The organism is Devosia ginsengisoli, from assembly GCF_024707105.1.
In the GTDB taxonomy this organism is placed as follows: Bacteria; Pseudomonadota; Alphaproteobacteria; order Rhizobiales; family Devosiaceae; genus Devosia; species Devosia ginsengisoli_A.
Genome location: NZ_JANQAJ010000011.1, coordinates 285,577 through 343,247, shown reverse-complemented (window position 1 = coordinate 343,247; position 57,671 = coordinate 285,577). Strand labels below are relative to the sequence as shown.

The window sequence follows — 57,671 nt, the reverse complement described above, 5'->3', positions numbered from 1 at the left end:
CCTTTACCCGTTCCAGATGAGAACAAATAAGGAACAAAATGGACAAGGGAGTCAATCGTGGATACGGCATTGGTGAGAGCGGAATCCCATGCACCGGCCTATGCCGAGTTGGTTTCCGCCACCAATTTCTCATTTCTGAGAGGCGCCAGCCATCCCTTCGAGATGGTCGCCCAGGCCGCCGGCCTTGGTCTCTCCGGCATTGGCATCTGCGATCGCAACTCGCTATCCGGCGTCGTTCGAGCCTACGCCGCGGCGAAGGATCTGCGGCAGGACTATCCTGATTTTCGGTTGGTCGTCGGTGCCCGCATTGTCTTTGCCGATGGTTCGCCTGATGTAGCGGTCTATCCCACGAACAGAGAGGCCTATGGCCGGCTGGCGGCTCTTCTGACACTGGGCAACCGGCGTGCCCCCAAGGGCCAGTGCCACCTGGAGCTGGCAGATCTCGTCGAGAAGTCTGATGGGCAGTTGATGATCGTGATCCCACGCGATGGGCAGGTCGAACAGGACGTCGGAACCGCTCAATTGCTCGAGCAGGGCGCCCCTGGCAGGGTGTGGCTCGCTGCTTCGCCGCAGTTCGACGGCGGGGACCGCGCCCGGCTCTATCGATTGGCCGAGGCATGTGTCCGGGCCGGGCTGCCGATGCTTGCAACAATGGAGCCGCTCTATCACGACCCCCGTCGCCACATTATCCAGGATGTGCTCACCTGCATCCGGGAACTGACCACGATCTACGACGCGGGTTTCAGGCTCGCGCCGAATGCCGAACGCTTCATCCGTGATCCTCGGGACATGGCGCGTCTGTACCGCGAGCACTCAGGCGCGATTATTGAGACGCGACGCTTCATCGGGCGCATCTCTTTCACCCTGGACCAGCTCAAATACATCTATCCCGAGGAAACTGTCGGCAACGGCGAAACGGCGCAGCAGACCTTGGAGCGGCTGGCGCGGGCAGGGGCCATCAGCCGGTATCCATTGGGCGTTCCCGAAAAGGTTATGAAGGGGTTGGAGCACGAGCTCGCTCTCATCGCGGAAATGAAGTACGCGGCTTACTTTTTGACCGTGCAGGACATCGTGCGGTTCGCCAGGCAAGAGCGCGGCATCCTTTGCCAGGGGCGAGGATCCGCGGCCAACTCGGCGGTGTGCTTTTGCCTTGGCATCACCGAAGTCGACCCCATGCTCGTCGACCTCCTGTTCGAGCGCTTCGTTTCGACCGAACGCGATGAACCGCCAGACATCGATGTCGACTTCGAGCATGAGCGGCGCGAAGAGGTCATGCAGTACATCTACCAGAAGTACGGGCGCCATCGGGCAGGGCTCACTGCCACCGTCACCACCTATCAGGCCAAGGGCGCGATCCGCGATGTCGGTAAGGTGTTCGGTCTGTCTGCTGATACCATTTCCATGATCTCCGGCCTCAATTGGGGGTGGGGCTCCATGGATATACCTGCAGCGCGGCTGCGCGAGGTCGGTATCGACCCCACGGACCCGACCATCAGTATGGTGATGGAAATCGCCTCCGCAATTTATGGCTTTCCACGTCACCTGGGCCAGCATGTCGGCGGCTTCGTCATCACGCGGGACCGGCTGGACCACTTGGTACCAATTTCGAACGCTGCCATGGAAGACCGCACCGTCATCGAGTGGAACAAGGACGATCTCGACGAATTGGGCATCCTCAAGGTCGACGTACTGGCTTTGGGGATGTTGAGCTGCATCCGTCGGAGCTTCAACCTGCTGCGTCAGCACTACGGCCACGACCTGACGCTCGCGACGGTCCCGCAGGAGGACGAGCGGGTCTACAAGATGACGCACCGTGCCGACACCATCGGTGTGTTCCAGATCGAGAGCCGGGCACAGATGTCCATGCTGCCGCGGCTTAAGCCTGCCGAGTTCTACGATCTTGTCATCGAGGTCGCTATCGTCCGCCCTGGGCCGATCCAGGGCGACATGGTGCATCCGTATCTTAAGCGGCGCCAGGGTCTGGAGGCCACCAGCTATCCGTCGCCTGAACTCGAGCACGTGCTCAAGAAAACCTATGGCGTTCCCTTGTTCCAGGAGCAGGCGATGAAGATCGCCATCGTCGCCGCCGGGTTCACGCCGGGCGAAGCCGACCGCCTGCGACGTGCCATGGCGACCTTCAAGCGGACCGGCGGCGTTGGCCCGTTCAAGGACAAGTTCATCTCGGGCATGCTGGCCAATGGCTACGATATGGATTTCTCCCAGCGCTGTTTCAGCCAGATTGAAGGCTTTGGCAGTTACGGCTTCCCCGAGAGCCATGCCGCCTCCTTCGCCTTGCTGGTCTACGTGTCCTGTTGGATCAAGTGCCACTATCCAGACGTGTTCGCGGCGGCGCTGCTCAACAGTCAGCCCATGGGCTTCTACGCGCCGTCGCAGATCATCCGGGATGCCATGGATCATGGCGTCGACGTGCGGCCCGTGGACGTCAACCTGTCCGACCTCGAGAACGTGATGGAGCGGACCAACCAGGCCGGTCTCAATCTGGCGCCCAAGCATTCGGAGATGGCGGAAGACATCTGGAGCACGATGGGGATAAGGCTCGGGTTCAACCTGGTCAAAGGCCTACGGGCTGATCATGCCAACCTGATCATTGCCCGACGGAAAGGGGGCTATGACAGCGTCAGGGATCTGTGGCTGCGCACCGGCCTGACGCCGACGATCCTGAGCCTTCTGGCTGACGCGGATGCCTTCCAGTCTTTGGGCCTCAGTCGTCGAGACGCCGCCTGGGCGATTTCCGGGCTGGTTGGCGAGCATGGCGCCGAGACGTTGCCGCTGTTTCAGGCCGGCGAGCGTCCGGAGCGCTGGGTGGAAGAAGAGAACGGTCTGGAGCCCATGCCGCCCGGCGAGGAAGTCATCCACGACTATCGTGCGCTCTCCATATCGCTCAAAGCCCATCCCATGAGTTTCCTGCGGGAAGATCTGACGCACCGTAGCTTCGTGCCCGCCGATGCATTGCGGACCCTGGATCCTGGCCGCACCGTCATGGTCTCCGGCTTGGTGCTGGTGCGGCAAAGGCCTGGCACGGCCAGCGGCGTCATCTTCGCCACCCTCGAGGACGAGAGCGGTGTGGCCAACGTGATCGTCTGGCCCAAGGTATTCGAAGCCAATCGTCGAGTGGTTCTCGGTGCCCGTGTGCTCGGCGTGAAGGGAACCCTGCAGCGCGAAGGGATCGTCATTCACGTCATCGCCAAGGAGTTCGTCGACCTGACCGGCGACATGGCAGCGATCGCCGGCGGAACCGACATCGGTGAACGCGTCATCGCCCGGGCCGACGAGGGCAAAACCGGCGGACCGAAAGGGCGGAACAGAGAGCAGGAGCAATACCAGGCCGATATGCACAAGCGGCTGGCCGATGCCTTGCCATCAGGTCGGAACTTCCACTGATGCTGACCCGGCAGATCAGAACGCTCGAGGACTTTCGCGACACTGACCGTGCCATCCACGCCTATTGCAGTCACCATTACTTCTGCAGCCACGACGCGCCCCTCCGCCTTGAGTTGTTGGCGGTGCATGTCGGTTGGACCTTTGATTTCTATGCGGGACGAGAGGTTCTGGCCGGCCGGCTGCGGTGTTCCATCTGCGGCTGGTACTATCCGACTTTCGCGCTTGGACACGCCGGCAAAAGGCCCGAATTCTCCGGCACGCACGGGGCAGGGACGGTCCCCCTGTCGACCGCCGAGTTGATCGTGATGCAGAGGGCTCGCGAGGCGACAATCGACCATGAGCCACCATGGGTCGGGAAGCGAAAGGGTGGCAGGAAGTTCGGGAGATGAACGTGCTGACATCGAATGACGCTGCATCGGACCATAAGGGCGTGCCGCTGGAACTTGGATGGGTCGGATGACCGTACGAAAGATGATCCACGTCGACATGGATGCCTTTTACGCATCGGTTGAGCAGAGGGACAATCCGGCGCTTCGTGGAAAGCCCGTAGCAGTCGGCCACGGTGCAGCGCGTGGTGTCGTCGCCGCAGCCAGCTACGAGGCGCGGGTCTTTGGGGTCCATTCTGCCATGGCTTCGGTCACGGCGATGCGGAAATGCCGCGACCTGATCTTCGTGCCGCCGCGGTTCGATGTCTACAAGGCCGTCTCGGCTCAGATCCGGGAGATCTTCGCTGAACATACGCCTCTGATCGAGCCCCTCTCGCTCGACGAGGCGTATCTCGACGTCACGGATAACCTGCAAGGCATCCCGTTGGCTAGGGACGTCGCCAACGCCATTCGGGCGAAGATCAAACAGGTCACAGGCCTAAATTCGTCCGCCGGCATTAGCTACAACAAGTTCCTGGCCAAGATGGCCTCGGGCCACCGAAAGCCGAACAACTTCTTCGTCATCCCGCCCGGGAAGGGGGCAGCGTTCGTCGCCGGCCTGCCGATCGAGAAGTTCCACGGTGTGGGACCGGCGACGGCGGCAAGGATGCATGCTCTGGGCATACGCACAGGCGCCGATCTGGCCGCTTTATCACTTGAACAGATGATCGAGAGGTTCGGACGCTCGGCTGACTATTGGTTCGATCTGTCCAAAGGTATCGACCATCGGCAGGTCATGCCAAACAGGGAGCGCAAGAGCGTTGGTGCCGAAGACACCTTCCGCGAGGACATCGCGACGATCGAAGCGGCACGTGTTCTTGTCGCCCCCCTCGTTCAAAAGGTCTGGCGCGTCTGCGAACAGCGCGAGCTATGGCCGCGGACGGTGACCTTAAAGGTAAAATTCAACAACTTCGAACAGATCACCCGGTCCCGGAGCGCCACGCGCCACCTGCGAGAGCCCGGCGAGTTCGCTGCGGCCGTTCAAGGTCTGCTGGTCGCCGAGTTCCCTCCGTCCCTCCCGGTGCGCTTGCTCGGCGTCACGGCATCCAGCTTTGCCCTGGGTTCTGACCACGCCGAGGAACAGCTAAGCTTGGTCTGAGACGGCGCAGGAAAACCGGCAGGATGGGGGCCGGCAGCGGTCTGTCTGCTTTTGGCGATATCTTTATCGAAGCCAGCCGTCCGTGCCGGCTCTCGAGGCTGCTCTTTTATTGGCATGGAGATAAACTTGTCAAACGATGGACCTGCCTAGGTTGGGTCGTCGATGTCGTATACACGATTGGTGACCGCCGATTCACGTCCCGTCTTGCAATATTCGCGTATCTCTCTGACTATAAAGGCAAAAGGGGTAGATGAGCGTGACTGTTGACGATCAAAAGCCGCCCAAGCCGGTATCTCGGTGGTACTTCTTTGACTGGCAGTACGTCTTGAAAATTGGTCGGTTGCCGATATTGAAGCCTGCTGCCCTGGTCATCACCGCCGCGCCGCTCGTTGGCAACATCGGTCAGGTCGCAGCAATTTCTACGACTGGATTTTGGTACATGTGGTGGGCGAGTGTGCTTTCGCTCGCTGCCTTCGGAATTACCAAAATATCATGCCCCCGGATCGTTCAGGAGTATGAGACCTACGAGGACTATGAGAAGCGAGGCCACTCGCACCGGTTCCTAGTCTGGCTATTCCATCACAACCTGAACCAGTTCCCCACGCCCGATGCACAACTGAGGGAGGTTGTAGCAAAGCAAGTTGCCACAAGTTGCGACGCCGCGGATGGACCTGCGGCCGTACCGGTGATGCCGCCAGCATCTACTGATGGCAAACTCACTTTTCCGCCGGTCAACGCCAACCGAGACTTGTATCTTGGCTTTTGGCGAAATGGCCGTAGATACGTCCTAACCCTTGAGGAGGGTGACCCGAAGCTTCCTGAGAAGTCGAAGGAGTTGTTTTGGATCATCTCCAGTGCACTTTTGTCCAGCAAGCCAATTTTGCGGAAGATCGTTTGGCTTCTGTATGGAGCAAGCCTTGCTCTGTCTCTTTGGTCGCTTTGGCTCAATCTCATCCGGCCATGGTTTGGCAGCGATGAGACCACTTTGACCTTTGGCGATCGCTTGGTGAAGGCGCTGGTGATCCTGCTCGGTGGTTCACCTTGAGCGGCACCTATAAGCACGCCGTCAGCGTAACCAGCCAAGTTTACTTTTGTTCGGCGCCCATACGCATCGATTCCTATGACACGTGCCAATTCGCCTGCGTGTATTGCTTCTCGCGGGACCGGTCCCGTCGCGCCGCCAGCAGTGGAGTCCATAGTGCAAGTGCTTCTGCGCTGCGCCAGCGCTTCGATAGAGTGAACCGCGGTGTGATTGCTTCGGCACTGGACGAGTTCCTACAGAAGCGGGTTCCGATTCAATTGGGCGGCCTCCAAGACCCATTCACGCATAGGGAAGCAGAGGATCGCGTCACTCTCGCGGTGCTTCGTGTGCTCGAGGAACAGAAATATCCAACGTTGATCAGCACCAAGGGAGGGCTTTACCTTGAGCCTGAATATCTGGATGTGCTGAAGCGCATGAACTTGGTCTTCCGTATCTCGGCATCTGGGATTGCCGAGAACTTTCGTCACTTGGTGGACCGCAAGGCTGCCCCATTCGATATCACTCTCGAGCGTATTGCCACTCTTGCACGAGCCGGGATTAAGGTCGCTCTGCGCATTCAGCCCGTTTTTCCGTCCTTTGAAGCTGAAGCACTGCGAATGGCTACCTTGGCATGGCAGGCGGGTGCCTCGCAGGTCACCTTCGAGTATTTGAAACTGCCCAATGACACCGTCCGGGCAGCCATCATGGATCTAAAGCCGAATATCGGAGATGTCTGTGGCATCATGGGCGAAATGGGGATCAAGAAGACTGGACCGGACTGGACATTGACGGCCGACGCAAAGCGACCGTTTGTTCGCCAGGCGCGCAATCACTGCCATGCGCTGGGCTTGAGGTTTGGCGCGGGGGATACGGAATTTATCCCATGGAGCGATGGGAATGGCTGTTGTGGAAGTTCAAGTCTGTTTCTGGAAGCCAATCAGTTTGACACAAATTTCGTTGGTGCCATCAAGCACGCGATGGCAAATTCGCCAGACATAGTGTCATTCAGCTTGTTTGAAGACCGCTGGGTGCCCCAACATACCGTGGGACACTATATGGACTATCGATCCCGCGTTCCCATCGCTGATCGTGATGGGAAATCGGACTGGATGCAGATGCTTCAACGCCGGTGGAATGGCGGTAGAGGACCGTATTCTCCAGGGTTTTTCGATGGCGTTCAGTCCAGCGGCCGCAAAGATGAGAATGGCATGACGATATATGATGCCACGCAATTGGCGGCTGAACTGGCCTAGGCTGCCGAATTGGCCAGTTCGCGAAGTGCGTCGCAACCTTCCTCTGTCGTGGAGCAGATGCGACTCGCGATGGCATTGAGCATTGCGTGGTCATGCGGATCTGCGACCGGATTCCTGACAACGACTATCGGCTTGCCGAAGGCGTTGGCCCAGAACAGCTCGCCAACCGACCCAATGGAGATGCGATCCTGAGCTTCGAGTAAGTTCGCAAAGACCACATCGGCAGCGCGCACGAGCCGTTTGTTTCGGTCGATGACGAAGCGGCCGTGCTGTAGCCGTTTCAGCGTCTGCGGAACCGACTGAGACGACGCAGCAGTCACCAACGACGCGTCAAACGGTGCCGAGGCCGGATCAAGGAATTGCTGGTCGGGCATCGCAAGTTTCAGCCGTTCCCGCCAGTTGAGAACGCCTGCCGTCGACTGTCCGGTAATCGGGCCAACCAGGTAAATTTGCATACGCCGATCCTACCACGCTCGGGCGAAGTGTAAATTCGATGTGCGTGACACAATGTGTCAGGAGGCTGTCCATCCCGTCACTCGATCCCGTGGAGGCGTATCGACGCGACCGATTGCACGACTATCGTTGTTCCTGGCCGGGGAGGTGCTCGACGCATTCGACCGCTTCCGGCAACCAGAAGAGTCGATGCCGTTCAGGATCTAGAAGTGCACGGACCCAGCGAGCATCGAGGAGAGAGCGAGATGACGAAGAACGATCCGGTGGAGCCGTTCACATCCACGACGCCGATCGGCTTCATCAACAAGGCCGAGGCCTATCGCGTGGGCGCGCAGCTGCTGGCAAAGGACCTGAAAGGCGTTGGCGGTTGGGCCGGGGATCCAACGCGATACCTCTACTACCACGGCATCGAGCTCTACCTTAAGGCGGCCCTTATCTCGGTGGGCAGGACGGAGACGCAGTTGCGCTCCATCGGCCATAGCTTCGTCAAGCTGGCCGAGGCCTGCAACAAGGCCGGTCTGGGCCTGAACGAGCCTGAGGACCTCAACGTCATGATGCTCATCGACGGCGGGCGAAACTACATCAAGGCGAGATACCACTATGTCGGCGCTTTTCGCGTCGCCACGGTGCAGGCACTCGACAGCACCGCGCACGAACTCGCCATTCTCACCGTCGAGATGGTCCGGCGATCCGAGGTGCAGGTGCGGGCGCCTCGACCTGCGCTGCCCTACGAATACAGGTTCCAAAGCAACTGATTGGATGGGCTGCCGAGCGACGGGATGTCACTCAGGCGCGTACAGCGGCCCCCTTCGGCGAGATCTGCAGCCAGAGGATCGCTGCAGCGGCCGCAGCGAGCCACGGCAGGAGCCACACGTTCAAGGCCTGCCAGCCGATGGTGTTCTGCAGCACCCCGGCGCTGAGGGATGCCGCCAGCCCGACGATGAATATGGTCAGGTCGTTGGTGGCCTGCGCCTTGCCCTTCTCGGCGGTCGAGTAGGTGCGGGTCAGCAGGTTGGTGCCGCCGATGTAGAGGAAGTTCCAGCCCACGCCGAGAAGGATCAATGCGGCGGTGAAGTTGTAGAACCCCGTCCCCGACAGGGCGAGCAGCACGTGCGCCGTGAGCAGGACGATGCCGGCAAGCATGATCCGCAGGACGCCGAACCGGTCGATCAAGGATCCGGTGAAGAACGACGGCAGGAACATCCCCAGCACGTGCAGCTGGATGACCGTCGATGTCGCGGTCAGATCGTGGTGGTGGTGCGTCATCGCGAGCGGTGTGGCAGTCATGGCCAGGATCATGATGCCGTAGCCGGTGACCGCACCGAAGAGGGCGACCAGGTAGGTGGGCTGGCGCACGATATCGCCCAGGGGTCGGGCCGCGGCACGCTCGTCGGCCGTGTCGACGGTCCTGGGCACGTCGACGCCCAGCAGCACTCCAACCGCGATGGCCGATGCTGCCGAGAGGAACAGGAATGACGCGGTGTACATCGGCTGCATCAACTCGCCGCCCCAACGTGCCAGCAGCGGACCGACCAGGGCCGCGACCACGCCACCGGCAAGCACCAGCGAGATTGCTCGGGGCCGGAATCGATCATCGGCCACTTCACCGGCAGCGAAACGATAGAACTGAGCGAAGCCCTGATAGCAGCCCGCCAGAAACGTGCCGACGCACAGCAGCGCGATCGACGAGGTCATCATGCCACCGGCAGCGAGCAGACCGCCCAGGGTGCCCAGGCTTGCTCCGGTGACGAAGCCGATCTTGCGACCTACGCGTGTCATCCACATCGAGGCCGGAACGGTCGATACCGCCGTCCCAAGGAACATGGCCGCAATAGGAGCGGTGGCCAATTCCGGCGATGGCGCCAGGATGCTGCCTGCCAGGCCGCCGATGGTCATGACCAGGACGGAGACGATCTGGAACAAAGCCTGCGCCGTGGCGAGCAGGAAGACTTGGCGGTGCATCGGTTGCATTGCGCGCCCCTTGGAGCAATGGTACATTCAAAAACTTCATTGAATGAATTGCAGGACGAGGAATGTCAAGCGATGGCCCCAAGCGTCTCATGTTTTCCTACTTCGCCGATCTGGCGAAGGTGCTGGGCAATGGCCATCGACTGGAATTGATCGAGTTGCTGGCCCAGGGCGAGCAGCCGGTGGAGGTCCTCTCGCAGCGCACCGGCCTGAGCTTCGCCAACGCGTCGCAACACCTGCAGCAGCTTCGCAAGGCAGGATTGGTGGTCGGCCGCCGAAGCGGCAAGAACATCATCTATCGCCTCGAAGATGGCCCCATTGTTGAGACCATCACGGCATTGCGGAAACTGGCCGAGCACAACGTTGCCGCCGTGCAGGATGTCGTGGCGACCTACTTCGACCAGCTCGACAACCTCGATCCCATCGGGCCCGACGACCTGATGGACAGGATGCGCACCGGATCGGTGACGCTGCTGGATGTTCGGCCCGAGGATGAGTTCAGGGCAGCTCATATTCCCGGTGCGTTGAACATCGATCTTCAAGCGCTCGAGTCCCGGATCGCCGAGCTGCCGATGGACATGGAGATCGTGGCGTACTGCCGCGGCGCATACTGCGTGCTGTCCTTCCAGGCGGTAAAGCTGCTGCGCGCCCGAGGGTATCGTGTGACCCGTTTCAGCGAGGGGCTGCCCGAGTGGCGGGCCTCCGGGCGGGCAGTGGCAACCGCCTGATTGCCGACCCTGCGGATGGCCCGGCCTGACCCATGACGGCCAGCAGCACGGCCATGCCTACTGGAAGCGAGCGCCTTCCTCCGCGCAGTACTTCATGACGCACTCCAGCCATTTGTCGTACCAGACCCAACTGCCCTTGTAGTCTCCGGGGCCGCCGTAGCCATCATTGCCGCCATCCTTGGCGTCGAGGCCGATCCATAGCTGGCTGTGGTGGTGCATGGAGAACTTGGGGTAGCCGGCCGCCTTCACCTTGGCCACTATCTCGCCGGGTGGGTAGCGTTTGCGGTTCACTTCCTTGAAGACGATCCTGCCGACTTCCTCGGCATCCGCGCTTCCGGGTTTCACGAACTCGATGGCGGAATCCGCTGCGCCGGGCCGCTTGGCCGCGATCGGTACGAACGCGATCTTCATGCGGTAGGCGGGATCTTCCATTTCTGCCTGGGTCAGCGCTGCCTCGAATGTCTCGATGCAGGTCGAGACGTGCGGCGGCAATCCGGAGGCCTTCTTCAGGACCGATCTCTGGTCGGCCCCGAAGTTGACGAACTGCAGGGCGATGGGAAGGCGCTTCTCCAGGCCGTACTGCCCGCCGAACTCGCTCTTGAGCACATCGTTGAAATTGAGGGCACAGGCCTGCAGCTTGGCCCCAAGGGCATCGTCGATGCGGTTGGTGGAGCGGTGCTCGATCTCATGCCGAATGGCCAGGAGGAACTCGAGGTTCTTGGCCACGGCGCCCTTGACCGGGCAGCTGCCTTGCTTGAGGCAGTGGCCGAGTTCCCAGTATTTGTCGGCGCCTTCCTTGGTCTTCTCGGCCGCATAGCGGTAGTCGACGCCTTCCCGCTTGAACCAGGCATGGAGCAAGTAGGTCCAGGCGATCACTGCGGTGACGATGAACAGCTCGGCTCGGAACGTCAGCCCGGCAGAATTGAAGACGTGCACCGCAGCGATCATGGCCTCGCGCGCCTTGATCAGTAGCTCATCGCCGCGCCGGCTGAGGCCGGTGTCATGGTCGATGTCAGGCCAGGTGGCGAGGAATGCATCGAGATCTTCCTCGTCGGCCGCCTTGACGTCCTTGTGCTTGAGAACGTTGCGGATCTCGCCGATGAGCCGGTGATTGACGGTGCGGGTCGGCCTGGTGAAGTAGGCCAGAATGTCCTGGTCATTCGTGAAGCTGCCGCCGCGTGTGATCATCGCCTTCACGATGGCAACTTCCCACTTCTCGAGGGTGTTGCCGGCTCGGCGATGGACCTTGCGCTTTGGCACCGCTACGGCAGGCGCCATGAGAACGATTTCTGCCTCTTCAGCAACCGCGATGAGTTGACCGTCGCCCACACTTGCCCCCTGGAAATTCAACAACGGGCCATATTGCCCCATCGGATCATTCCGCAACAGGACTGCTTGCGATCAGGTCCGTGGCGCCGGCGAAGCTCCAATGGCGCAGGGCATCCGTCCCCGCCTTGATGGCAGCGGGCGTCACAGGCTTGAACGAAAGATGGTCAGGGAAGTGCAGGTCGCCGCCTTTACTGACCGTTCCAATCGTTCAGGGGGTAGTGCTACAGCTTTGCATGGTGGGCATGGAGTGGCGAAGATGGCGTTGTTTGGCTGGGGCGCTGGCGCAGGGAAGGAGCGCTCGATCCGAATTCCCACATCCGGGATAACCTGAAGTTCTACCTTGAACTGCCAGAGCCCCCGTATCACGCGATCATGCTGGAGGGTCCCTGGGGCGGGGGCAAGACCTATCTGGTCAAACGGCTCCTCGCCCAATTGAAGAAGTCAGGCACAAGGCACGTTTATGTCAGCCTTTATGGCGTTGGGTCGAAGGCGGAGTTCGATCGCGCCGTCCTGGCGGGCGTACATCCCTTTATCGAGCACAAGGCGGTCAAGGCCAGCCTGCAGCTTATCAGCGGCCTCCTCACCATGGCCAGGTTCAGCACATCTGCGAAGCTCGAAGAATACCTTGAAAAGTTCGATGCCGATGTCTTCATCTTCGATGATCTTGAGCGGTGCGAGGTGCCGCTTACGACGGTGCTTGGCTACGTGAATCCGTTCGTCGAGCATGCCGGTTGCAAGGTCGTCCTAATCGCTAACGAGAGCGAGATTGCCCAGGACGACAAGGATGAATACCGGCGTCGCAAAGAGAAGGTAGTGGGCCGAACCCTTTCCATATCACCGGATCTAGAAAACGCCATCCCGGCCTTTATCGGCAGGATGAAGGATCGCGGCACACGCCGATACCTCCAGCAGAACGTCCCGCTCATCGAACAGGTCGCAAGGCAAGCCAATCATGGCAATCTTCGGGTCATCCAGCAATCCCTTTGGGATTTTGCACGCTTTCATCAGGCAATGCCGTCGTCGCTGCAGTCCAAGAGTCATGGTATGGCTCATGTGCTTGGCACATTCTTGGCCCTGTCGATGGAGTTCAAGGTCGGCTCGCTTGGTCTAACCACATTGAGCGACCGGTCGCAGTACGGTCGGTTCCTGGTGGACAAGAAAGCACCGCCAACTCCATTGGCCGTTGCGGCCGACAAATATCCAGGCATCGATCTCTACGATCAGACCCTGGACAACGATTTGGTCGCCGACATGTTCTCCAAGGGTCGCTTCGATCCGGCAGCCATCGCTCGAAGCCTCGGCGTGAGCTCCTGGTTCGCCACCCCAGGCCAAGTGCCATCCTGGCGCATCGTTTGGGACAAGCACATCTGGGACGACAAATCGGTCCGGGCTGCCATAGAGGACGTGGAAGCGAAGTTCGTCGCTCGCCACTACGTCGAGCAGGGCGAGATCCTGCACGTGTTCGGTCTGCGTTTGACGCTGGCCCAAGAGCGGCTCCTAGCGATCGACGTTCCGACGATCGTTGCTGAAGCCAAGACCTATGTGGACGACCTAAAGAAATCCAAGAAATTGGAGCCATACCTCAATGACGGGGGCGATTTCCCACGCGCTCACGACGGACTGGGCTTCTCGGGGCGAGAGAAACCGGAGTTCCGTGAGATGCTGTCCTACCTCGTGGATCGGCAGGGCGAGGTCCTCGAAGGTGGTTATCCTGAACAGGCCGCGCATCTGATGGTGGAGATGGTTGAAGACAGGAACCTGTTCTGGCGCCGGATCAACTACAGCAACACCAAAGACGGGCGATTTACTCACCAACCCATTTTCACCTATGTCGACGCCAAGCATTTCGTCGAGACCTTGCTCAAGCAGTCCAATTCGGCTCAATTCGAAATCCTAAAGGCCATGCTGAGCAGGTACGATGGTGGCAAACTCGCCCGCGAACTCGCGGCCGAGCGAGCCTGGATCATGGAAGTACGCGATCTGCTCATTGCGGAAGCCGGCAATGCCGACGTGCTGCGGAAGAACCGGTTGACCGACATTACCAACTGGACGATTGGCAAAGCCATCAGGGACGTCGAGGAAGCTGAGGAGCAGCAGCGAGCGGAGCAAGGTCGTGCGGCCCTTCGCGGTGATGTTGAGCGAGCATGACAGTCGAACATCCTCCCCTCGTTACTATACGCCTAGACGCTAGAGGCGTCGGCGTTCCTGCCCAGATGGCCGCTAAGGAAGTGTATGGCATTTTCGCCCTGGCCCACCCCCTGATTCAGTCGGCCGATTTGTCAAATATTCCGCCTCTCCCGGACGAGAGCGTACATCACCAAATGGACCTGCTCGGCCGCACGCCACAAGAAGAGCTTGCATCGATCAATCGTCGAATGGCCGCCATGTGCATCTCCGATCTTGCGCGTGGTGCTCGCCAGTCATTGGAAGACGCTGCAACCCATATCGACATCGCGACTCAATTTTCCCCAGGCGCCATTCGCAGCGAGGTAATGGACGGCACTGAAGACGCCATGGTGGCCGCCATCTGGGCGGCCGTAGCTGCGCGTCAGGACGTTTTCCGGCAGCGAGCTCAGGCCATGCGGCACCCCCAATTGCTGGAAAAGGTTACAAAGGGTCTTCGGGCTCCACTGTCGTGGGCGCCGGAATTGACTTCGTTCCAGAAACTTCGCAACTGCCTTGAGCACCGGGGCGGCATCGTCGGGATGCAGGATATCGACGAGACGGGAGCGATGGTCCTGCGATTGCCATACTTGAAGGTCGAGATCGTCGGTCAAAGCGGCGCAGTCCGGCCCTTCGAGATCGGCATGGCATTGCAAGAACGATCCAGCATGGAAGTCGGCGTCGACGTTCGCACGCAGACGTTCCAATTGGGCCAGATCGTTGAGGTCGAACCGAAGCAGATCGGCGAGATGGCCTTTGCTTGCTGGCTGTTCGCGGTCGATTTGGTTGACAAGCTCATCCCCGCGGCGGCGCCCTCCGGCCAGCACGAAATACACATATAGTCTTTGGCTCCCGCCAAGACTTTCGCGCATCCGCGTTTTCCCAGGGAATGCAAGTCCTAAGCTGTACCTGGCTATCGCTCATAGCCAATTTCACTGCCCTTTACATCCGGAAGGCCCCGGATCAGCCTGATCGCAATGGCGGATTCGTCCCCTTTAACACACGGAATTTCCATGTCGGCATCGGCGAGCAATCAAGTCCATGTCCCACGGCCAAAAGTCTGGCAGGACTTCGAGAAGGGCTCAGCATTGCTGTGGCGCAGGATCTTGAGCGATCCCTCGATCCATCGCTTCGGCAGGGGTGGCCAGAAGCAGCATGGCATGGACATGCGCGGATATCGCGATGGCGACACCGGCAGAATTGTCGGTGTTCAATGCAAGTGCAAGGGGCAGGGTAAGAGGGCCACAGAGCAGGAACTCAGGGCCGATTTCGAGAAGGCGCTCAAATACGAGCCGAAGCTTACCGAATACTTCTTCACAACGACGGCCGACGACGATGCTCCGCTTTCCACCGTGGCCGACAAACTGACCGAGGAGCAACGTCTTCTGGGGCGCAACATCGTGGTTCGTGCTTGGGGATGGGGCACCATTGAGGACGAGATATCCGCCCATCCCGATGTCGCGTTGATCTTCGATCCCAATCATAGCCCGACCGCGGGAATTCAGTCCGAGCGCCATGACGATGTGATGGCGATGCAGAAGTTGAACCTGGTCGCGACCCGGGAAATCGCCGCCATCCTTCTGGCCAAGTCTGCTTCTGAAGGCGCTTCGAGTTCCATCGACCCAAGGGATGTCGCCCTGGACGCCGAAATCGACCGATATCGGGATCGGGCCAACAGGGGCAAACCGCGATCGGCAATGGACCTACTTCTGGAGCTGCAGAAGGCGCTCACCGACGAGAATTCGGGGCATATCTGGTTCAGGGTGAAGGCCAACATTGCGCATTGTCTTCTTGCACTGGGCGATGAAGTTGCGGCGGCGGGCATGCTGGAAGAGGCCGTGGCGCATGCACCGGAAGATCCGAAGGCGGCTGCGAACGCCATATTGGCGATGATGCTGCGTGGCGATCACGGGAAGGCGTTCGATCAAGGCTTGGTCGAACTTACCAAGTTCCCCGACAACGAGGTGTTGGCCGGCTACGTGGTTCAGGCCGGCGGGTACGACGGTGTCGTTGATGCGATCGACAGGATACCCGAGCCTCTCAAGGCCTCGGAGGCCGTGCGGAAGTATCATCTCATCAACCTGCGCAATGCCGGAGATCCTACGTGGATCGATTTGGCTCGACGCGGGCGGGGGGGACGACGCGAAAGACGAATTCTACAAGCGCCATGCCGCTGAGGCCGATATCTCCGAGATCGTCGATGGCGACCATCGCACGACCTGGAAACTTACCCAGGACGACCGGGAACGACTTCTTCGGGCGGGCAAGGATTTGGTCGATCTCTGGAACCTGGCGAAGATGGAGGAGGCTCCTGACCGTCCCGACCATCTCGCGCTTTGCATCAACGGCGCCCTGGCACTGACTGCCGCAGGTGAAGGTGATGCAGCCAAGGAGTTGATGCTCGAGGGTGCAGCCATTTCGGGCGGCAAAGATAAGGAGATGCAGGTGCGGGTGGCTGCGCTTGCCATGGAATTGGGCGACGAAGCATTGGCGAAAGAGGCTTTCCCCAAGCTTGCCGAAGATGGCCCTGCGCTGCTCATGCGTGCCCAGATCGCTGCCCGGCTGGGTGATTGGGATTATCTCAAGGGTTTGGATGGGAGCGAGGTCCTCGAGACTATCCCGGCGACCGAACGAGAGTTGGTCAAGGCACTGGCGTCGAGCGCCAGCATAAAGAAGATCGCAGTGGACGACCCTGCCGGTGCATCGTCCGATCTGAACGATATGATCGTCCAGTACAAGCACAGCGGTCGTGCATCGGTGCTCCTCGCGCAGCTTGCGGATGAGCTTGCTCTGCCGGAGGCGTCCTCGCGTGCCTATGGGAACGCTCTAGCCACGATCACCGACGCCTCGCACATCGCAAGTCGCACGATGGTCGCCGACTATGCCAATCGCCTCCACGACCACGCGGCGGTGATCAAATTGATGGACGGCTACGTCAACGAGAACGTCGACTCCAAGGAGCTGTTCGACCTGGCAAGTGCCTTCGCCTACGAATTCCCCCCACGGGCCCGAGCGGTCGAGTTCTTTGCGAACCTTGAGGATTCGGTCAGGAACCTGCGCCACTACGTGATGCTGGAAGGAATTATGCATTACCACCGGGGCGAGCTCGGACTGGCCGAGGATCGCTTCGTGAAGTCGCGGGAGCTTTCCCCGGTCTCATACGGCCCATCCTGATGCAGGCCCAGACCTTGTTCCGACTGAAACGGAAGTCGGAGGTTCCGGCGCTGGTGGCAGAGCTGAACGTGAGGTCTATGGAGGGTGGTCCTCGGGACCAGATGGATTTCGCGCAGCTGCTGGCGGCTGGCGGGCGGGTCGAAGAAGGGCTTGATCTGGCCTACGACATTCTGGACGCTAATCGCAACGACCCGAAAGTCGCGCTCAAATGGATCGGCCTGGGCCTAGGTCAGTTGAAGCGACTTCACGAAATGAGCGATGCCGCTATCGGCTTGGGAATGTGGACCAGTCTGGCGTCGGACGATGGCCAGACCAGGGAGTTCATGGTGGTTGATGGGCCCGGTGAGCCCGCCGAAAAGAGGTTCGGCACTGGGCACGCCATGGCCGGGGCCGCAATCGGCCACCGGGTGGGCGAGGCTTTCGAAGTCGAGGACCGCATCGGTCGAACGGTCCGCTGGACCGTCCAGCGGGTGCGCCACAAGTATCTGCAGGCCTATGAGGACCTCACCGAGAACTTCAACATTCGTTTCCCCGATGAGGATGGCTTCTTCGTCATCCGAACGATTGGCGACGACATCGAGCCATTCCTCGATCTTATGAGAAGGCAGAGCGAGCGGCAGGAAAGGGTTCATGAGGTCTATACCAAGGGACCTCTGCCGATATCCGTCCTGGCAGATTTCTCCGGAGGAGGAAACGTCCTGCGGTTCGCCGATTCGCTCAGGACGCAGGGGATCAGCATCGAAGCATGCGAGGGCAATCTGCCCGAGCGGGACTGGGCGACCCATACGGCTAGGGACCACTTCGGCAAAGGCATCGTCCTCGACACACTGACCTATTGGGCTGTGGTGGGGATAGACGGTCTGCATGTGCTCAAGGATCTATTCGGTACGATTCTCCTAGCGAGGTCGACCGCCGACGAGATCGGTCAGTTGCATGACGATGACGATGTCATCCCTGGCACTGAACGTTCCGGCACCGGCTACTTCCACAAAGGCCAATTTCATTTCGACGAATTCACGCCAGAGCGTGCCAAGCAACTGGCCGATGCCATCGCAAAGCGTGAAGACGCCATGCAGGCAGACTGCAAAGTGGTGCCGGTCCATGCCCCGAACGATATCGACCCATGGCTGCTGGAAAGCATTCGGCGCGGTGTGCTCGACCCGATCTTCGTAGCCCGGGAGCACGGCATGCTGCTCGTCACGGACGACAAGCGATACCGCAGCTGGGCAGGGAGCCTCAAGACGCCGGCGGTTTGGCTTCAATCGGTTTTCCTTGCGGCCAGGCAGAACGGGCGTCTCGGCGTAGCGGATTATGCTCGGCTGGTCGCGCAGTTGGCTTTGCTGCGACATACGTCGATCACCTGCAACGCTGGCGACATCGTCGAGGTCGTGGCGCAAGCAACTGCCGAAACCATGTACACCATCGATGCCATTGCCGAAGCCATAGGGGTGGAGAAGGCGGACATACTCTCCCACTACCAAGTGGCGACCGAAGCGATCACCAGGCTTTTGCAGACCGGTCCGACACCGAATGCGGAATATGCCATCGGGCACCTGATGCGAAACCTTCTCCGCCACAGGACCACGGACCGACGCCAAATCCTTGCCGGCTTGAAGAGGACGCTATCCTACCGCAACGGCGGAAGAGCCCTGTTCGACCGTTGGAAAAACGCCAGGACCACGGATGAGCCTCCTAGGCTCGAAGGTTCGCGTGCGGAGCGTTTGCCGAAACCAAAGTCCGGAAATCCATCGAGGACCAACGCGGCAGTGAAGGCACGAGCCAGAAAAGACCAGCGACGCGCTTTCGGAAAGCGTTGATCTTTTGTCTGCCGTACCGCTCCCCAGCAGTGCCAGGCATCAACGTGCATCCTTGATCTATGCGGGCGCGCCGGTGAAGTCCCAAACGGGGAGGGAGTCCATTGCCACCTTGATGGCTTTGAATTTCATCGGAATGAACGACTGATGGTCGACGCCGCAATCCCAACTTAGACGGCTTGAGGGCAGCCGATCGTGGCTGTGGCCATAGAAATGAACGTCGCCGCCGTACTGACCATTCCAATCGCGCATGGGGTAGTGGCAGAGAACGATTTTGCAGCCCGGCGCCACCAGGGTTCGCATTTCATCGACGCTGGCCCATGCCAGCTTCGTGCAGATTTCTTCGCCGTCGTGGTTGCCGACGATGAGCCTCTTGATACCGTTGAGTTTGCCGAAGATCGACGCGGCGTCCTGGAACGGAACCTCGTCGCCGGCGAAATCCCCTAGGTGCCACACGGTATCCGTTGGCTTTACCATCGCGTTCCACTGTTCGATCAGGGCTCGGTCATGAGCCCGGATGTCCGAGAACGGCCGCATGGCCATATCTATGATGCCGGTGTGCCCGAAATGGGTGTCGCCGATGAAGAGGTGGGTGTGGTCGATCGCCGTCAGGTTACCGTCGTGCATCACTGGCCTTGGACTATTCCGGTATCAGCTTCTTGATTTCCGACTCCGCGTTGATCGGCATGTCGGACGCCAAATAGTACCTGGTGTTGGCGACGATCTCCCGTGCCCGAGTGAGTTCGTCAATCTTCCACTGCGGCGCATAGTATGACAGCTGCGCGTTGTCGACCGCATGGAAGAGATGGTCGCCGACGGTGCTGCAGCTCCAATAGCTCTGATCGGCCATCCACTTTTCCAAGGCATAGCTTTCGAATGGGTAGCTGCGACGAGCATTCCATATTTTGAAAAGGCGCACTGCCGGCTTCAGCAGATAGCTGCAGCTCTTGTTCGCCTGGGACAGGGTGGTATTGAAGCCGTTCGGGTCGGTGTCCTGCCAGTTCTGCGGACCGCTCGGAATCTGATAACCCGTCCAGTATGCCGCCAGCGCCGGCACCAACTCGAACCGAATATGGTTCAGGTTCAATACGATCGTGGGGCTCGATTGGAAGATTTCTGACGACGAATAGTACTTCTCGACAAACGTTTTCAGGCGGTTGAGATATGTTTGAGGTGTGTTGCCTCCTTCAGCGAAAACGACCATGTAGTCGATATCGGATTGGGCATCCAACGACCGGGGCAGGATCGTTTCGCGAGTGAATGATCCGAAGGTGAAGTGCGTTGTGAGGTTCTTCCCGAACCATGAGTCGAGCCTGCTTCGCAGCGTGGCAATTGAGCGGGATATCGATTCCTTTTCCGTTGTGGACAGGATCGCCGACGCGGACTTCTGGAGAAGGTGGCTGTTCACGCTCATGGTTTGGCACCTTGGGCGTCGATCACGTTGGTCGCCTCGCCTCCCTCGATGCCGTTCCGGGCCCTTTCGAAATCTCGTCGAGCAACCTGGGGCGAAGAAGCGTTTAGGTCGTTCTGCCGTTTCACCAGCGTCTCCAGAGCCGTCACGGTTTCCTGGGGGTCGGTCAGGAGTGGCAGCTTTATCTCGCGCATGACGCGGGCGTCATTCCGCAGGGCGAGAAACTGATCGCCTGCAGCCTTATGGGCCGACGCCTGCTCTGATGGTTTCATGAAGGTCTGCAAAGAGGCGAGGATCGCCACGGCAATGCTCATCATGCCGGCGACGAGTTCCCACTGACCGGAGAAAGATGCCGCTCCCGCTGCAGCGCTCAACGCTGCTGCCGGGACGCCCAACCATACGTGGCGCCCCGAGTAGCGATCGCTGGCATTGTACTGCGCCTTGGAGCTGTAAAGCGTGTTCTCTTCGACACGGTGCAATTCTGCCCCAATCTTTGTTTGCAGGTCAGCGTCAAGCACTTGCATGTTCAACTTTTCCAAAGGTGCCGCCCGGGTCAAGCGATCGGTATCCGCAGGGATTGCCCGACGTAGATCAGATCTGGATTGGTGATCTTGTACCGGTTGGCCGTTGCGATCTCGGGCCAACGCTGGGCGTCGCCAAGGTAGTGCTTGGCCAGCTTCGACAATGTGTCGCCGCGCTCGACGATGTGGGCGGTGAACTTGTCCGGCGCCAACTCGATGCCGTCCTCGCCCATACCTAATGAAACCGCATCCAACCCGTCGAGCTGAGGCTGCACGTGCTGCAAAGGCTTCGGACGATAGGGAGATTTTTCTGGGAGGTTGTCGCCCTTCTCGTGCCACCGGCGCTGGGCACTGACGCTGACTTCGTGCATGCCCTGCGGGCCGGGTTGTCTCTCCGACTTCGGCATGACCTTCATCAGGGTGCCGATGATGCTGAAGCCTTCCTCCTCCTCGGAGTTCTCAAGATACTCGAGGTGCGACGGCGACAGGCTGTAGATCGGGGAGCCCTTCGAGCTGTCCAGGACCAGGCCGGCATTGCCGGCTCCATCCCAGATCCACTCGAGGGCTTGGTCGGACAAACCTCTACGTGGTCCCCCACCACCAACGCCACCATGAACGCCAGGAAACCACTTCTGCTGATAGGGCGCGTCCTCGGCCTTCGGGTCCTTGCCGCGGTTGCCGTTGAGCTCTTCCAAGTTTTCCCAGAGGGTGGGTTTGAAATCTGCCTTGCTCTCATCGATAGCGACCGCGTGCCTGGCGGACTGAACCATCGGACTTAGGTTGGTGTCGTGGAAGCGATGGTCCTTGTTGAAGCCTTCTGCATTCCAGATGTAGTCGGGGACACCAAGAGCGCCCACCGTGTCCCATACGCCCAGGTAGGTGATCTTCAGGACCGGGCTTTTGCCCAGTTGGTAATCTGGCACGTTCGCGGCGCGCCATTGGTCCTCGGCATCGGACACGCTGATGTGGGGAGCGACGTCGCGACGGAACTCGAGAAGCTTCTGTCGGAACTCGTCGGTGTCCTCACGCTTCTTGTAAAGTTCCACCGCCTCATTAGAGCGACCGGCCGATGGCCGCTGCAGGATACCACAGGTGCCGATCAAGCCAGCGAACGAGCGAGCCGTGAAGGCTCCACGCGAAAAGCCGAAGACATAGATTTCGTCCCCTGGCATGTGGTTGAAGATCAGGTAGCGATAGGCATCAGACAGGTTCTTGACCAAGCCTTGACCGAAGAGGCCCCCGCGGAACTTGTCATTGTCACCGGTCCCCACGCCCTCATCGTAGTAGATGACCTGCGACGTGCCGTCCCTTGTCTGGGGCAACACGCTCTGGGCAGTGAACAGCACGTTCGTGGGGTTGGCCGCATCAATTCGGTTCCAACTGCCATCGAAGCAAAACACGAGTCTCTTCATCGAAACGATCCTTTAGATGAGTGACCCGTGAGGGCCGCTTAGCTCAGATTTTGGTCAAGTCGGGGATTCACGAAATGTTCTCTTGATTATTTGGCGGCGAGGAATCCCCGCCGCCTTTGTCGAATTTCGGATGAAAGTCCTCCCTCGCGCTCGTTCACCTTGGTGAACAGTCTGGGTGCGTTTGTTGCGCAGCTAAGAACATTGGTTCAAGGCCACAACTTTGGTTGTTTCACCAGTGCACCTCGCAAATCGTGCATGACCGGCTCGGCTCGCATGCTATGTGGAAGCCACTTCGCCGAGCCGGTCTCCATAAACGCCGGCGGTCAAGGCACAGAACGATACCTGCGCCTTGACGCTTGATCAGCGCCGCCGCCATCAACTCGGAATATCAGGAACAGCCGGTGGTAGTTCCGCACGTGTCGCATTTCAGACAGGTCCCATTCCGCACCATCGTGAAGTTGTGGCACTCGGTGCACTGGTCGCCCGTATAGCCTTTCATCTGGGCCTCGGCCCGGAGCAGGCCGGCATCCTTTGATGGCGGCGGGCTTGGGATGGGGTTCAGTTCGGCGGCGGGGAAGGCCGCCGGGGCGAGTTGGGTGTCCTGCTTGAGGGCGGTGGCGGAGCGGAGAGCCGTTACCGTCGAGGTCTGCATGGCCTGGACCGGGTTGACCATCTGGGCATCGCCCGAGACGATCATCAGGTTCTTGTTGGCCACGCGGCCGCGGGTCATGCCGCGGGAGACAAAGCGCTCGGCGGGCACCGGGGCAGGGGCGGACGCCACGGGGCGCGCTCCCTTGTCCTCGGCAACGCCCTTGCCGAGCGAAGTCGGGCTGTCCGGATTGACATGGGCCAGGTCATCCCGGTCGAGATAGGATACGGCCAGTTCGCGGAACACATAGTCGAGAATGGACGTCGCGTTCTTGATGCGGTCATTGCCCATGACCATGCCGGCCGGCTCGAAGCGGGTGAAGGTGAAGGCCTCCACGAATTCGTCCAGCGGCACGCCATATTGCAGGCCGATCGAGATGGCGATGGCGAAATTGTTCATCATGGCGCGGAAGGCAGCGCCTTCCTTGTGCATGTCGATGAAGATTTCGCCCAGGCGACCATCGGCATATTCGCCGGTATGGACATAGACCTTGTGACCGCCCACGACCGCCTTCTGGGTATAACCCTTGCGGCGATCGGGCATCTTCTCGCGGGAGCGGATTTCCACTTCGCGCTCGATGATGCGCTCGACGATCTTTTCGGCGATGGCCGGCACGCGGGCATCGGCATTCATGGCGACAAGGTTTTCGACCGCGTCTTCGTCCTCATCGTCGTCGGCCGCGGCCAGAACCGAGGAATTGAGCGGCTGGCTGAGCTTGGAGCCGTCGCGATAGAGCGCATTGGCCTTGAGCGCCAGGCGCCAGGATAGCATGTAGGCTTCCTTGGCTTCCTCGACGGTGGCGTCATTGGGCATGTTGATGGTCTTGGAGATGGCACCCGAAATGAAGGGCTGCGCGGCCGCCATCATCAGGATGTGGCTCTCGACCGAGAGGTAGCGCTTGCCGATCTTGCCGCAGGGGGTGGCGCAATCGAAGACGGGCAGATGCTCTTCGCTGAGATGGGGCGCGCCTTCCAGCGTCATGGCGCCCACGACGTGGAGATTGGCGGCCTCGATATCCTTCCGGCTGAAGCCCAGGAACGGCAGCAGCTCGAAGGAGAAGTCGTTCATCTGCTCGTCGGTGACGCCCAAAGACTTCAGGAAATCAACGCCCAGCGTCCACTGGTTGAAGACGAACTTGATGTCGAAGGCCGAAGCCATGCCCTTGTTGAGGGCTTCGATCTTGTCGTCGGTAAAGCCCTTGGTGCGCAGGGTCGCCGGATTGACGCCCGGCGCCTGGTTGAGATTGCCATGGCCGACCGCATAGGCCTCCATTTCGGCAATCTGGCTTTCCGAATAGCCCAAAGTGCGCAAGGCCGGCGGCACGGCGCGGTTGATGATCTTGAAGTAACCGCCACCGGCGAGCTTCTTGAACTTCACCAGCGCGAAATCGGGCTCGATGCCGGTCGTGTCGCAATCCATCACCAGGCCGATCGTGCCGGTCGGGGCGATCACCGAGACCTGCGCATTGCGATAGCCATGCTGCTCGCCGAGGGCCAGGGCATTGTCCCAGGCCACCTTGGCGCGCTCGGAAAGGTTGGTGTCGATCAGGTTGGCATGGTCGAGCGGGACCGGGTTGATCGAGAGCGAGTCATAGCCCTCGGCATTGCCGTGCGCGGCATTGCGGTGGTTGCGGATGACGCGCAGCATATGCTTGGCATTGCGCTTGTAATCCTTGAAGGGCCCCAGTTCCTTGGCCATTTCGGCCGAGGTGGCATAGGAAACGCCGGTCAGGATGGCAGTGATCGCGCCGGCAATGGCGCGGCCTTCGGCCGAGTCATAGGGAATGCCCGAGGTCATCAGCAACCCGCCGATATTGGCGTAGCCGATGCCCAGCGTGCGGTATTCGAACGAGCGTTCGGCAATGGCGCGCGACGGGAACTGCGCCATCATGACCGAGATTTCGAGCACGATGGTCCAGAGGCGGACGGTATGCTCATAGGCCGAGGTGTTGAACGAGCCATCGGCATTGCGATAGGGCAGCAGGTTCACCGAGGCCAGGTTGCAGGCCGTGTCGTCGAGGAACATGTATTCCGAGCAGGGGTTCGACGCGTTGATCGGACCGGCCGCCGGGGAGGTATGCCACTCGTTGATGGTGGTATGATACTGGATGCCGGGATCGGCCGAGGCCCAGGCGGCATAGCCGACCTGTTCCCAGAGATCGCGGGCCTTCAGCGTCTTGGTGACCTTGCCGGACTGGCGGGCCTTCAGGTCCCAGTCGCCATCGGCTTCCACGGCGCGCAGGAAATCATCGCTCACGCGGACCGAATTGTTGGAATTCTGGCCGGAAACGGTGAGATAGGCCTCGCTGTCCCAATCGGTGTCGTAGACCGGGAATTCGATATCGGTATAGCCCTGCTTGGCGAACTGGATGACGCGGTAGATGTAATTCTCCGGCACCAGCGCCTTCTTGGCGGCGCGCACTTCGCGCTTGAGGGCCGGGTTCTTGGCCACGTCGAAGCAATCGTCGCCGCTGCCTTCGCAGTTCACGGCGGCCTTCATGATGGCCTTGAGGTGCTTGGAAACGACCTTGGAGCCGGTCACGAGCGCCGCGACCTTCTGCTCTTCCTTGACCTTCCAGTTGATATATTCCTCGATATCGGGGTGATCGATATCGAGCACCACCATCTTGGCGGCGCGGCGCGTGGTGCCGCCCGACTTGATGGCGCCGGCAGCCCGGTCGCCGATCTTGAGGAAGCTCATCAGACCCGATGACTTGCCGCCGCCCGAGAGCTTTTCGCCCGAGCCGCGCAGGGCCGAGAAATTGGTGCCGGTGCCCGAGCCATATTTGAACAGACGCGCCTCGCGGACCCAGAGGTCCATGATGCCGTTTTCGTTCACCAGGTCGTCATTGACCGACTGGATGAAGCAGGCATGGGGCTGCGGATGCTCATAGGAGCTCTTGGAGCTGACCAGCTTGTGGGTGAAAGGGTCGACATAGAAATGGCCCTGGCCGGGGCCGTCGATGCCATAGGCCCAATGCAGGCCGGTGTTGAACCACTGGGGAGAGTTCGGGGCAACGCGCTGGGTGGCGAGCATATAGGCGAGTTCGTCGAAGAAGGTGCGCGCATCTTCTTCCGAGTCGAAATAGCCGCCCTTCCAGCCCCAGTAGGTCCAGGTGCCGGCGAGACGGTCGAAGACCTGACGGCTGTCCATTTCCGAGCCATAGCGCTCGGCCTCGGGGAGCTTGGCCAGCGCCTTTTCGTCGGGAACGGAACGCCACAGCCAGGAGGGAACGGAGTTCTCCTCGACCTTCTTGAGCACCTTGGCGACGCCGGCCTTGCGGAAATATTTCTGCGCGATGATGTCGGCCGCCACCTGGCTCCAGGCGGCGGGGACGGCGATATCCTCAAGCTTGAAGACCACCGAACCATCGGGATTGCGGATCTCGCTCGTCGCCGAGCGGAATTCGATGGACGCGTAGCGGTCTTCGTTTGCTGTCGTGAACCGGCGTTCAATGCGCATAGTCGTCGTATTCCCCAATGTAACGAGCACACGAGTGCCCGCGAGCCGAAACCCGGCTTCTCACCCAAATCTTTGTTTGACGCTTCACCAACCGAGCCCGGAGGCGGGCTCGAGAAATTTGCCTGTCGCCCAGATGTGGCGCCGGTCTTTTGCCAGCGCTCCTACCCAGGGCCTGCCCGCTACAACAACTGTACCGGACCGTCGAAAACATTCCTCCGATTCAAGCCGCGCGTCAACGCAACAAATCACAAGGTCTAGTGGTGCGGGTACGGAACAAAACAACCACTAGTAGGGGTAATATGTGAATTGTGGGGACAAACTGCAAGGAAATCGGTGGGTTTGGCGCCGCCATTTGAGGCTTTTTCGAAGCTGCTGTCACAGACGAATTTCAAGCCGAGGACTCTCCGCTAAAGCCACGAGATTCCTTGCTGTTCGCGCGGCGCCTCTCGCCGTTTACGACTGGTTTACCATGCCTGCGAAAGGCAGAATCGAGCATCCAAAAAGCTGTCAAGCGCAGAAATTTTGACGAATTTGCGTCAGGACCAAATGGACACCAGCGCTTGTGGGTCAGTCCAGCGCCCGCACACCAGAGCGTTGGGCCTGCCAGACCCAGAAGGCCACCGGCAGCATAAGCAGGCCTGCCCAGCCATAGGCGGGCAGGATGCCGACATATTCGGCCAGCAGGCCAAAGCCGAAGGTGATGAGAATGCCGGTGACATTCTGCGCCACGGACAAAGCCGAGGTGGTGGTGGCCCGGCTGCGACCCTCGATCAGCCGCTGGAAGCGGGCTTCGGAGAGCACCGTTGCCGGCACCACCAGCAGATAGGCCAGTTCCAGCACCAGCACATAGGCCGGATGCGTGCCGAAAGAGGCGACGAACAGCAGCAGCCCGCCCACCAGCGGCAGCGCCCAGGCAAGAGCAGGGTGGCGGGCGAGTCGGTGCGCCAGCGTACTGGCCAGGGCAAAGGCCCCCAGAATCGCCGCCCCGACCACGCCGAACAGCCAGATCGGCAGGCCGACGGCGAGATAATAGAGCTGGTCGAACTCTTCGAGCACCTCAAACAGGATAAGGCCCACGGCGATATAGAGCGTGACGAAGCGCAGTTCGGGCAGGGTGCGGAATTCCCGGAATGCGATGTGGAAGTTTTCCAGGTAGCTCGGCCGCACCTCGGCTTCAGCCTCGGCCTCCTGGCGTGAGTCGCGCAGGGTGAGCGCCAGCAGCGCACAGAGCAGCAGCGGCGGGATGGAGAGCCAGACCGTCACTTCCATACCGTTGGCGGCGGCAACGAATCCACCCAGCAGGGTGCCGGCAGCAATGCCCAGCGATTCGGCAGCCGTAGCGCGGCCATTGACCTTGTCGTAATCGACAGTGCGGCCCTCGGCTTCGAGCCGTTCATAGACCAGCGCCTCGCCGGTGCCTGATATCAGTGCCTGGCCGACGCTCCAGCACAGGAAGCCCAGCCCGTAGAGCCAGACATTGCCATCGGCCATGCCCCAGCAGACGAAGGTGAAGAGCTTGGCCAAGGGCGCAGCGACCAGCAACCAGCGGCGGTCGAAGCGGTCGGACAGGGCGCCCGACGGCAATTCGAGCACGATGGCCGAAAGCGACCAGAAGGCGAGCAAGGCGCCGATCTGGGTGAAGCTGAGCCCACGGAGTTCGAACAGGGCCGTATAGATGGCGTAGCAGAGGATGAAGTCGAACAGGAACAGATAGGCGTAGTAGCAACCCAGGAAGCGGCGGAGATTCATGATGTCCCGCCAAGGGTTTGCGCCAGGAGCCTCGCAAGTCGCTCCCGCGTGGCGGCATCGGAAGGCGCCTGGTTGCCGTTGAACGCCATGCCGTGCTCCGACATGAAATCGAGCAGGAATACCGCGACATAGAAGGCAAAGACCGCATCGTCCGGCAGTCCCATGCGCTGCATCCAGGGCTCGACATAATCCAGTGGCCCGGCGCCGAAGGCGAGCAGAGCCGCCTTGGTCAGCGCCACGGCATAGCGCGGATCGCCGAAACACAGATCATCCACGTCCACGATGCCGGAAAAGTCGCCGGTCTCGGTGACGATCACGTTCTTGGTGGTCGTGTCGTGCAGGAAGGGCATCGGCGGCAGGGCGTCGAGGGCGGCGCGATATGCCGCGAAACGCGCCAGCACGCCCGCGGCGGCGTTGGCCGGGAAGAGTCCATTGGCGGTGATGCGGCGCACCGAGCGGTCAATATGAGCCGCGACGACGTCGCTCCAGCTTTGATGCGGCGCAGCTTCCGCACGGGCGGCATAGCCAAAGCCGATACCCGGCCCGAGCCGTGCGGTGGCCATCTGCGCATCGGCGACCGCATGGGCGATCGCGGTGAGCCTCGCCGGCGGCAGGCCCGCCATCACATGGCCCAGATCGGTCCCGTTCAGGCGGGCCATGATGACGAAGGGCATGTCTTCCGCCGTGCCGTCGACCATGATCCGCGGCAGGGGCACACCCAGTGGCGTCAACCGCTGCCAGAGCGCGAGGCTTTCGGCCAGCGCTGTGCCCTGGCTGGGGCGGCCGATGCGCAGCACGACATTCTCCGCGCCCTGGCGCACGTCATAGACGAAGAAGGCAATGCCGGTGGTGAAGCGCCGCAGATCGGGCGCGCGCCAGCCCAGTCGCTCGCGCACGATTCTCGTGGCGATGTCCTCCGTGGGAGTCGGCTCATCGGCTGGGTTCTGGCCTGACATGGCGGCATCAGACCTCAGCACCGCCGCGATGTCGAGCCAAGCCGCCAATTCGGTCTAGGCTCCGTCCGCCACCCATGTTACACCGCCTCAACTCGCATATCTCGACGGCGGAATCGACACGTGGCCCAATCCGGTATCAAGCAGTTCCTCACTGAAATCTTCTCCTGGTGGAGCGGCCAGACCTGGGGCACGCGACTGTGGATCTGGCGCTTCGGCGACTATGTCGGCAGCGACGAATTCGGCAACAAATACTACCAGGACCGCAAGGCCGACCGACGCTATGTGACCTATGGCGGCGGCTATGCTGATGCCTCGGCCATTCCGCCCGGCTGGCATGGCTGGATGCATCACCGCACCGATATCGTACCAAGCGATGCCAAATATGCCGCCCGCCCCTGGGAAAAGCCGCATGAGGCCAACCTGACCGGCACGGCCGCAGCCTATCGCCCCGATGGCAGCCTGCTCAACAAGGGCGAGCGCCCGCGCGTGACCGGTGACTACGACGCCTGGTCGCCCGAATAAGGACCGCGGCGCCTTGCAGCCGCGCTTCCGGCACATATTGATATTGGCCAAGGCGCTGGCGGTTTCGCTGGCGCTATCCTGCCTTGTTGCGCCCGCTTTGGCGCAGCCCATCGCCAATCCGGTGGCGACCTTTGCCGGCCTCGACAAGATCACCGGCCGCATTACCCGTTTCGACGTCTATATCAACGAAACCGTGCTGTTCGGCGCGCTCGAGATCACCCCGCGCGCCTGCTACAACCGCCCTTCGACCGAGACACAGCGGGTCTCGGCCTTTCTCGAAGTCGACCAGCGCAGCCTGACCGGTGTATCCAGACGCATCTTCACCGGCTGGATGTTTGCCGACAGCCCCGCGCTCAACGCGGTGGACCACGCCATCTATGACGTGTGGCTGATCGAGTGCAAAACCAGCACGGATGTGCCGCCGCCCGACGCGCGATAAATTCTGCACCACCTGTCGGCGTGCCGCCGTCCTGCCCGTCCTTGACCTCGGGATAATGCCGAGGAGGGGACCCATGTTGCTCAAGGACAGGACCGCCGTGGTCTATGGCGGCAGCGGTGCCGTAGGCGGTGCCGTGGCCAGGGCCTTTGCCCGCGAAGGGGCTCGTGTTTTTCTGGCTGCACGCGGCCGGGAAGGCCTGGAGGCCGTGGCCGAAGATATTCGCCGCGCCGGCGGGCGGGCCGACATAGCCCCGGTCGACGCCACCGACCAGGCCGCAGTGACGGCACATCTCGCCGCCATCGTCGCCGAGGCCGGGCCGGTGCAAGCCATGTTCAACGGCGTATCATGGGACGATACCCAGGGCGAATTGCTGGCCGACATGCCGCTCGAGCGCATGCTGGCGCCGGTGCGCACGGCGCTGACCACCTGGTTCCATACCGGCACGACCGTCGCCCGGCATATGGGCGAGAATGGCGGCGGGGTGATCCTCGGCATTACCGCCAATGTCGCGCGCTGGCCGCAGCCCTATCTGGGCGGATTTGGCGTCACCTGCGCCGCGGTGGAGAATTATCTGCGCCAGTTGGGCATGGAACACGGGCCCCAGGGCGTGCGCGTCTGCTGGGTGCGTTCGCCCGGCTCGCCGGATGCGCCCGGCGTGCGCGAGGCCTGGCAATTGCGCGCCAACGAGCTTGGCGTCACCTTTGACGAGATACACCGCGAATTTGCCAAGGATACCCCGCTGCGCCGGGTCACCGCCCTGGCCCAGGTGGCCGATGCGGCCGTGCTGCTGGCCAGCGACCTGGCCGCCGGCATGACGGCCACCATGGCAAACGCCACCGGCGGCGCTCAGATCGACTGACCTATCCGAACAGCAAAGGAACCGACGATGCTGACTCTGCCCGAAAATATCGAGCGCGAACCGCAGGCCTACGCGTATATGACCTTCACCGTCCGCATGGACCAGATGCAGCTTCCGGCGCAGGAGGGGTTTCCGGCCCTGTTCGGCTATCTGGCCGAGCTGGGGATCGAACCGGTCGGTGCCGCTTTCTACAATTATCGCCGCATCAACATGGCCGAGACGCTGGATGTCGAGGCGGGCGTTGCCGTGGCGAGGACCGGGCCCGACAGCGACCGCATCAAGTTCGGCACCCTGCCGGGCGGCCGTTTCGTTACGCTGACCTGGCACGGCCATCCCGACAAGCTGGAGCCGGTGACGGGCATGCTGATCGGCTGGCTGCGACTGACCCAGCAGCCGCTCGACATGGAAGAACGGGCCGATGGCGACCATTTCGCCTGCCGGCTGGAAATCTACCAGACCGATCCGGACGAGGAACCCGACATGGACAAGTGGGTGACCGACCTGGCCTTCAAGCTCAAGGACTAAAGCCGGTCCCAGGCGGACCAGTCGCCCCGCACGAGGAGCGCTTCGGCCAGGCGCTCCTCGTATTGCTCGCGCGGGATTTCCACGCCGCCGAGCGAGGCCAGGTGTGGCGTCACGAATTGCGTATCGAGCAGCACGAAGCCGCCGGCCCTGAGCCGCTCGACGAGATGCGCCATGGCCATCTTGCTGGCATTGGTCTTGCGGTGGAACATGGATTCCCCGAAGAAGGCGCCACCAATGGCCAGGCCATAGAGTCCGCCGACCAGTTCGTCCCCGTCCCAGACCTCCACCGTATGCGCCACGCCGCGGCGGAACAGCTCGCCATAGACCGCGCGGATGGTGTGGTTGATCCAGGTGGATTCGCGATCCGTCCCGACAGTGGCGCAGCCCTCTATGATCGCCTCGAAATCCGTATCGACGCGCACCGCGAAGCCCGACTTGCGGATCGCCTTGCGCAGGCTGGTCGAAAGATGGAAGCCATCGAGCGGGATGATGCCGCGCATTTCCGGGCTGACCCAGAACAGGTCCTCGTCTTCGGCATCCTCCGCCATGGGGAAAATGCCGGCGCGATAGGCCCGGATGATCAGTTCGGGGGTGATCTCGATATCGAAGGGGCTGGGCTTGGCCATGGCGGCTCCCGCCGAAAGGAAAGGGGCGCAATGCGCCCCTTGTCGTCTCAGACCTTGTTGGCGGCCAGGTATTTTTCCAGCCAGTGGATGTCGTAATTGCCGGCCAGGATATCCGGCTCCTTGATCAGGCGCTGGAACAGCGGCAGCGTGGTCTTGATGCCGTCGACCACGAATTCGTCGATGGCCCGGCGCAGGCGCTGCAGGCATTCGTCGCGGGTGCGGCCATAGACTATGAGCTTGCCGATCAGCGAGTCGTAATAGGGCGGAATCTTGTAGCCCTGATACACGGCGGAATCGACGCGCACGCCGACGCCGCCCGCCGGGTGATAGAAGGTGATGGTGCCCGGCGAGGGCGCGAAGGTCTGCGGGTCCTCGGCATTGATGCGCACTTCGATGGCATGGCCATAGAACTGCACGTCCTTCTGCGTCATGGACAGCTTCTCGCCCGAAGCGACGCGGATCTGCTCATAGACGATGTCGATGCCGGTGATGCGCTCGGTCACCGGATGCTCCACCTGCAGGCGGGTATTCATCTCGATGAAATAGAATTCGCCATTCTCGTACAGGAACTCGATCGTACCGGCGCCCGAATATTTGAGCTTGCGCATGGCCGCGGCGCAGATTTCGCCGATCTTGTCGCGCTCTTCCGGCTTGATGGTCGGCCCACCGGCCTCTTCCCACACCTTCTGGTGGCGGCGCTGCAACGAGCAGTCGCGCACGCCCAGATGCACGGCATTGCCCTGGCCATCGCCCAGCACCTGCACCTCGATATGGCGCGGCTTGCCCAGGTATTTTTCCATATAGACCGAGTCATTGCCGAAGGCCGCCTTGGCCTCGGAACGGGCCGTCGACCAGGCGACCAGCACGTCGGCCTCGGTCTGCGCCACCTTCATGCCGCGGCCGCCACCGCCTGCGGTGGCCTTGATCAGCACGGGATAGCCGATTTCCTTGGCCGTCTTCTTGGCGTCGGCCTCTGTCTCGACCGCCCCGGCCGAACCGGGAACCACCGGAATGCCCAGCTCGACGGCGGTCTTCTTGGCCGTGATCTTGTCGCCCATGATTTCGATATGGTGCGACGAGGGCCCGATGAAGGTCACCTTGTGCTCGGTCAGGATCTTGGCGAAGCGGGCATTCTCGGAGAGAAAGCCATAGCCCGGATGCACGGCATCGGCGCCTGTTATCTCGCAGGCGGCCATGATCGAGGGAATGTTGAGATAGCTGTCCTTGGCCGACGGTGGCCCGATGCAGACGCTTTCATCGGCCAGGCGGACATGCATGGCATTGGCATCGGCGGTGGAATGCACTGCCACGGTCTGGATGCCCAGTTCCTTGCAGGCGCGCAGGATGCGCAGGGCGATTTCGCCGCGATTGGCGATGAGGACCTTCTGGAACATGGGGTCCCCCTTACTCGATGACGACGAGCGGCTCGCCGTATTCCACCGGCTGGGCATCCTGGACGAGGATGCGCGTGACGGTGCCGGAGCGGTGCGCCGGGATCTGGTTCATCGTCTTCATCGCTTCGATGATGAGGAGGGTCTGGCCTTCGCTGACCTTGGCGCCGACTTCGACAAAGGCCGGCTTGCCGGGCTCGGGCGACCGATAGGCGGTGCCGACCATGGGGGAGGTGAGGGTGCCCGGATTGGACGACAGGTCTTCCGCAGCAGGGGCGGCAGCGGCAGGCACCGAGCCGGCCGGCGCAAGCGGAGCGGGAGCAGCCTGCGGCGCCAGATATTGCGGCGGCGGCGCGGCATAGGTCACGCCTTCATTGGCGTAGGAGCGGGTGACGCGGACCCGGAAGTCCTCCTGCTCGATCTCGATTTCGGCGAGATTTTCCTTGTTGAGCAGCTCGGCAATAGCCCTGATCAGGTCCTGATCCACTTGCGATGACTTGGTCATTCTTGTCGGTCTCCCGCGCTAGGCGCGTTGATCGTTATTTGAGTTTATCGGCGAGCGCTATCAGCGCCAGTCTATACCCGGTGACGCCAAAGCCGCAAATGACGCCAAAGGCCACTGCGGACACGAAAGAGTGGTGCCGCACCGCTTCGCGCTGGTGGATATTGGAGATGTGAACCTCCGCAACCGGCAGCCCCACGCCCTTGAGCGCGTCATGAATGGCCAGCGAAGTATGCGAATAGGCAGCCGGGTTGATGAGGATGGCATCGGCGGTGTTGCGGGCCTCCTGAATCCAGGTGACCAGCTCGCCTTCATGGTTGGACTGGCGGAAATCCACGCTGAGGCCGAATTCCGCGCCGGTCTGCCGGCACAGCGTCTCCACATCCCCGAGCGTCGCGGCGCCATAGATATCGGGCTCGCGGGTGCCGAGCATGTTGAGGTTCGGGCCGTTGAGGACGAGAACGCGTTTAGTCATGATTTTTGCCTTTTGCACCGGCCCTTCCGGCCCGCGCAAGCCCGGTTATACGAAATGCACCGAAAAGGCAAAGAACGCGGCGAAAGTGGGACTTAGCGGGAAAACTCACCCCTCGCACTGCGTCTCGCCGCAGGCCCGCATATTGGCGATACGCGCCCGCAGCTCATCCAGCCCGATCGCGCCGGGGATGATTTCATTGCCGATGATATAGGTCGGCGTTCCGGTGATATTGAGTGCCCGCGCGATCTCGTACGAGGTCTGGATGGTCTTGGCCACGGCCTCGGTGCCCATGTCCAGTTCCAGCGCCACCGGCGACAGCCCCAGATCGGAGGCGGCGGCGAGGGCCACCTGCTTGTCGACCTGGCTGCGGCTGGTGAACAGGGTTTCGTGGAAGGTCCAGTAGTCGACATCGGCATTGCCGACGAGCACGGCAATGCGGGCCGCGTCGATCGACTCGTTGGAAAGGATCGGGAATTCCTTGAGCACGATGCGCAGGTTGGGATCTTCGGCCAGCAGCGCGGCCATATCGGGCAGGGCGGCGCGGCAATAGCCGCAATTATAGTCGAAGAATTCGACCAGCGTGACATCGCCCTCGGGATTGCCGAGCACGACCTGGGCCGGATCGTTGAAAATGGCATCGCGCATCGAGGCAATAGCCGTGGTGGCCTGCTCGCGTTCCTCGGCCTGCAACGTGGTATCGAGCGCCACCGACATGCGCTGCAGGATCTTGGGATCGCTCATCAGGAAGGATTCGATCATCGGATTGAGGGTTTCCGGATCGATGCCGGCAACATCCTGCGGCGCCAGGGATGCCTCGGCCAGACGCCTGGCGTCATAGGCCGAGATGGCCTCGTCGATCAGCGCCTGCACGGCCACGGCATCGGTCTGTGGCGCCGGGCGGTTGACCACGGCATAGCCGAGAGCCCCGGCGAGAATGCCGGCAAGGGCGACAAGGGCAAGAGTGACGCGCGACATAGGACTGGTGGCTCCCCGCTGAATGCTCGACCGCCTTCTAGCAGACGCGGCACCACATTGGCACCCGGGAGTGAACACGTCCCTTCCGGCGGTATCAATTGTTGTTGAGGGACGCGGTGGAAGCGGCTAGGCGGGAAGCAGCAAGGAGTTTGCATGACCGACCAGCCCGCCACCGATGGCCTGATGCCGTTCCACGCCATGGAAATCCTCAAGCGCGCCAAGGCCATCGAGGCCACGGGCCGGACGGTGTGCCACCTGGAAGTCGGCGAGCCCGGCTCGCCCCCGGCGCCGCGCGTGATCGAGGCGGTGCGCCAGGCCCTGCCGCAGGCACAGGGCTATACCAATGCCAAGGGCCTGACCGAGCTGCGCGATGGCCTCGCCACCTATTACGCGAGCCAGCACGGCCTTGCCGTGGACTCCGATTCGATCCTCTGCACCATGGGCTCGTCGGCCGGCTTCATCATCGCCTTCCACACCGCCTTCCGTCCCGGTGCGAAAATCGCCATCACCCGGCCCGGCTACCCGGCCTATGTGAATACGCTGCTCGGGCTGGGCTTCGGCATGGTGGAAATTCTGGTCGAGGCCGCCAATGGCTGGCATCTGACCGGCGCCGACATTGCCGCCGCCCATGCCGCAGAGCCCTTCGACGGCCTGCTCTTCGCCAGCCCCGCCAACCCGACCGGCGCCAGCGTTGACAAAGCAGGGCTGGCCGATATCGTCGCCACCTGCCAACGCCTGGGCGTGCGGCTGATCTCCGACGAAATCTATCACGGCCTCGATTATCGCGGCCCATCGGTCAGTGCGCTGGAACTGACGCGTGACGCCATCGTCATCAACAGCTTCTCGAAATATTACTGCATGACCGGCTGGCGCATCGGCTGGATGGTGCTGCCCGATGATCTGGTGCGGCGCGCCGAAATCCTGCAGCAGAACCTTTTCATCTCCGCCCCGACCCTGAGCCAGATCGCGGCGACCGCGGCATTGGGCGAGCGTGATTATGCCGAGGAGCAGAAGGCCCTCTACGCCATCAACCGCGGCCTGCTCAATGACGGCCTGCGCGGTCTGGGCTTCGATATCGGCAATCCGTCCGACGGCGCTTTTTACGCCTATGCCGGCATTTCCCGCTTCTCCAACGATTCCATGCATTTCTGCGAAACGCTGCTGGACGAAGCCGGCGTCGCCGCCACGCCGGGCACCGATTTCGACCGGACGAATGGTGGCCTCTATGTGCGGTTTTCCTATGCCGGCCGCCGCGACACGATGGAGCAGGCGCTGGAGCGGATGGCCGGATTTCTGCGATAAATCGGCCCTTCACCGACAGGCATTCTTAACGCCGGAATGCTAGCCTGCAGTTTGCGCTGGTAGGATTGGGAGGTCCGCGCCATGCCCGCACCCGACCCGGGTATTCTGGCCCACTGCGTCGCCATCGTCATGGCAAGGGACGAACGCGACAGCGTGGCGCTCATGCGTCTGGCCGAAAAGCTGCGTTTCGCGGTCGTCGTCGCCGATTCCCCGGCATTGGGCCATGACCGGTTCGACCATCGGCTGGTCTTCTACCTCGTCCATTTCGACTTCGACCCGGAAGCCAGGGAGCGCCTGCTATACGAGCGTCGCCATGCCGGCTCGGTCAGCGTCAGCTTTGCGCCGGTCATCCTCTTCCTGCGCGACGCCACACCCGAGGAAGTGCTGCTCAATATCGAAATGGGCTTCGACGACGTCATCAGCGTGCCCGAGGATGGTCAGGTCATCGCCACGCGGCTCGCCGCCCAGATCGGGCAGGAGCATCTCTATATCGAGACGCGCAACTATCTGGGTCCGGACCGCTACCGCATGGACAAGCCCGGCCACCATCGCAAGCCTGCCGAGGAGCACGCCCAATTGACGATCCTGCGCACGCCGGAGGCCGGCGTACATATCGTCCGGCGGCAGGTGGTCGCCAAGCGCCGCTGAAACGAAAAGGCGGCCCGCAGGCCGCCTTCCGTTCAACTCTATTGCGGGCCTAGCCTAGCCCGAGACGGCGCTGCCACCAGCCGGCCTTCTTCTTGGGTTCGGCCGGCTCGCCTTCGGCTTCCGCCTTGGGCGCGCTTGACGATACCACAATCCCCTCGGCCGGCAGTTCCTTCCTGGCGCGACGCGGCTTGGGCGCGGCAGCAGGCGCTTCGGCGGCCGGCGCGGGCGTGGCTTGCGCGGCCGGCGCAGGCGCCTCTTCCGCGACCGATGCAGCAGGCGCCGCCTCGGCGGTTTCGGCCTTGGGCTTGCGGGCGCGCGGCTTGCGCTTGGGCTTTTCCTCGGCGGCCGGCGCGGCGGCTTCGGCCGCCTCTACGGCGGGCTCTGCCGCTGCGGGCGTGGCCTCCACGGGAGCCGCATCGACAGGCGCGGACTCGGCGGTCTCTTCGACCTTCTTGCGGCGCGTACGCTTGGGCTTTTCGACCGGCGCGGGCTCGGCCGCAGCCGGTTCGGCGGCCACGATCTCGTCCTGTGCCAGCAGTTCTTCGGCGACTTCAGAGGTTTCTGCTGTGGTCAGCTCGGCATCTCCCGCAGGCGAGGGCGCCTTTTCCACACCCTCTTCACCATCGCGGCGGTTGCGACGGCCGCCACGGCGACCACGACGGCGGCGCTTGCGTCCCTCGCCGTCGGCCTGGTCTTCCCCGGAGGGACGGGCAGGATTTTCATCCTCGTCGCCCTCGCCATCCTCGTCGCTGCCTTCGGCTTCGACATCAGGCGCCTGGGCGGCGCGCTGCTGCTGCGGACGCTGGCCGTTTTCATCGCCGCGATCGGCCCCGCCACGACGGCGGCGGCGACGACGGCGACGGCCTTCACCTTCGCCATTTTCGGCGGAGGATGCCCGTTCCTCGACGTCCTCGTCCTCGGTTTCCTCGACGATATCGTCCTCGGCGGCGTCATCGATGACAGCGCTGTCGACGCGCACATGCTCGGTGGCACGCTGCTCGGCATAGGCCATGACGCGGGCTTCGCCCTTTTCAATGGCGAACTGGTTGCCGGTCAGCTTGCCGTCGGCGGTGATGGTGATCGACAGCTGGTTGCGGATTTCCAGCGCCGTCAGCGTCTCGCGCTTGAAGTTGAGGATATAGAGCGCGACTTCCACCGGCACGCGCACATTGATCGACTGGCCCTGGCGGCGCAGCACATGATCCTCGATATGGCGCATGATCATCAGCGCGAGCGATTCAGTGGAGCGCACCAGGCCCGTGCCGTCGCAGATCGGGCACTTATGGGTGGAGCTTTCCACCACGCCGAAGCGAATGCGCTGGCGGCTCATTTCCATGAGGCCGAAATGGCTGATCCGGCCCACCTGGATGCGGGCGCGGTCGTCCTTCAGGCAATCCTTGAGCTTGCGCTCGACCGCGCGATTGCTGCGGTTCTCCATCATGTCGATGAAGTCGATGACGATGAGGCCGGCCAGGTCGCGCAGGCGGAGCTGGCGGCTGACTTCCTCGGCGGCTTCCAGATTGGTCTGGAGCGCCGTGTCCTCGATATTGTGCTCCTTGGTGGAGCGGCCCGAATTCACGTCGATGGAAACGAGCGCTTCGGTCGGGTTGATGACGATATAGCCGCCGGAGGGCAAGGTGACCGTCGGCGAGAACATCTGATCGAGCTGCGCCTCGATGTTGTACTTGCTGAACAGCGGCTGGTCTTCGAGGTAGGGCTTCACGTTCTTGGCGTGGGACGGCATGATCATCTTCATGAAGTCCTTGGCCTCGCGATAGGCGTTGTCGCCCGCCACGAACACCTCGTCGATATCCTTGTTGTAGAGGTCGCGAATGGTGCGCTTGATCAGCGAGCCTTCCTCATAGACCAGGCATGGCGCCTGGCTCTTGAGCGTCAGCGAGCGCACGCTCTCCCACAGCCGCATCAGATATTCGAAATCGCGCTTCACCTCGGCCTTGGTGCGCGAAGCGCCGGCCGTGCGCAGGATGACGCCCATGCCCTGCGGCACTTCGAGATCGCTGGTGATTTCCTTGAGGCGCTTGCGGTCGGCAGCGTTTGTAATCTTGCGGGAGATTCCGCCGCCACGGGCGGTGTTGGGCATCAGCACGGAATAGCGGCCGGCCAGCGACAGATAGGTGGTGAGAGCCGCGCCCTTGTTGCCGCGCTCTTCCTTGACCACCTGCACCAGCATCACCTGCCGGCGCTTGATGACTTCCTGGATCTTGTAGTGACGGCGATTGTTGCTGGAACGGCGACGCTCCGGCACTTCCTCGAGCGCGTCGGCGCCACCGATCGATTCCACCGGCTCGGAATTGGCCGGCGCCTGCTCGATATGGCTGGCGTCCTCGGTCTCCTGCGGATCGGCTTCGGCATCCGGCTCGGTCACGCCCTCGGGGAGGGAGATGTTCTCGTCGGCTTCGTCGTGATGGTCGTCCTCGGCCTCTTCATCGCGCAGCAGGGCTTCGCGGTCGGCCACGGGGATCTGGTAATAGTCGGGGTGGATTTCGCTAAAGGCGAGGAAGCCGTGGCGATTGCCGCCATATTCCACGAACGCGGCCTGCAGTGACGGCTCAACGCGCGTGACCTTGGCGAGGTAGATATTTCCCCGCAACTGGCGGCGGGACGCCGATTCGAAGTCGAATTCGTCGAGCCTGTTACCCGATGTGACGACAATCCGTGTTTCTTCCGGGTGGATGGCATCCACCAGCATTCTCTTGGTAGCCATAATGAACTCCGCGCGCTCGCGCGCCGACAAGAGGGCGCCGGATAGCCGGAGTCCTTCTCGTGGCGCTGTGCGAGGCGAATGGTTTGGGGTGTATGGCGCGCAGAAGCTCTGCCTTGAACGCGCCGATATGTGTGGTCACGGCCGAAAGATGCAGCGTGGCAAAACGGCAATCGGCAAATTCGATCGCGTCGCGTTTTGTCCGCCTGCGGGCCATCTGACCTCTTCCTATTGGGCCGCCTCGCATCCGGGGATGAATGGCAGCCGTCCGGCCCGGTGGGCCGAAATTCGTAGCGAAGCGCAGGATTTGCCGCTTCTGAACCAGCCTTCGGGATTTCTCTTCGTTCCCTTGGGCCGGCCACTTCCTGGCACCGCTGTCGTTGGCCCAACGGGCTACGCAAACTGGTTCTGCAGGAAGCATGCGCCTCACGTCTAGCGTGTAGGGATGTTGCGACGGAATGGCAACAGGAAAGTCAAAACCGCCAGGGGCAAACCATTTCACGCCGCTTTCTTGGCCGCCTCCGCAAATCATCGCATAAGGGCTGTCGCGCCGCAGAATCGCCCGATCCGGGTGGCACAAGGCGCGTGCTGAATTTGGGGCCGGTCCGCGTGTGTTGAAATCCCTTCGTCTGCTTGTCCTGCCGCTGCTCGCGGCGCTGTTTGCCGCGCTCTGCCTGTCGGCCATGCCGCAGGCGCAGGATGCAGCGCCAGAAGCTGCTCCGGCCGCGCCGGTGGCCCTGCCCAATGTCATCGATGTCCGCGTCTCGGCTACGCCCGACCGGGCCCGCCTGGTGGTCGATCTGGCCGACAAGACCGAATTTGCTCTTGTATCGCTGAGCGAGCCGGACCGGCTGGCCATCGACGTTCGTGCGGCCACGTTTTCCGTGCCCGAACCATCAGGCAAGCCCGCCGGGGAGGGGATGATCGCCGATTATCTCGTCGAACAGGTCGCGCCCGACCGCGTGCGCACCACATTGACCCTGTCAGGCCCGGCCCAAGTGCAGCAGGCCTATATGCTCGATCCCTTCGAGGGCCAGCCGGCCCGGCTGGTAGTGGACGTTATTCCCGCCACAGCGGATGAGTTTGCCGCCAATGTCGCCCGCGACCTCGCCGCCTCCACCGAACCGGCGGCCGTTGCCTCGACGCCGGCCGGCGGCTCCGAACTGCCGATTGCCACCCGCCCGCTTGTGGTCATCGATCCCGGCCATGGCGGCATCGACAGCGGCGCCGAAACCACCGGCGGCATCAAGGAAAAGGATATCGTCCTCTCCTTCGCGCTGCGCCTGCAGGAATTGCTGGTCGAATCCGGACGCTTCGACGTGGCCTTGACCCGCGAGGACGACACTTTCCTGCGCCTCGAGGAACGCGTGGCCCTGGCCCGCACCAACAAGGCGGACCTCTTCATCTCCATCCATGCCGACAGTTTCCAGCAGCCCGAAATCCGCGGCGCCAGCGTCTATACGCGCGACGAAAAGGCCACCGACGTGCTCGACAAGGTACTGGCCGACAATGAAAACAAGACCGATGTCATCGCCGGCTTCGCCATGCCGCAAATGGCGCCCGAAGTGGTGGATATCCTGCTCGACCTGATGCGGCGCGAAATGCGCCACCAATCCTTCATGGCGGCACAGGCCATCGTCCACCAGCTCGAACCCAGCGTCGAATTGCGGCGTTTCCCGGTGCGGCAGGCCGATTTCTTCGTGCTGCAGGCGCCCGACGTGCCCTCGGTTCTGGTGGAACTGGGCTTCCTCTCCAACGCCGACGACATGGCCAACCTGCTGCGCGGCGAGTGGCAGGACCGCACGGCCGGCGCCCTGGCGCGGGGCATTTCCACCTATTTCGACAGCCTGACGACGGATGAATAGGCCGCCGCAAACACCGAAAGATACCAGCCGACCGCGTTACATTTCCGCCACGCAACAAGCACACACCGCTCAGCCATAGCCGCGTTGTGATGCACTTTCGCCACCCCGTCTGCTATGATTCCGCAGGCAAATCACCGAACAAGGCCCGAGCGGCCGCGGAGAACACGACTATATGCTGCGCTTGCTCGGCTGGATTTTTGGCTTTGGGATGTTCGCGGCCTTGGCGGCAATCGGCCTGGCCGCGGTTTATCTGACCAGCGTCTCCGCGGGGCTGCCCGACTATACCGTGCTCAAGGACTACCAGCCGCCGGTGACGACGCGCGTTCACGCTGCCGATGGTACGCTGCTGGCCGAATTCGCCCGCGAGCGCCGGCTGTTCCAGCCGATCGAAACCGTCCCGCCGCTACTCGTACAGGCCTTCCTTTCGGCCGAGGACAAGGATTTCTACTCCCATGGCGGCATCGCTGTGGATGGCGTGTTCCGTGCGCTGCGCGACAACCTGCTGGCGCGCATGGACGGCAACAATGCCATCCAGGGCGGCGGCTCCTCGATCACCCAGCAGGTGGCCAAGAACTTCCTGCTCACCTCCGAACAGACCTGGGACCGCAAGCTGCAGGAAGCCCTGCTGGCCATCCGCATCGAGTCGACCTTCTCCAAGGACCGCATTCTCGAACTCTATCTCAACGAGATTTTCCTCGGCCTCAATTCCTACGGCGTGGCCGCCGCGGCGCTGAACTATTTCGACAAGGCGCTCTACGAGCTGACCCTGAGCGAGGCCGCCTATATCGCCGCGCTCCCCAAGGGCCCCAACAACTACCATCCGTTCCGCCGCCCGCAGGCCGCCATCGAGCGCCGCAACTGGGTCATCGACCGCATGGTCGAGAATGGCTACGTCACGCTGGAAGAAGCCTCCATCGCCAAGGACGAGCCGCTCAACGTCATCCCGCGCGCCGGCGGCAGCCAGCTCTATTCGGCCGAGTATTTCACCGAGGAAGTGCGCCGCGAACTGGCCAAGCTCTACGGCGAGGACCAGCTCTATGGCGGCGGCCTCTCCGTGCGCACCACGCTAGAGCCGAGGCTCCAGGAATATGCCCGCCGGGCACTGATGGATGGGTTGATCGCCTATGATCATGGCAAGGGCTTCCGCGCCCCGGTCGCCAGCATCGAGATCGGCGAGGATTGGGGACTCGATGTCGCCAAGATCGCCCCGCTCAGCGACGTGCCGGAATGGCAGCTCGCCGTGGTGCTGGAAATGGGCGGCAATGAGGCCCGCATCGGCCTGCGGCCCGACGGCCTGGCGGGTGGCGCCGTGGCCGATGACCGAGTCGTCGGCACATTGTCCGGCCCGGAGATAAAGTGGGTCTCCAAGCCGTTACAGGACATTCTTAAAGTGGGAGATGTGGTTTACGTCTCCCCGGTTTCGGGCAAGACCGGCATCTATACGCTCGAACAGGTGCCCGAGATCGAAGGGGCGCTTGTCGCCATGGACCCACGCACCGGGCGCGTGCTGGCCATGGTCGGCGGTTTCTCCTACGCCTTGAGCGAATTCAACCGCGCCACCCAGGCCCTGCGCCAGCCCGGCTCCTCCTTCAAGCCCATCGTCTATGCCGCCGCGCTCGACAATGGCTATACGCCCGCCTCGGTCGTGCTCGACGCCCCCGTGGAAATCCGCAATGCCGACGGCTCGATCTGGCGGCCGGAAAACTACGCCCAGGAATTCTACGGCCCCCAGACCCTGCGCCGCGGCATCGAGCGCAGCCGCAACGTCATGACCGTGCGGCTGGCCCGCGACATCGGCATGCCGCTGGTGGCCGAATATGCCAAGATGTTCGGCGTCTACGACACCATGCAGCCGGTGCTGGCCATGGCGCTCGGCGCCGGCGAAACCACCGATATGCGCATGACGGCCGCCTATGCCACCATCGCCAATGGCGGCCGCAAGATCGTGCCGACCCTGATCGACCGCATCCAGGATCGCTACGGCGTCACCGTCTACAAGCACGACCAGCGCCTGTGCCAGGGCTGCGAGGCGACCGACTGGCACGGGCAGGGCGAACCGCTGATCGTCGATAACCGCGAACAGGTGCTCGATCCCATGACCGCTTACCAGATCACCTCGATGCTGGAAGGCGTGGTGCAGCGCGGCACTGGCACGGCGGCGCGCGTGCTCAACCGCCCGGTGGCCGGCAAGACCGGCACCACCAACGATTACAAGGATGCCTGGTTCGTCGGCTTCACGCCCGAACTCGCCGTCGGCGTCTATGTCGGCTACGACCAGCCGCGCTCTATGGGCTCCTCGGTCACCGGCGGCACCTTCGCCGTGCCGATCTTCACCGAATTCATGCAGAAGGCCCTCGAAGGCAAGCCGCCGACCCCGTTCAACGTGCCGTCAGGCATGACCACGGCCTGGATCAACCCCAATTCCGGCGTCAAGGCCTTCGACGGCGAATCCGCCATCCAGGAAGCCTTCAAGCCCGGCACCGGCCCGAACCTCATGACCTCGGTCATCGGTATCGACGTCAACACTTTCGACGCCATCCAGCGCGAGCAGATGATGCAGCAGCAATATGGCTCCGGCTTCGTCACCCAGCCGGGCGCGCAGCCGGTCCAGAGCAACGAGCCCGTCTACGATCGCTCGACCGGCCAGTGGGTCTATCCGGGACGCGGCGGGCTGTTCTAGTCGGGTTGCCGTCAGGAGTTGATCCTCGTGCCCGCCTCCGCTAAACGGGGCGCCGCTATTGAAGGAATTGTCCAATGCGTACGGAAATCGAAAAGACCGTCGCCGAAATCGAGCAGGTTCTGACCCTGCTGAGGAGGCATCTTTGACTGGGATACTGCTGAACTGCGCCTCGACGCGCTGACCGCCGAGACCGAATCCCCCGATTTCTGGAACGACCCCGAACAGGCCCGCGCCAAGATGCGCGAGCGCGACGAACTCGACGTGGCCGTCAAGGCCGTGCGCGAGCTCGAGTCGGGCATCCGCGACAATGTCGAGCTGATCGAGATGGGCGAGGCCGAAGGCGATGCCGAGGTTGTCACGGACGCCGAAAACGCCCTGATCGAGCTCAAGCAGTCGGCCCGTCGCCGCCAGATCGAGACGCTGCTCTCTGGCGAAGTCGATGCCAATGACTGCTATGTCGAAATCCACTCCGGCGCCGGCGGCACCGAGAGCCAGGACTGGGCCAACATGCTGCTGCGCATGTATACCCGCTGGGCCGAACGCCGGAAGATGAAGGTCGAAGTGCTGGAAATGCATGACGGCGAAGAGGCCGGCATCAAGTCAGCTACCATCCTGGTCAAGGGCCACAATGCCTATGGCTGGATGAAGACCGAAAGCGGCGTGCATCGCCTGGTCCGCATCAGCCCCTATGACTCGGCGGCGCGCCGCCACACCAGCTTTTCGAGTTGCTGGGTCTATCCCGTGGTCGATGATTCCATCGATATCGAAATCCGCGAAGCCGACCTCAAGGTCGATACCTACCGCGCCTCCGGCGCCGGTGGGCAGCACGTCAACACCACCGACTCGGCCATCCGCATCACGCACATTCCCTCGGGCATCATCGTGGCCTGCCAGCAGGAGCGCAGCCAGCACAAGAACCGCGCCACCGCCATGGCCATGCTGAAATCGCGCCTCTACGAGGCCGAATTGCAGAAGCGCGAGGAAGCCGCCAACGCCCAGGCCGCCAGCAAGACCGAGATCGGCTGGGGCCATCAGATCCGAAGCTACGTGCTGCAGCCCTACCAGATGGTCAAGGACCTGCGCACCGGCGTCGAAAGCGGCCAGCCCTCCGTGGTGCTGGACGGCGACCTGGATGAATTCATGGAAGCGGCGCTTGCACAGCGCGTGGGCGTTGCAACGGATGTTGCGGCTGAGGGGTAGGGATTTTAGCGGATACCCCCTCCTAACCTCCCCTGATAGGGGGAGGAACAGATCGAGAGTGTGGCACTATTTTGCCCCATTCACTAGGCAGCTCCCCCCCTGATAGGGGGAGGTTGGGAGGGGGCATCCCAATAAACTACCCCAACAGCGCCAGCAGCCGTTTCCCAGCTTCCAGGAACGCCTTGGGATTGATCGCGCTATCGCCCTTGCGCACCTCGAAATGCAGATGCGGCCCGGTGGAGCGGCCGGTGGAACCGACCTTGGCGATCGGCGTGCCGGTATTGACCGCCTGGCCGACCTCGCTGAGAAAACCCGAAAGGTGGGCATAGCGGCTGACCAGCCCGTTGGCATGGGTCACTTCCACCACATTGCCATAGCCCGATCTGGTGCCGACAAAGCTCACCACGCCCTTGCCGGCGCTGAACACCGTCGTGCCACTGGCGGCCGCGAAATCGAGTCCCGAATGGAAGGCCCGGCGTCCACTGAACGGATCGGTACGGTTGCCGAAGCCGGAACTCTGCCGGAAATTGCCTGATATCGGCATATGGACCGGCGCGTCGTCTATGCCGTCGCGCGCGGCCTTGTAGCGGACCAGCGCGGCCATGACGGCATTGGCATCGTCGATCATGGCCGAGGCATCGTCCTCGTCCTGCGGCGGCAGCAACGGACCGCCCACGCCATCCAGCGTCGTCGGCAGGTCGACCGGAATGCCGAGACCCGTCAGTTCCGTGACGATGCTGTCGGCGCGCGCCGTTGCCGTTTCGGCGATTGAGGTCATGGCAAATTGGGTTTCCCCCAACATCTGCGCGACGGCAGCAGCCGTGGCGTCGATATCGGGATTGCCATCGGTGCGCGGTGCCAGCGCCTGATCGCCGACGTCATGGGCGGGCAATGCCGCGGTCTCGATGCCCAGTTCGCCAGCCTTGTCGACCAGCACCCGCACCAGTTGATGCTGCTCGATCAGCACTTCCTGCTGCTGCGCCAACTCCTGCAATTGCAGGTTGATGTCGCCGGCCTGCGCATAGCTGCGCGAATGCAGCCGATCGACCTCGACGCGCAATTGCGCGATGCGGTTCTCGTAGGCCTCGATGACCTGTTCGTTCTTGCCGCTCAGCAGGCGCGCAATATCGGGTGACAGCAGGAAAGCGGTGACCAGCAGCGCATTGCCGGCGAGCAATACGGCAAACATGCCGTAGAACAGGGCAGGGTGAACGCCGTGACGCGATCCCTTGTCGGATCGCCCGAAACTGGCCTGACTACGCACCCCACTAACCCCGCGACGCTCACAGATATGGTGAGCGAAGTATGGCGCAGCATGGTTAATAAAGGCTATTTCCGGGCGGCGCCCGCCACATGCGCCTCAAGCGCCTCCAGCATTTTCTGCGCATGGCCGAGAATGCGCGTGGCCCGGATGATGCGCGCCACCCGCCCTTCGGCATCGATGATGAACGAGGTGCGGATCAGCCCCATGAATTCCCGCCCATAGAGCTTCTTGAGCTTCCACAGCCCGAAGGCTTCGATCGCCTGATGCTCGGGGTCGGCCGCCAGCGGCAGCGCGAGCCCGTATTTCTTGCGGAATTTCATATGGCTTTCGATCGTGTCGGGCGAAATGCCGACCAGCCTGGCGCCCAGTTCGGCGAAAGCTGCTGCCCGCTCGGAGAATTCCTTGTTCTCGTCCACGCAGCCGCCCGAATCGTCTTCGGGGTAGAAATACAGCACCACCGGCTTGCCGCGCTGCGCCGAAAGCTGGAATGTGCTGCCATCGTCGAGCGGCAGGGTGAAATCGGGAGCGCGGTCGCCTTCGGTCAAATCGGCCATGCAAACCTTCCATTCAGCACTTGCGGGTCACAATGTGGTGTCAGTGCCATAGTCCAGCCGGTATCATTGGGCAAGTGACCGCCTTCTGCGGTTGATTCTCGAGGTCTCGGCAGACCACGGCAAGCCTCTTTTCTGGAAGCAAGTGAGCGCGTCAACCTTACCCGCAGACACTTCGGTTACGCCGTCTGCGCAGCGCAAACGGCCTCCTGCCCGACACGCAGCGAAACTGGCCGTGTGGGTGCTCGGCATTCCCTGCGTCCTGGCCTTGCTGCTCTATCTCGTCCTGCTGATCACGCCTTTGCCGCTGCCCTTTGCCGGCCAGGCGGTGCGCTCGCTGGTCCAGTCAATGCTGCCGCCCACCTCCCAACTGGATATGGGCGAGATGAAACTGGCGCTGGAAAAGGGCGTCTGGCCGGTCATCCAGTTCACGCCCGTCACCCTGACCGACAGCAAATCGGGCGCCCATATTGCCGTGGACGCGCTCGAAGTCGGTTTTTCACCGGCCCGTGCCCTGTTCGGCCAGCCCGGCGCCACCATCACCATCGTGCGGCCGCATATCCAGATGGTGCAGGATCTGTTCGGCCCCCGCATCACCAGTTTCGAACTGCTCGATGATCCCGCAGGCGGCCTGCCCACGGTGCGCGTACAGGAGGGCGAGGATACGTTTCCCGCTGTCGGCATTTCTACCAGCGGCGTCGGCATGGCAGGCGGCGACCAGCCCATCGCCATGCGCTCGGACAACGAATGGCTGATCTACAATCTCGAGGCCAGCGAGCAGGGCATTGCCGACATTGTCGAGCAGGCCGCCCAGGGGCGCTTTTCCAGGCTCGTCATCCGCGACGGCGTCGTGGATATGAGCGATTCCGTCTATGGCCTGTTCCGGCGCTTCGAGGCCATCAATCTCGAAATCGGCCCCTCGCGCGATCGCCGCAACACATCAGGCACCTTCTCGGCCACTTTGGGCGGCCGCACCATGACCGGCAGCCTCTCGCGGACGCTCGGCGATGACGGCAATTCCCGGCTTGAAGCCGATGTCACCAATATCGACTTCGCCGCCGTCCTACCCTTCATCGACGACCCCACCAGCCTCGCCGCCATACGCGGGGCAGGGGCGCTGTCCATCGATGTCAATTTCGAGCCCGCTGCCGGCAAGCTGGTCGATGGCCGCTTCAGGATCGATCTGACCGGCCTCGACCTGCGCATATCAGAAGCCTATTTCCCCATCGCCAGCTCGATCCTGGATATCGCCTGGGAGCCGGAAACCGGGCAGTTCATCCTCAACGAAGCGGCCCTGCAGATTGGTCAGAGCAGCGCCTATGTCTCGGGCATCTTCGCCATGGGGCTGGACCAGGCTTTTGGCCCCACCGTCGGCATATCCCTCAAGGCCCGCGACGTGGTGATCCACCCCAACGACATGGCGGCGCCGGCCGAACCCTTCGACACGATGGAATTTTCCGGCTGGTCGGCTCCGCTTTACGGCGCCCTCGGCATCGACCGATTCCTCGCCCGCAAGGGCGATGCGACGGTCGAGACCACCGGCCGCATCGATATGCTGCAGGCCGGTCTGGGCCTGGACATGACGGTAGCCGGTCAGGGCGTCAGCGCCGACGACCTCAAGCGTCTCTGGCCCTATATCATGGGCGGCGACAGCCGCGACTGGTTCGTCGCCAATGTCACCGAAGGCACCGTTGCGCAGTCCCGCATGGATTTCCGCTTTCCCGTCGGAACGCTGGGACTCGAGGGCGAGGACAAGCCGCTGCCCGACAACAGCATGCAGATCGACATGATCGGCACCGGCGTCGCCATCAAGCCGACCGCCGAAATGGCTCCCATCGCCATCGACGGCGAAACGCGCCTGCAGGTCGATGACAGCAACGTCATCATCTCGGCTGCAGGCGGCAAGCTGACCACCAGCGTCGGCGAAATCCGCGTCAGCAACCCGGCATTGGTCATGGACAATGCCGACCCGGCCGAACGCATCTTTGAAATATCCGGCGATATCAACGCGCCGATCCCGGCGCTGCTTGACCTGGCCAATGCCCAGCAGCCCGACGCCCTGGCCAATGCGCAATTGCCGATCGATCTCGCATCCATCACCGGTACGGTCGATCTCGGCCTGGTCGCCACCATCACGCTTGCCGACGAAGCCAGCGGCCGGCCGATGGATATCGACTATGTCGTCAACGGCACCGTGGCCAATTTTGCCAGCTCCAAGCCGATCCAGGATCGCCATATCGACAATGGACAACTGGCCTTCAGCGCCTCCCAGGAAGGCTACCAGCTTGGCGGTACGGCCGATATCGACGGCATGGAAGCCGAAGTCGAAATATCGGGCACCCCCACCACCGACCCGACCTTCCGCCTGGCCTCGACCATAGACGTGGCCGACCTGGCCTCCATGGGGTTCGACGCCTCTGAATTCCTCTCCGGCCGCGTCCGCTTCGTCGCCCAGCCGCTGGCCGATGGCGCCCTGCAAATGGCCGTCGACCTCAAGGATGCAGCGCTCAATATCAAGGATATCGGCATCAGGAAGGCTGCCGGCACTTCCGGCACACTCAGCGCCACCATCCGCCCGCAGGGCGAGGTGACCATTCTCGACAATATCGACCTGTCGTTCGGCACCGTCCGGGCCATAGGCAGCATCACCTATCACGCCACAAACGGCCTGCAATCGGCCAATTTCAGCCAGTTCGGGCTCAGCAATGGCGACCGCGCCGAACTGGCCATGACACCGATCGACGGTGGCTATGCCGTGCGCATCAATGGCAGCCAGCTCGATCTCAAGCCCATGCTGCGCCAGTTCTTCGGGCTGGGCGAGGGCGCCGGCGGGGTCCAGTCCACCCAGTTCGACCAGACCATCGCTCTCGACGTCAATCTCGACCGGGCGCTCGGTTATTACGCCACCACGGCCTTCAACCTCGATCTCGACCTGCTGCTGCGCGGCAGCGACATGCGCCGCGCCAACCTGACGGCCCAGTTCAGCGACGGCAATGCGCTGTCGGTCACCACCAATCCGGCGCCCAAGGGCCGCACGCTCTCCGTCGCCTTCAACGATGCCGGCACCATCCTCCGGCTGCTCGGCGTCTATTCCCAGCTTGCCGGGGGCACCGGCAGCCTCGTCCTCACCACCGACCGCGATCTCGACGCCGAGGCCGGCCAGTTGCTGATGCGCGATTTCGCCATTGTCGACGAGGCCAACGTCGCCCAGGTCCTGGGCAATCACTCCGATTCCCGCGCCGCCATCGCCCGCCAGAACCGCCTCGATTTCGACGCGGCCCAGGTGGATTTCCAGCGCCGCTCCGACCGTGTGGAGGTGACCGACGCCGTGCTGAGCGGCGACACGGTCGGCGGCACCATGCGCGGCTTCATCTATACCAACCAGCGCCAATACGACCTGGTCGGCACCTATGTCCCGCTCTTCGGCCTCAACAACGCCTTCCAGCAGATCCCCATCCTTGGCCCGCTTCTCGGCGGGCGCGAGGGCGAAGGCCTCGTCGGCGTGACCTTCGCCGTGCAAGGCCCGCTGGACAATCCCCAGTTCCGCATCAACCCACTGTCAATGCTGGTTCCGGGCGCGTTCAGGGAACTGTTCGAGTTCCGCGCGAAGGAACAGCCGCCCGCGCAGTAGCCGAGAGCGGTATGACAAATTCGTACCAACGTGTTATTGTCGTCCCAGTGAGGTGCGAAATGTCCAAGGTACAAAAACGCTCGTTCAGTCTCACCGAAGAACAAGCTGCCTATATCGACGCCAAGGTCGCCGCTGGCGGCTTTGCAACGGGAAGCGAAGTGGTTCGCGCAGGGCTGCGGGCTATGCAGGAGCGCGATGCAGCACAGGATCGCTGGTTGAAAGAAGCCGTGCTGCCGGTAGTCTTAAAGATGGAAGCGCATCCCGAACGCGCCATTCCACTGGACGATGCCTTTGATCAGCTAGACGCGCTCATTGAAGACCGTGAAACGAAAAAGGCGTCTTGATGCGGAAGCGCCGCGTGGTGCTGGCGCCTGAGGCATTGGCCGACTTGGCGGCAATATCCACCTGGCTGCGCGAGGAGGCTTCAGCAGCCGTTGCGCAGCGTTATCTGGCCCGGATCAAGAAGCGTCTCGCAGGTCTCGCCCATGCCAGTGAGCGCGGCACGGTCCGAGACGATGTTGCCAAGGGCCTGCGCGTCATCGGCATTGCCGCATCGGCCAGCGTTGCTTTCCGGGTGCAGGATGATCGCGTGACCGTACTTCGCGTGGTCTACGGCGGTCAAAACTGGCAATCCGTCCTGACCACCGAGAGCGACGACGACTAAACCGGCTTGATCAACGCATGCCGCTTCTTGCCGACCGAGAGCTTGATGACGCCCTCGCTCAGCAGTGCATCCGTGCCCAGGCTCAGCTTGTCATCCTCGATGACCGCATCGTTGACGCGCACCGCGCCGGACTGGATGTGTCGGCGGGCTTCGCCGTTCGATGCGGCCAGCCCCGCTGTCACCAGCGCCGCCAGGATACCGATCCCGCCAGCCAGCTCCGCGTTCGACACGTTTGCCGTCGGTAGCGACAGATCAATGCCACCGGCCTCGAAGGTATTCGCCGCCGTCGCCGCCGCCTGTTCGGCGGCCTCCCGGCCATGCACGATGGCCGTCACCTCGGTCGCCAGCACCTTCTTGGCCTCGTTGATCTCGTTGCCGCCAAGGGCCGCGAGACGCGCGATCTCATCCAGCGGCAAGCGCGTGAAGATCTTGAGGAATTTTCCGACATCGGCATCTTCCGTATTGCGGAAATATTGCCAGAAATCATAGGGGCTGAAGAGGTCGCCATTGAGCCAAACCGCCCCTGACGCCGACTTGCCCATCTTCTCGCCCGAGGCCTTGGTCAGCAGCGGCGTGGTCAGCGCATAAAGCTGCTCGCCGCCCATGCGATGGTTGAGGTCCACGCCGTTGATGATGTTGCCCCATTGGTCCGAGCCGCCCATCTGCAACACGGTGCCGTAGCGCCGGTTCAGTTCGGTGAAGTCGTAGCCCTGCATGATCATGTAGTTGAATTCGAGGAAGCTCAGCGACTGCTCGCGGTCGAGCCGCAGCTTCACCGAATCGAAGCTCAGCATGCGGTTGACCGAGAAATGCCGGCCCACATCGCGCAGGAATTCGACATAGTTGAGCTTGAGCAGCCAGTCGGCATTGTTGACCATCAGGGCCGGGTTGGACCCGCCATAGTCGAGGATATTGCCGTAGACCTTCTTGATACTCTCGATATTGGTCTCGATCTGCTCGACCGTGAGCAGCTTGCGCTGGTCGTCGCGGAACGACGGATCGCCCACCATCGAAGTGCCCCCGCCCATCAGGCTGATCGCCTGGTGGCCGGTTTCCTGCAGCCAGTAGAGCATGGTGACGGAAATCAGGTTGCCGATATGGATCGAGGTCGCCGTGGCGTCATAGCCGACATAGCCGGATATCTTGCCCTTGGCAGCCAGCGCATCGAGCCCCTCGGGGTCGGAAATCTGGTGAATGAAGCCGCGCTCGTCGAGCACGCGCAGGAAATCGGATTTGAACTTGGTCATGTGACAATCGCCGAGATTATTGAGACCTCATGGTGAGCCTGTCGAACCACGAGGTCGGTGCACCCGGAACCTCGTCCTTCGATACGCTCAGGATGAGGTTCCTCCAAAGATCGCAGCTATGCGCCCTGACTTAGCGCCCGCCGCCGTCGGCGATCTCCTGACGGCGACGGTCGAGATATTCGGCGCAGCTGGCGGTCAGCTCATCCACCTTGCCCTCGAAGAAGTGGTTGGCCCCCTCCACGATCTGCTGCTCGATGGTGATGCCCTTCTGTGTCTTGAGCTTGTCCACCAGCTTCTGCACCGAGCTTGGCGGCGCCACGCGGTCCTTGTCGCCGTGAATGATCAGCCCCGAGGACGGGCAGGGAGCCAGGAACGAGAAATCGTAGAGGTTTTCAGGCGGCGCCACCGAAATGAAGCCTTCCACTTCCGGCCGGCGCATCAGCAACTGCATGCCGATCCAGGCGCCGAAGGAAAAGCCGGCAATCCAGCAGCCGCGCGACTCGCGGTTGATGACCTGCAGCCAGTCCAGCGCCGCGGCGGCGTCGCTGAGTTCACCAATGCCGTGGTCGAACATGCCCTGGCTGCGACCAACGCCGCGCGAGTTGAACCGCAGCACGGCAAAGCCGCGCTCGGCGAACATGTAGAAGAGATTGTAGACGATCTGGTTGTTCATCGTCCCGCCGAATTGCGGGTGGGGATGCAGCACGATCGCTATGGGCGCGTTGGGCTCCTTGCCCGGCTGGTACCGGCCTTCGAGACGCCCTTCGGGCCCGTTGAAGATCACTTCTGGCATGGTCTTGTTTCTTCCGGCCGTTCGGCTCTGTTGGTGTGGTTTGCGGAGGTCCCCTGTGGCGGCGTTGCGGCTTGACTAAGCCCGTTCCGCTCCCTAAAACATGGGTCGCAAAATCTAGTTTAGAATTATTCGAAACTCGGTTTTCAGCCGCTCTGCGGCCTGTAAGAGCGCCCCTTGTAATGAAGTTGGGCGGCAAATTTCAAGAAGTGTTTGAGCCAGCAGGCGCGTCAGCGCCTCGGCCCGGGCATGGAAGGCATGACCAGCGCGCATGCGCCACACGGGAAACCGATGACGAGACCGGCGATCTATCTTGATCATAGTGCCGCGTCCCCGCTTCTGCCGGAGGCGCGGTCGGCGCTCATCGCTGCCCTCGATCTGGTGGGCAATGCTTCATCGGTGCATGGCCATGGCCGTGCCCTACGCAACCTCATCGATACGGCCCGCGCGCAGGTGGCGGCCCTTGCGGGCGCCGAGCGCAAGCAAGTCGTCTTCACCGGCTCGGCCACCGAAGCCATCACCCAGGCAGTTGTCGGCGGCGCCAGGGCCTTTGCGGCAGGCGCCGTGGTGATCAGCGCCGGGGAACATGCGGCGGTGTCCAAGGCTGCCGAAGCCACGGGCCTGCCGGTCAAATCAATCGGGCTTCTGCCCGACGGCCGCATTGATCTCGATCAACTGGCCGGTGTGATCGCCATGGCGGAAGGCAATCTGCTGGTTGCCCTCCATTGGGTGAACAACGAGACCGGCGTGGTGCAGGACATGACCCGCATCAATGCCCTGGTCGGGCCGACGCGTCACACGCTTTTTATTGATGCGGTACAGGCCTTTGGCAAGCTGCCCCTCGATTTTGCCACCTCGGCACCCGATATGATGGCTGTCAGCGGCCACAAGATCGGCGCGCCATCGGGTATTGGCGCGCTGCTGGTCAAGGCTCATGCCGACACCGTCCGGCTGATTCCGGGCGGCGGGCAGGAGCAGGGCCGGCGCGGCGGCACCGAGGCGGCGGCGCTGATCGCGGCCTTTGGCGCGGCGGCGGCAGCCATTGCCGACCGCTATGCTGCGGCCGATGTTCCGGCGCTGATCGCGCGGCTTGAAGCAGGCCTGCCTGCGGATGCCACGATCTTTGGCGCCAATCGCCTGGGCAATGTCGTCAATTTCGCCGTGCCCGGCGTCAAGAATGCGACGGCGATGATGGGGCTGGACCTGTTGGGCCTTTCCGTCTCGTCGGGTTCGGCCTGCTCGTCCGGCAAGGTCGGGCCGAGCCATGTGCTGGCAGCCATGGGCGTGGCGCCCGAACTGGCCGATTGCGCCCTGCGCGTCAGCCTGGGCTGGAATTCCACCGGTGACGACGTTGACGCGTTCCTCGCCGGTTACCGATCCGTCCTTGAGCGCCACCGGGCGCGGCAGGGGCAGGCGGCATAAGCCGCCATAGAGTTTAGACGGCTTGCGGCGACCTTGAATCGCCTGCCAGCAAATAGGAGAAGCCACTATGGCGGACTACGATATCCCGACGCTCAAGGAAGAGATCGATCGCGAAACCGTTGAATCGGTGCTGGCGCTCGACGTCGACAAGTACAAATACGGCTTCGAGACCGATATCGAATCCGACATGGCCCCCAAGGGCCTGAGCGAAGATACCGTCCGCTTCATCTCCGCCAAGAAGAACGAGCCCCAGTGGATGCTCGACTGGCGCCTCGAAGCCTATCGCCGCTTCCTGACCATGACCGAGCCGACCTGGGCCAAGGTGCATTATCCGGCCATCGACCTGCAGGACATGTATTACTACGCCGCGCCCAAGTCGTCGCCGGCGCCCAAGAGCCTCGACGAGGTCGATCCGGCCCTCATCGCCATGTATGACAAGCTCGGCGTGCCGCTGAAGGAGCGCGAAATCCTGGCCGGCGTCGAACGCCCGCAGGTGGCTGTCGATGCGGTTATGGACTCGGTCTCCGTCGTCACCACCTTCCGCGAGGAACTGGCCAAGGTCGGCATCATCTTCTGCTCGATATCAGAAGCCATCCGCGAGCATTCCGAGCTTGTGCAGAAGTACCTGGCCTCGGTGGTCCCGGTTTCGGACAACTACTATGCCACGCTGAACTCGGCTGTCTTCACCGACGGGTCCTTCGTCTACATCCCCAAGGGCGTCCGCTGCCCGATGGAATTGTCGACCTATTTCCGCATCAACGAGAAGAAGACCGGCCAGTTCGAGCGTACGCTCATCATCGCCGAGGCCGATAGCTATGTGAGCTATCTCGAAGGCTGCACCGCCCCGATGCGCGACGAAAACCAGCTTCACGCCGCCGTGGTGGAACTGGTCGCGCTCGACAATGCCGAGATCAAGTATTCCACCGTCCAGAACTGGTATCCCGGCGACAAGGACGGCAAGGGCGGCATCTACAATTTCGTCACCAAGCGTGGCGACTGCCGCGGCGTCAATTCCAAGATTTCCTGGACCCAGGTCGAAACCGGTTCGGCCATCACCTGGAAATATCCGAGCTGCATCCTGCGTGGCGACGGTTCGCGCGGCGAATTCTACTCGATCGCCATTTCCAACGGCTATCAGCAGGTCGATAGCGGCACCAAGATGCTGCATCTGGGCAAGAACACGTCCAGCCGCATCATCGCCAAGGGCATTGCCGCCGGCTTCTCGGACAATACCTATCGCGGCCAGGTCTCGGCCCATGCCAAGGCCAGGAATGCCCGCAACTTCACCCAGTGCGACAGCCTGCTGATCGGCGACAAATGCGGTGCCCACACGGTTCCCTATATCGAGAGCCGTAACGGCACGGCCGTCTTCGAACACGAAGCCACCACGTCCAAGATTTCCGACGACCAGATGTTCTATTGCCAGCAGCGCGGCCTCAATGAAGAGGAAGCCGTGGCGCTGATCGTCAACGGCTTCGTCCGCGACGTGCTGCAGCACCTGCCGATGGAATTCATGGTCGAAACCCAGAAGCTGATCTCGATCAGCCTCGAAGGCAGCGTGGGCTGACATGACCGCCGCTCGCCGCGACATCATCAATATCGCTGATGTGCCGACGCGCACATTCCATAGCGGTCCTCGCTTCGAGGCCGCTCTGGGCGATATTGACGGTGCGCTCGGCACGACCCAGATCGGGGCGACGCTGCATGTCGTGCCGGCGGGAAAGACGGCGTGGCCGTATCATCGCCACCACGGCAATGACGAGCTTTACTTCGTCGTCTCCGGCAGCGGCACCTACCGCATCGGTGACCGCCGCCTGCCCATCAGGGCCGGCGACCTGATCGGCGCCCCGGCCGGCGGCGAAGCGCACCAGATCATCAATTCGAGCGATGCCGAATTGCGCTATGTCGCCTTTGCCAATCACGGCCGCGCCGATGTCATCGAATATCCCGACACGGGCCGTGTGTCCGTCGACATAGCTCATGGCAACGACAAGGAGCCGATGTCGGTCTTCAGTATCGCCGGAAAGCTGAGCCCGTTGGACTATTGGGAAGGCGAAGACATGGGCGAGGGAGAAAAACCTTGAACCAGCAGGCCACCATCATGGCTGAGCCCGTCGATATCGCGGAGAAGATGGCGCTTATCACCGAGCATTGGCGTCCGCGCGTCGCCGCCGAATTCACCGGCCAGGAACTGCGTATCGTCAAGGTGCAGGGGGACTTCCCCTGGCACTTCCATGAGGATTATGACGAGGTCTTCATCGGCTGGAAGGGTGAGGTGCGCGTCGAATTCCGTGATCGCACGGTTACCGTTCGTCCGGGGCAGGTCTTCGTCGTGCCGCGCGGCATCGAGCATCGCACCGTTGCCGACAGCGAGGCCGAGGT

General features: G+C 62.2%; 48 protein-coding genes (1 of these 48 running past the window's edge). 28 read left to right on the top strand and 20 right to left on the bottom strand.

Going from position 1 to position 57,671, the window contains the following annotated elements:
* Positions 1 to 57 precede the first annotated feature (57 nt).
* The 5 genes from NVV79_RS15630 to NVV79_RS15610 all read left to right on the top strand — a co-directional run bounded on the left by NVV79_RS15630 (position 58) and on the right by NVV79_RS15610 (position 7,200).
* Complete coding sequence (locus NVV79_RS15630; RefSeq protein ID WP_303991305.1) at positions 58 to 3,402, top strand: error-prone DNA polymerase; 3,345 nt, start codon at positions 58 to 60, stop codon at positions 3,400 to 3,402.
* Positions 3,402 to 3,791 (top strand): hypothetical protein, encoded by a 390-nt coding sequence (locus tag NVV79_RS15625; protein WP_303991304.1) that lies wholly within the window; start codon positions 3,402 to 3,404, stop codon positions 3,789 to 3,791. Before NVV79_RS15630 ends, NVV79_RS15625 begins: the two co-directional genes overlap by 1 nt.
* Positions 3,792 to 3,849: 58 nt before the next feature.
* Positions 3,850 to 4,926, top strand: a complete 1,077-nt coding sequence (gene dinB, locus NVV79_RS15620) for a DNA polymerase IV (RefSeq protein WP_303991303.1) — start codon at positions 3,850 to 3,852, stop codon at positions 4,924 to 4,926.
* Positions 4,927 to 5,176: 250 nt separating this feature from the next.
* Positions 5,177 to 5,971, top strand: a complete 795-nt coding sequence (locus tag NVV79_RS15615; RefSeq protein ID WP_303991302.1) for a hypothetical protein — start codon at positions 5,177 to 5,179, stop codon at positions 5,969 to 5,971.
* Complete coding sequence (locus tag NVV79_RS15610; protein ID WP_303991301.1) at positions 5,968 to 7,200, top strand: radical SAM protein; 1,233 nt, start codon at positions 5,968 to 5,970, stop codon at positions 7,198 to 7,200. The genes NVV79_RS15615 and NVV79_RS15610 overlap by 4 nt, the downstream gene beginning before the upstream one ends.
* Here NVV79_RS15610 and NVV79_RS15605 read toward each other — a convergent pair.
* Positions 7,197 to 7,655: a nucleoside 2-deoxyribosyltransferase gene (locus NVV79_RS15605; protein ID WP_303991300.1), complete on the bottom strand. Its 459-nt coding sequence runs from the start codon at positions 7,653 to 7,655 to the stop codon at positions 7,197 to 7,199. The genes NVV79_RS15610 and NVV79_RS15605 overlap by 4 nt on opposite strands.
* Before the next feature lie 243 nt (positions 7,656 to 7,898).
* Between NVV79_RS15605 and NVV79_RS15600 the strand changes: the two genes are divergently transcribed.
* The gene (locus NVV79_RS15600; RefSeq protein ID WP_303991299.1) at positions 7,899 to 8,408 is read left to right on the top strand and encodes a hypothetical protein; all 510 of its coding nucleotides are present in this window, start codon (positions 7,899 to 7,901) and stop codon (positions 8,406 to 8,408) included.
* Between the two features lie 31 nt (positions 8,409 to 8,439).
* Here the strand turns inward: NVV79_RS15600 and NVV79_RS15595 are convergent, their stop codons facing one another.
* Positions 8,440 to 9,624, bottom strand: a complete 1,185-nt coding sequence (locus NVV79_RS15595; RefSeq protein ID WP_303991298.1) for an MFS transporter — start codon at positions 9,622 to 9,624, stop codon at positions 8,440 to 8,442.
* An 89-nt stretch (positions 9,625 to 9,713) separates the two neighbouring features.
* Between NVV79_RS15595 and NVV79_RS15590 the strand changes: the two genes are divergently transcribed.
* Positions 9,714 to 10,349: a metalloregulator ArsR/SmtB family transcription factor gene (locus NVV79_RS15590; RefSeq protein WP_303991297.1), complete on the top strand. Its 636-nt coding sequence runs from the start codon at positions 9,714 to 9,716 to the stop codon at positions 10,347 to 10,349.
* Positions 10,350 to 10,406: 57 nt separating this feature from the next.
* Here NVV79_RS15590 and NVV79_RS15585 read toward each other — a convergent pair whose 3' ends face one another.
* Positions 10,407 to 11,720 (bottom strand): DUF3644 domain-containing protein, encoded by a 1,314-nt coding sequence (locus tag NVV79_RS15585; protein WP_303991296.1) that lies wholly within the window; start codon positions 11,718 to 11,720, stop codon positions 10,407 to 10,409.
* Positions 11,721 to 11,948: 228 nt separating this feature from the next.
* Between NVV79_RS15585 and NVV79_RS15580 the strand changes: the two genes are divergently transcribed.
* The 5 genes from NVV79_RS15580 (at position 11,949) to NVV79_RS15560 (ending at position 18,832) form a co-directional block, all read left to right on the top strand.
* Positions 11,949 to 13,826 carry a P-loop NTPase fold protein gene (locus NVV79_RS15580; protein WP_369684747.1) on the top strand — a complete coding sequence of 626 codons (1,878 nt, stop codon included), beginning with the start codon at positions 11,949 to 11,951 and terminating at the stop codon, positions 13,824 to 13,826.
* 65 nt (positions 13,827 to 13,891) lie between these two features.
* Complete coding sequence (locus NVV79_RS15575; protein ID WP_303991295.1) at positions 13,892 to 14,683, top strand: hypothetical protein; 792 nt, start codon at positions 13,892 to 13,894, stop codon at positions 14,681 to 14,683.
* A gap of 264 nt (positions 14,684 to 14,947) precedes the next feature.
* Complete coding sequence (locus NVV79_RS15570; RefSeq protein ID WP_303991294.1) at positions 14,948 to 16,018, top strand: M48 family metallopeptidase; 1,071 nt, start codon at positions 14,948 to 14,950, stop codon at positions 16,016 to 16,018.
* Positions 15,930 to 17,015 carry a lipopolysaccharide assembly protein LapB gene (locus tag NVV79_RS15565; RefSeq protein ID WP_303991293.1) on the top strand — a complete coding sequence of 362 codons (1,086 nt, stop codon included), beginning with the start codon at positions 15,930 to 15,932 and terminating at the stop codon, positions 17,013 to 17,015. The genes NVV79_RS15570 and NVV79_RS15565 overlap by 89 nt, the downstream gene beginning before the upstream one ends.
* Positions 17,015 to 18,832, top strand: a complete 1,818-nt coding sequence (locus tag NVV79_RS15560) for a hypothetical protein (protein WP_303991292.1) — start codon at positions 17,015 to 17,017, stop codon at positions 18,830 to 18,832. The genes NVV79_RS15565 and NVV79_RS15560 overlap by 1 nt, the downstream gene beginning before the upstream one ends.
* A 57-nt stretch (positions 18,833 to 18,889) precedes the next feature.
* On the opposite strand, the gene NVV79_RS15555 is transcribed toward NVV79_RS15560, so the two are convergent.
* The 7 genes from NVV79_RS15555 to NVV79_RS15525 form a co-directional block, all read right to left on the bottom strand.
* Positions 18,890 to 19,456 (bottom strand): metallophosphoesterase family protein, encoded by a 567-nt coding sequence (locus tag NVV79_RS15555; RefSeq protein ID WP_303991291.1) that lies wholly within the window; start codon positions 19,454 to 19,456, stop codon positions 18,890 to 18,892.
* A 13-nt stretch (positions 19,457 to 19,469) separates the two neighbouring features.
* A complete protein-coding gene (locus NVV79_RS15550; RefSeq protein ID WP_303991290.1) occupies positions 19,470 to 20,243 on the bottom strand; it encodes a nucleotidyltransferase in 774 nt (257 codons plus the stop codon).
* Positions 20,240 to 20,764, bottom strand: a complete 525-nt coding sequence (locus tag NVV79_RS15545; protein WP_303991289.1) for an SLATT domain-containing protein — start codon at positions 20,762 to 20,764, stop codon at positions 20,240 to 20,242. Before NVV79_RS15545 ends, NVV79_RS15550 begins: the two co-directional genes overlap by 4 nt.
* Before the next feature lie 29 nt (positions 20,765 to 20,793).
* Positions 20,794 to 22,173, bottom strand: coding sequence for a DUF2235 domain-containing protein (locus tag NVV79_RS15540; RefSeq protein ID WP_303991288.1), 1,380 nt, complete (start codon positions 22,171 to 22,173; stop codon positions 20,794 to 20,796).
* A gap of 388 nt (positions 22,174 to 22,561) precedes the next feature.
* Positions 22,562 to 26,284 carry a vitamin B12-dependent ribonucleotide reductase gene (locus NVV79_RS15535; RefSeq protein ID WP_303991287.1) on the bottom strand — a complete coding sequence of 1,241 codons (3,723 nt, stop codon included), beginning with the start codon at positions 26,282 to 26,284 and terminating at the stop codon, positions 22,562 to 22,564.
* 567 nt (positions 26,285 to 26,851) lie between these two features.
* Complete coding sequence (locus NVV79_RS15530) at positions 26,852 to 28,033, bottom strand: MFS transporter (RefSeq protein WP_303991286.1); 1,182 nt, start codon at positions 28,031 to 28,033, stop codon at positions 26,852 to 26,854.
* Positions 28,030 to 29,037, bottom strand: coding sequence for a phosphotransferase family protein (locus NVV79_RS15525; protein WP_303991285.1), 1,008 nt, complete (start codon positions 29,035 to 29,037; stop codon positions 28,030 to 28,032). The genes NVV79_RS15530 and NVV79_RS15525 overlap by 4 nt, the downstream gene beginning before the upstream one ends.
* Positions 29,038 to 29,124: 87 nt before the next feature.
* Here NVV79_RS15525 and NVV79_RS15520 point away from each other — a divergent pair, with 87 nt between their 5' ends.
* The 4 genes from NVV79_RS15520 (at position 29,125) to NVV79_RS15505 (ending at position 31,334) form a co-directional block, all read left to right on the top strand.
* Positions 29,125 to 29,511: an NADH:ubiquinone oxidoreductase subunit NDUFA12 gene (locus NVV79_RS15520; RefSeq protein WP_303992706.1), complete on the top strand. Its 387-nt coding sequence runs from the start codon at positions 29,125 to 29,127 to the stop codon at positions 29,509 to 29,511.
* A gap of 13 nt (positions 29,512 to 29,524) precedes the next feature.
* Complete coding sequence (locus tag NVV79_RS15515) at positions 29,525 to 29,950, top strand: DUF2155 domain-containing protein (RefSeq protein WP_303991284.1); 426 nt, start codon at positions 29,525 to 29,527, stop codon at positions 29,948 to 29,950.
* 73 nt (positions 29,951 to 30,023) lie between these two features.
* Positions 30,024 to 30,809 (top strand): SDR family NAD(P)-dependent oxidoreductase, encoded by a 786-nt coding sequence (locus tag NVV79_RS15510; RefSeq protein ID WP_303991283.1) that lies wholly within the window; start codon positions 30,024 to 30,026, stop codon positions 30,807 to 30,809.
* Positions 30,810 to 30,836: 27 nt separating this feature from the next.
* Positions 30,837 to 31,334 (top strand): GyrI-like domain-containing protein, encoded by a 498-nt coding sequence (locus tag NVV79_RS15505; protein WP_303991282.1) that lies wholly within the window; start codon positions 30,837 to 30,839, stop codon positions 31,332 to 31,334.
* Here NVV79_RS15505 and aat read toward each other — a convergent pair.
* From aat to NVV79_RS15480, 5 genes are all read right to left on the bottom strand, one after another.
* Positions 31,331 to 31,960, bottom strand: a complete 630-nt coding sequence (aat, locus tag NVV79_RS15500) for a leucyl/phenylalanyl-tRNA--protein transferase (protein ID WP_303991281.1) — start codon at positions 31,958 to 31,960, stop codon at positions 31,331 to 31,333. The two genes, NVV79_RS15505 and aat, sit on opposite strands and share 4 nt — an antisense overlap.
* Positions 31,961 to 32,007: 47 nt before the next feature.
* Positions 32,008 to 33,354 carry an acetyl-CoA carboxylase biotin carboxylase subunit gene (accC, locus tag NVV79_RS15495; protein ID WP_303991280.1) on the bottom strand — a complete coding sequence of 449 codons (1,347 nt, stop codon included), beginning with the start codon at positions 33,352 to 33,354 and terminating at the stop codon, positions 32,008 to 32,010.
* Positions 33,355 to 33,364: 10 nt separating this feature from the next.
* Positions 33,365 to 33,856 (bottom strand): acetyl-CoA carboxylase biotin carboxyl carrier protein, encoded by a 492-nt coding sequence (accB, locus tag NVV79_RS15490; RefSeq protein WP_303991279.1) that lies wholly within the window; start codon positions 33,854 to 33,856, stop codon positions 33,365 to 33,367.
* A 34-nt stretch (positions 33,857 to 33,890) separates the two neighbouring features.
* Positions 33,891 to 34,328 (bottom strand): type II 3-dehydroquinate dehydratase, encoded by a 438-nt coding sequence (gene aroQ / locus NVV79_RS15485; RefSeq protein ID WP_303991278.1) that lies wholly within the window; start codon positions 34,326 to 34,328, stop codon positions 33,891 to 33,893.
* A 105-nt stretch (positions 34,329 to 34,433) separates the two neighbouring features.
* On the bottom strand, positions 34,434 to 35,303 hold the full coding sequence (locus NVV79_RS15480; protein WP_303991277.1) for a DsbA family protein: 870 nt from the start codon (positions 35,301 to 35,303) through the stop codon (positions 34,434 to 34,436).
* Positions 35,304 to 35,456: 153 nt separating this feature from the next.
* On the opposite strand from NVV79_RS15480, the gene NVV79_RS15475 reads away from it, so the two are divergent.
* Together NVV79_RS15475 and NVV79_RS15470 are read left to right on the top strand one after the other, a co-directional pair.
* Entirely contained in the window at positions 35,457 to 36,605 is a 1,149-nt protein-coding gene (locus NVV79_RS15475; RefSeq protein ID WP_303991276.1) for a pyridoxal phosphate-dependent aminotransferase, read from the top strand.
* A gap of 81 nt (positions 36,606 to 36,686) precedes the next feature.
* Positions 36,687 to 37,253 (top strand): hypothetical protein, encoded by a 567-nt coding sequence (locus NVV79_RS15470; protein WP_303991275.1) that lies wholly within the window; start codon positions 36,687 to 36,689, stop codon positions 37,251 to 37,253.
* A 49-nt stretch (positions 37,254 to 37,302) separates the two neighbouring features.
* Here NVV79_RS15470 and NVV79_RS15465 read toward each other — a convergent pair whose 3' ends face one another.
* Positions 37,303 to 39,978, bottom strand: coding sequence for a ribonuclease E/G (locus tag NVV79_RS15465; protein ID WP_303991274.1), 2,676 nt, complete (start codon positions 39,976 to 39,978; stop codon positions 37,303 to 37,305).
* A gap of 611 nt (positions 39,979 to 40,589) precedes the next feature.
* Between NVV79_RS15465 and NVV79_RS15460 the strand changes: the two genes are divergently transcribed.
* The 3 genes from NVV79_RS15460 (at position 40,590) to prfB (ending at position 45,720) form a co-directional block, all read left to right on the top strand.
* Positions 40,590 to 41,840: an N-acetylmuramoyl-L-alanine amidase gene (locus NVV79_RS15460; protein WP_303991273.1), complete on the top strand. Its 1,251-nt coding sequence runs from the start codon at positions 40,590 to 40,592 to the stop codon at positions 41,838 to 41,840.
* A 172-nt stretch (positions 41,841 to 42,012) separates the two neighbouring features.
* Positions 42,013 to 44,520 (top strand): penicillin-binding protein 1A, encoded by a 2,508-nt coding sequence (locus NVV79_RS15455; protein ID WP_303991272.1) that lies wholly within the window; start codon positions 42,013 to 42,015, stop codon positions 44,518 to 44,520.
* Between the two features lie 74 nt (positions 44,521 to 44,594).
* A protein-coding gene (gene prfB / locus NVV79_RS15450; protein ID WP_303991271.1) for a peptide chain release factor 2 occupies positions 44,595 to 45,720 on the top strand; the annotation gives its coding sequence in 2 pieces (ribosomal slippage) (positions 44,595 to 44,663 and positions 44,665 to 45,720; 1,125 coding nt in all).
* A 136-nt stretch (positions 45,721 to 45,856) separates the two neighbouring features.
* Here prfB and NVV79_RS15445 read toward each other — a convergent pair.
* Positions 45,857 to 46,984 carry a M23 family metallopeptidase gene (locus NVV79_RS15445; protein ID WP_303991270.1) on the bottom strand — a complete coding sequence of 376 codons (1,128 nt, stop codon included), beginning with the start codon at positions 46,982 to 46,984 and terminating at the stop codon, positions 45,857 to 45,859.
* 65 nt (positions 46,985 to 47,049) lie between these two features.
* Positions 47,050 to 47,538, bottom strand: a complete 489-nt coding sequence (locus tag NVV79_RS15440; RefSeq protein ID WP_303991269.1) for a peroxiredoxin — start codon at positions 47,536 to 47,538, stop codon at positions 47,050 to 47,052.
* A 232-nt stretch (positions 47,539 to 47,770) separates the two neighbouring features.
* Between NVV79_RS15440 and NVV79_RS15435 the strand changes: the two genes are divergently transcribed.
* Genes NVV79_RS15435 through NVV79_RS15425 form a run of 3 tightly spaced genes read left to right on the top strand, consistent with a single transcriptional unit; the run spans position 47,771 to position 51,830 of the window.
* Positions 47,771 to 51,166, top strand: coding sequence for an AsmA-like C-terminal domain-containing protein (locus NVV79_RS15435; RefSeq protein WP_303991268.1), 3,396 nt, complete (start codon positions 47,771 to 47,773; stop codon positions 51,164 to 51,166).
* 59 nt (positions 51,167 to 51,225) lie between these two features.
* Positions 51,226 to 51,510 (top strand): type II toxin-antitoxin system ParD family antitoxin, encoded by a 285-nt coding sequence (locus tag NVV79_RS15430; protein WP_303991267.1) that lies wholly within the window; start codon positions 51,226 to 51,228, stop codon positions 51,508 to 51,510.
* A complete protein-coding gene (locus NVV79_RS15425) occupies positions 51,510 to 51,830 on the top strand; it encodes a type II toxin-antitoxin system RelE/ParE family toxin (RefSeq protein WP_303991266.1) in 321 nt (106 codons plus the stop codon). Before NVV79_RS15430 ends, NVV79_RS15425 begins: the two co-directional genes overlap by 1 nt.
* Here NVV79_RS15425 and tyrS read toward each other — a convergent pair.
* Together tyrS and NVV79_RS15415 are read right to left on the bottom strand one after the other, a co-directional pair.
* Entirely contained in the window at positions 51,827 to 53,077 is a 1,251-nt protein-coding gene (gene tyrS / locus NVV79_RS15420) for a tyrosine--tRNA ligase (RefSeq protein WP_303991265.1), read from the bottom strand. The genes NVV79_RS15425 and tyrS overlap by 4 nt on opposite strands.
* A 130-nt stretch (positions 53,078 to 53,207) precedes the next feature.
* Positions 53,208 to 53,870, bottom strand: coding sequence for an alpha/beta hydrolase (locus tag NVV79_RS15415; protein WP_146288983.1), 663 nt, complete (start codon positions 53,868 to 53,870; stop codon positions 53,208 to 53,210).
* A gap of 288 nt (positions 53,871 to 54,158) precedes the next feature.
* Here NVV79_RS15415 and NVV79_RS15410 point away from each other — a divergent pair, with 288 nt between their 5' ends.
* The 4 genes from NVV79_RS15410 to NVV79_RS15395 form a co-directional block, all read left to right on the top strand.
* Positions 54,159 to 55,289: a cysteine desulfurase family protein gene (locus tag NVV79_RS15410; RefSeq protein ID WP_303991264.1), complete on the top strand. Its 1,131-nt coding sequence runs from the start codon at positions 54,159 to 54,161 to the stop codon at positions 55,287 to 55,289.
* Positions 55,290 to 55,356: 67 nt separating this feature from the next.
* Complete coding sequence (sufB, locus tag NVV79_RS15405) at positions 55,357 to 56,856, top strand: Fe-S cluster assembly protein SufB (protein WP_303991263.1); 1,500 nt, start codon at positions 55,357 to 55,359, stop codon at positions 56,854 to 56,856.
* Position 56,857: 1 nt separating this feature from the next.
* Positions 56,858 to 57,373, top strand: coding sequence for a cupin domain-containing protein (locus tag NVV79_RS15400; RefSeq protein WP_303991262.1), 516 nt, complete (start codon positions 56,858 to 56,860; stop codon positions 57,371 to 57,373).
* Positions 57,370 to 57,671, top strand: partial view of a cupin domain-containing protein gene (locus tag NVV79_RS15395; RefSeq protein WP_303991261.1) — the 5' portion only. The gene runs 85 nt beyond the window's last position; the window shows 302 of its 387 coding nt (coding positions 1-302); the start codon lies at positions 57,370 to 57,372; its stop codon lies beyond the right edge, outside the window. The genes NVV79_RS15400 and NVV79_RS15395 overlap by 4 nt, the downstream gene beginning before the upstream one ends.

Coding starts and splice junctions, on each gene's coding strand:
- NVV79_RS15625 (WP_303991304.1), top strand. CDS start 3,402: ATGCTGACCCGGCAGATCAGAACGCTCGAGGACTTTCGCGACACTGAC.
- dinB (WP_303991303.1), top strand. CDS start 3,850: ATGGGTCGGATGACCGTACGAAAGATGATCCACGTCGACATGGATGCC.
- NVV79_RS15615 (WP_303991302.1), top strand. CDS start 5,177: ATGAGCGTGACTGTTGACGATCAAAAGCCGCCCAAGCCGGTATCTCGG.
- NVV79_RS15605 (WP_303991300.1), bottom strand. CDS start 7,655: ATGCAAATTTACCTGGTTGGCCCGATTACCGGACAGTCGACGGCAGGC.
- NVV79_RS15600 (WP_303991299.1), top strand. CDS start 7,899: ATGACGAAGAACGATCCGGTGGAGCCGTTCACATCCACGACGCCGATC.
- NVV79_RS15595 (WP_303991298.1), bottom strand. CDS start 9,624: ATGCAACCGATGCACCGCCAAGTCTTCCTGCTCGCCACGGCGCAGGCT.
- NVV79_RS15590 (WP_303991297.1), top strand. CDS start 9,714: ATGTTTTCCTACTTCGCCGATCTGGCGAAGGTGCTGGGCAATGGCCAT.
- NVV79_RS15585 (WP_303991296.1), bottom strand. CDS start 11,720: ATGGGGCAATATGGCCCGTTGTTGAATTTCCAGGGGGCAAGTGTGGGC.
- NVV79_RS15575 (WP_303991295.1), top strand. CDS start 13,892: ATGGCCGCTAAGGAAGTGTATGGCATTTTCGCCCTGGCCCACCCCCTG.
- NVV79_RS15565 (WP_303991293.1), top strand. CDS start 15,930: ATGCCGGAGATCCTACGTGGATCGATTTGGCTCGACGCGGGCGGGGGG.
- NVV79_RS15560 (WP_303991292.1), top strand. CDS start 17,015: ATGCAGGCCCAGACCTTGTTCCGACTGAAACGGAAGTCGGAGGTTCCG.
- NVV79_RS15555 (WP_303991291.1), bottom strand. CDS start 19,456: ATGCACGACGGTAACCTGACGGCGATCGACCACACCCACCTCTTCATC.
- NVV79_RS15550 (WP_303991290.1), bottom strand. CDS start 20,243: ATGAGCGTGAACAGCCACCTTCTCCAGAAGTCCGCGTCGGCGATCCTG.
- NVV79_RS15545 (WP_303991289.1), bottom strand. CDS start 20,764: ATGCAAGTGCTTGACGCTGACCTGCAAACAAAGATTGGGGCAGAATTG.
- NVV79_RS15540 (WP_303991288.1), bottom strand. CDS start 22,173: ATGAAGAGACTCGTGTTTTGCTTCGATGGCAGTTGGAACCGAATTGAT.
- NVV79_RS15535 (WP_303991287.1), bottom strand. CDS start 26,284: ATGCGCATTGAACGCCGGTTCACGACAGCAAACGAAGACCGCTACGCG.
- NVV79_RS15530 (WP_303991286.1), bottom strand. CDS start 28,033: ATGAATCTCCGCCGCTTCCTGGGTTGCTACTACGCCTATCTGTTCCTG.
- NVV79_RS15510 (WP_303991283.1), top strand. CDS start 30,024: ATGTTGCTCAAGGACAGGACCGCCGTGGTCTATGGCGGCAGCGGTGCC.
- NVV79_RS15505 (WP_303991282.1), top strand. CDS start 30,837: ATGCTGACTCTGCCCGAAAATATCGAGCGCGAACCGCAGGCCTACGCG.
- aat (WP_303991281.1), bottom strand. CDS start 31,960: ATGGCCAAGCCCAGCCCCTTCGATATCGAGATCACCCCCGAACTGATC.
- accC (WP_303991280.1), bottom strand. CDS start 33,354: ATGTTCCAGAAGGTCCTCATCGCCAATCGCGGCGAAATCGCCCTGCGC.
- accB (WP_303991279.1), bottom strand. CDS start 33,856: ATGACCAAGTCATCGCAAGTGGATCAGGACCTGATCAGGGCTATTGCC.
- aroQ (WP_303991278.1), bottom strand. CDS start 34,328: ATGACTAAACGCGTTCTCGTCCTCAACGGCCCGAACCTCAACATGCTC.
- NVV79_RS15480 (WP_303991277.1), bottom strand. CDS start 35,303: ATGTCGCGCGTCACTCTTGCCCTTGTCGCCCTTGCCGGCATTCTCGCC.
- NVV79_RS15475 (WP_303991276.1), top strand. CDS start 35,457: ATGACCGACCAGCCCGCCACCGATGGCCTGATGCCGTTCCACGCCATG.
- NVV79_RS15470 (WP_303991275.1), top strand. CDS start 36,687: ATGCCCGCACCCGACCCGGGTATTCTGGCCCACTGCGTCGCCATCGTC.
- NVV79_RS15465 (WP_303991274.1), bottom strand. CDS start 39,978: ATGGCTACCAAGAGAATGCTGGTGGATGCCATCCACCCGGAAGAAACA.
- NVV79_RS15455 (WP_303991272.1), top strand. CDS start 42,013: ATGCTGCGCTTGCTCGGCTGGATTTTTGGCTTTGGGATGTTCGCGGCC.
- NVV79_RS15440 (WP_303991269.1), bottom strand. CDS start 47,538: ATGGCCGATTTGACCGAAGGCGACCGCGCTCCCGATTTCACCCTGCCG.
- NVV79_RS15430 (WP_303991267.1), top strand. CDS start 51,226: ATGTCCAAGGTACAAAAACGCTCGTTCAGTCTCACCGAAGAACAAGCT.
- NVV79_RS15425 (WP_303991266.1), top strand. CDS start 51,510: ATGCGGAAGCGCCGCGTGGTGCTGGCGCCTGAGGCATTGGCCGACTTG.
- tyrS (WP_303991265.1), bottom strand. CDS start 53,077: ATGACCAAGTTCAAATCCGATTTCCTGCGCGTGCTCGACGAGCGCGGC.
- NVV79_RS15415 (WP_146288983.1), bottom strand. CDS start 53,870: ATGCCAGAAGTGATCTTCAACGGGCCCGAAGGGCGTCTCGAAGGCCGG.
- NVV79_RS15410 (WP_303991264.1), top strand. CDS start 54,159: ATGACGAGACCGGCGATCTATCTTGATCATAGTGCCGCGTCCCCGCTT.
- sufB (WP_303991263.1), top strand. CDS start 55,357: ATGGCGGACTACGATATCCCGACGCTCAAGGAAGAGATCGATCGCGAA.
- NVV79_RS15400 (WP_303991262.1), top strand. CDS start 56,858: ATGACCGCCGCTCGCCGCGACATCATCAATATCGCTGATGTGCCGACG.